This is a genomic window from Amycolatopsis sp. CFH S0740 (genome assembly GCF_004522315.1).
Lineage (GTDB): Bacteria > Actinomycetota > Actinomycetes > Mycobacteriales > Pseudonocardiaceae > Amycolatopsis > Amycolatopsis nivea.
Genome location: NZ_SDLS01000005.1, coordinates 1 through 55,724 on the forward strand (window position 1 = coordinate 1; position 55,724 = coordinate 55,724).

Below are 55,724 nucleotides of genomic sequence, written 5' to 3' on the forward strand. Positions count from 1 at the left end.
AAACCAAGAAAACAGACACCAAACGTTAAAACTCAAGCTGAGGGAACCAGATTCCCTCAGGGTTCCCCTCACGCACTCGCGGAAACGCGCCGGGGAATCGATTTCCCGGCGTTAAGACTTGCCGAGTCCGAGCAGCGTGTCCAGATCGATCTTGCCGCCCGCGGCGTCGCGGATCGCGCGCATCGCTTCGGCCGACGGGAGCTGTTCCCCGTGCTGGTCGGCGTGCGCGCGCAGCAGATTCCCGATGTGCCGTTCCGGGACTGTCCACGTGGGCCAGCGGCGGCGGGCGATCGTGGCGAGTTCGGCGAAGTCCGGCGTGCCCGCGCTCGCGGTCGCGTCGAGCAGCCAATGCAGATACGTGCGCAGCACCGCGACCGGGAAACTGCCCGGATGGCTGAGCCCGCCGTGTCCGGGCACGAAGGTGCGGACGTCCGGGAACATTTTGTCGAGCCAGTCCAATGCGGTCAGCCAGCCCGGGACCGAACCGTGCACGGCGAACGGCGTCGACCCGACCGACAGCAGGTCGCCGGTGAAGAGCGTGCCGGTGCGCGGTTCGAACAGCACGAGGTCGCCGTCGGTGTGCGCGGTCCCAGGAAATGGGACGACCTCCACGACGACGCCGCCGAGGTCCACCTCGACCGGTTCGATCACCGCGTGCACCGCCTCGGGCCGCGGCGCCTCGAGCTTGCCCCAGTTCGCGCAGGCGAAGATCTCCTCGTCGCACTGCGGTCCGGACCGGATGATCGGCACCGCGGTGGGCGCGGCGAGGATCCGGCCGCCGTTGCGCAGCGCGACCCCGGCCCCGTTGTGGTGGGTGCCGTGCGCGTGGGTCAGCACGAGCGTGAGCGGCATTTCGACGGTCGAGTACTTGCGGACGTCGCTGACCAGGTCGAGCGTGTCGCGTTCGGTGCCGCAGGTGTCGACGAGCAGAACGCCTTCCCGGCCCCGGATCCAGCCGCAATTGGACACCATCCAGTCGCTCGGGCTGCGCACGTAAGCGACGACGCTCGGGTCGGAATACCGGAGCGGGACGATATTGCGCCTGATGACGGGCATGGGATCCCCTCGTTGGCCACCGGACGGGAAATGATCACCGGAATGGTATAGACCAAGTCACCTGCTGTCAGCGGGGTGGAGACCACGCTCACGCGCGGGGTCTCTCGCCTGTCCCGTTCCGTCCAGCTTCGCGCGCATCGTTGCCCCCGGCTCCGTCGGTGCCCGACAGCGTATACCCCGAGGCCACGGTTTTCTCGATGGTCCACAGAGGACTGGTTTAGGGGTTGCTCACGTCCGGTAGCCGGTGAATACCGGCAGTGAGGCCGGCCGCGCCCAGCGCCACGGATTTCGCCCCGTGCCGGGAGAGCCGGATCGCCACCGGTTCCCCGGACAGCAGCGGCTGTTCCGCCAGCGCTTCCCGCAGCGGTTTCTCCAGGAGTGCCCAGGACCGGACCACCGAGCCGCCGAGCACGCAGGTCGCGAGGCCGAGCAGCCCGGCCGCGTGCGCGATCGCCTGGCCGAGGAACCGGCCCGCGTCGGTGAACACCGCTTGAGCGGCTCGATCCCCGGCGAGCGCTTCCTCGGCGATCGCTTCCGCGGTGCGGGTCCGGCCGGTCGCTTCGGCATAACGGCGGGCCAAGGCGCGTCCGGAGGCGTACGCCTCGAGATGTCCGATCTGCCCGCAGGTGCAGAGTTCCTCCCCGTAGCGGCCGACGTGCCCGATCTCGCCGGCCCCGGTCGCGCCGCCGTACAGCAGCCGCCCGTCGACGAACAGTGCGCCGCCGACCCCGGTCCCGACCGCGACGCCGAGCACGTTCCGCTCGCCTGGCAGCAATTCGCCGAGCAGGAATCCGTCCACGTCGTTGACGGTGCGCACCGGCACCCCGCCGAGCCGGGCGGACAGCTCGGCGTTGACCGGCGTGCCCGCCCATCCGGTGAACGAATCCCCGGTGACCAGCACTGTTCCGGTCACCGGGTCGACGACGCCCGCCGCTCCGACGCCGACCCCGGCGAGCGCCGCGTGGTCCGGCACCAGCGAGCTGACCAGCTCCACCGCGCGGTCGAGGATCGCCGCGCCGCCCCGGTGCGACTCCGACGGAGCGGACGCCGAGCCCAGTTCCTTTCCTTCCTCGTCGCACACCACCACCAGGGTTTTCGTCCCGCCGATGTCGACTCCGGCCCGCAATCCGGTCACGCCGCGGGGTCCGCGCCGGCCAGCGCCTCGCGCCGGCTCCGCTGCAACTGCGGATCCGGGACCGGCGAGGACAGCAGCAACGCCTGCGTGTACGGATGTTCCGGCGTGCGCAGCACCGTTTCCGCCGGGCCTTCCTCCACCAGTTCGCCCGCGCGCAGCACCGCAACCCGATCGCACAGGCTGTCCACCACCGCGAGGTCGTGGCTCACGAACAGGCAGCCGAAGCCGAACTCGCGATGCAGCCGCCGGAACACCTCCAGCACGGCTGCCTGCACGGATACGTCCAGCGCACTCGTCGGTTCGTCGGCGATCAGCAGCTTCGGGCCCAGCACGAGGGCGCGGGCGAGGCTCACGCGCTGCCGTTGCCCGCCGGACAGCTCGTGCCCGTACCGGCCCAGCAAGCTTTCCGGCAGCTCCACCGCGTCGAGGAGCTCCCGCACCCGCCGCTGCCGCTCGCCGCGACCGGCCGAGGTGTGGACCACCAGCGGTTCGGCGACGGTCTGCGCGACCGTCATCCGCGGGTCGAGCGACGACGCCGGGTCCTGGAACACCGCGCCGATCTGCCGCCGGACCGCCCGCGCCGAGCGGCCGGTGCCTTTCGGCAGCGGTCCGCCGAGCACTTCGACAGTGCCGGATTTCGGCGTGACCAGCCCCAGCGCACAGTTCCCGAGCGTCGTTTTCCCGGAACCGGATTCGCCGACCAGTCCGACAATCTCACCGGCTGAGACGGACAGGGAAACGTCGTTCACCACCTGGCGTCCGCTGTACTCGACCACCACATTCGACAGCGCGAGCACCGGCTTCGGGGTTTCCCCGGCCGCCGGTTCGTGCGCGAACGAACCCAGTTGCGGAACCGCGGCCAGCAGTTCCCGGGTGTAATCCGCCTTCGGCGACGAGAACAGTTCCGTCGCCGGGGCTTCCTCGACGAGCGTGCCGTTCCGCAGGACCGCGACGCGATCCGCGACGTCGGCGACGACGCCCATGTTGTGCGTGATCAGCAGCGTCGCGGTGCCCTCGTGCTCGCGGATGTCGCGCAACAGGTCGAGAATCTGCTGCTGCACGGTGACGTCGAGCGCCGTGGTCGGCTCGTCCGCGATGATCAATTGAGGCCCGGCGGCGAGTGCGATCGCGATCATCACGCGCTGCCGCAGACCGCCGGACAGTTCATGCGGGTACTGCTTCAGCCGCGCGGCCGGTTCCGGGACGCCGACGCGGTCGAGCAGTTCGGCGCACCGGTCGTAGTAGCGGCGGTGGCGCAGTTTCTTCGGATCGTGGTTGCGGATCGCCTCGGCGAGCTGGAAACCGATGGTCCGCAACGGGTTCAGCGCGGTCATCGGTTCCTGGAACACCATCCCGGAGGCCGGGCCGCGCAGTTTCCGCAGGTCCTCGCCGCGCAGGTCGAGGACGTTCTGCCCGGCCAGCTCGATCGACCCGGTGACCCGCGCGGATCCCGGCAGCAGCCCGAGCACCGCGAGCGCGGCCGTGCTCTTGCCGGAACCGGACTCGCCGACCACCGCCACGATCTCGCCGGGCGCGACCGACAGGCTCAGCCCGTCGACCGCCGCCGCACCGCCGGAATAGGACACCCGCAGGTCACGGATGTCCAGCACTGCTTCGCTCATCGTCGCCCCTTCACCGCGAACGCGTCGCGCAGCCCGTCGCCGAGGAAGTTGATCGCGCACACCACCACGACGATCGCGATGCCCGGTGGCAGGATCAGCCACCACGCGCCGTCGAAGGTGTAGGTAATTCCTTTGGAGAGCATGGCTCCCCAGTCGGTGTCCGGCGCCGGAACGCCGAGGCCGAGGAAGCTGACGTACGCCACGAGCAGGATCGCGTCGGCGATCTGGAACGTCGCGTTCACCACCACGGTGCCGATCGCGTTCGGGATGATGTGCCGGAACACCACGCGCGTGCGGCTCGCACCGAGCACGGTGATCGCGCGGATGTAATCGCGTTCGCGCAGGCTCACCGTTTCCGCGCGCATCAGCCGCGCGGGCACCAGCCACGACACCGCGCCGATCAGCAGTGCCAGCACACCGACGCTCGGCGTCACCAGCGTCGCGGCCACCAGCAGCAGGAACAGCGCCGGGATCGCGACGCCGGTGTCGACGATCCGCATCAGCACGGTGTCCAGCCAGCCGCCGGTGTACCCGGCGACCGCGCCCCACACCGCGCCGATCGCGGTCGCGATGAGCCCGGCGAGCACGCCGATGATCAGCGACGTCCGTCCGGCGACCATGAGCCTGCCGAGCACGTCGTACCCGAGGTCGTCGGTGCCGAGCAGATGTCCGCCGCCCGGTCCGAGGCGCGCCGAGGCGAGGTCGGTGTGCGACTGGTCGGTGCCGTAGAACACCGGTCCGAGGAAACAGAACGCCACGACGAGCAGCAGCAGGACCGCGCCCACGACCGCGGATTTGCGGGCAAACAGCCGCGAAAGGACAGTCACGACCGCGCTCCCTTCACCCGCACCCGCGGGTCGATCGCCAGCTGGACCAGGTCCGCGAGCAGGGAGCCGAGCACGGTCGCCACGGCGATCACGAGCACGACGCCCAGCAGCACCGGGAAATCGGCGGTGCGGGTCGCGGTCCAGAACAGCAGGCCGATGCCGGGGTAGTTGAACATCGATTCGACGACCAGCGAACCGCCGAACACCACCGGCACGTAATAACCGAGCATCGAGACCACCGAGGTCAGCGAGTTCGGCCAGACGTGCCGCCAGATGATCGTGCGCTCCGGCGTTCCCTTGGCCCGCGCGGTGCGCACGAAGTCCTCGGACAGGCTGTCCAGAGTGGACGCTCGCATGTACCGGCTGAACGCGGCGAGCGCGGCTCCGGTCCCGGCGAGCACCGGCAGCACCAGCGCACCTGGCTGGGACAGCAGTTCGCCGATCGTCTCGCCCTGTGCGGCCTGCGCCGGGAACCACGGCAGGACCTGCGCGAACAGGATGATCAGCACCAGTGACAGGAAGAACACCGGCGTCGCGTAGAGCACGAAGGTGATCGCCGTGGTGAGCACGTCCGCGGTACGGCCGCGGCGGACCGCTTGCCACACGCCGAGCGGCAGCGCGACGAGGATCGCGAGCGCGGTGGACAACACGGTGAGCAGCAGGGTTTTCGGCATCCGCTCGGCGAGCAGGGTGCTCACCGGCGAGTTCTGCGTGTACGACTCGCCGAGGTCGCCCTGCAGGAGCCGCAGCAGGTAATCCCAGTACTGCACCGGAAGCGGCTGGTCGAAGCCCTGCGCGTGGTTGAACGCGGCGATCTGCGCCTCGGTGGCCTTCACACCGAGTACGCCGCGGGCCGGTCCGCCGGGCAGCAAATGCAGCAGCACGAACGTCACCACGGTGACCAGCAGCACGACCACCACGGCCAGCACGAGCCGGCGGAGGATGTAGCGCGTCATGTCCTCACCTCGTCCAGAACCAGCGTTGCGGGAGCAGCCCGGCCATCGGGTCCTGGGTCACGCCGTGCAGCGCGGTGTCGATCGCCGACACCTGGTACGGCGGATTCGGCAGCCACAGCACCGGAAGCTGCTCGGCCAGATAAGCGCTGTACTCGAGCATTGCCCGGTTGTCCGACGCCAGGTTGGTGGCTGCGATCAGCTTGTCCGCCTTCGGATCGGTGTAGCCGCCGAAGTTCGTGCCCGCGCCGGTCGCGAACAGCTCCTCGCCGCTCGGGTTCGCCGGGAAGTACCAGCTGCCTTGCGTGCCGAAGTAGGACAGCTGCCAGCTGCACGACGGGTCCTCCGGTTTGCACGTGGTTCCGTTGGCCAGCACGGTGTTCAGCGGCTGCGCGTTGATCTTCATCTCGATGCCGACCTTCGACAGCTGAGAGCGCAGTTCCTGCATGGTGCCGTCGGTTTCGTCGGAACCGGACTCGGTCAGCATGGTCAGCGACAGCCGGGTGCCTTCGGCGATGCCCTCGCCGCATTTCGCCGGGTCGGCGCAGAGGAGGACGCCGTCGGAACCGGGTTTCCAGCCGTGGTCGGCGAGCAGCTGCCTCGACTTGTTCAGGTCGAACGGGTACGGATTGGTCTTTTGCTTGGGCGACAGGTACTTCGTGTCGTTGTCCTGCGGCACCGGGCCGTAGCCGACGCGCGCGGCGCCACGCCAGATCACCGAGGTGATGGCGTCCTGGTCCACCGCGTGCTGGATCGCCTGCCGCACGTACAGCTGGGAGAACACCTTGCCCAGCTTCGGATTGTTGAAGTTGTACGGCGAATACGTGATGGACCAGCCGTTCCACGGTTCGACCCGGTAGCCCTGCTCTTCCAGCTTCGAGCGCTGGCCGAGGTTCGACGTCGGCAGGTACCCGTAGTCGAGGCCGCCGGCGCGGAGCACGTTGTACTCCGCCGACGGACTGGTGAAGGTCAGGAACCGGACAGTGTCGAGCTTCGCCGGATCCGGTCCGGTGTACTTCGGGTTCTTCCGCAGCGTCACCTCGCCGGACGTGCTGAACCCGGCCAGCGTGAACTGTCCGTTCACGACCTTCCACAGTGGATTCGTCGCGTACGTGCCGAGCTGTTTCGCTTGGCTGACCAGGAAATCGAAGACCTGTTTCGCGCCGTCCGGGGTGCGGTCGTGGTCGCCGACCGGACCCGCGGCGCTCGTGCGGTCCCACGCGTGCGGCATCGGGACGATCAGGCTGAGCTGATTGGCGGTGAACCAGTCCGGGTTGTATGCCTTGTCCAGAGTGAACGTGAAGGTGCGGTCGTCCACGGCGTGGAATCCGACAATGCTGTCCGGGATCGAGCCCTTCGAGTACTTGCCCCACTTGTCCTTGCCCGCGCGGGCGAGGTTGAGCCAGAACTCGACGTCGCGGCTGGTCAGCGGCTCGCCGGTGGACCAGGTCAGCGGCTTGAGCGTGATGGTCACGGTCTTGCCGTCGGGGGAGTAGTTCGGCACGTTCGCGGCGCTCGCGGCGTCGTCGAGGGTGACCGAGCCGGAACTGCCGTCGTAGCTGTACAGCGGCACGTACATGGTCGACCGGATCATGCCGTTGTACGACCCGCCGTAGCCGGGGAGCGAAAGCGGCATGATCCAGTTCGGCGTCGCCGACGGGGGCAGTGCGAACCGCACGGTCCCGCCGGTTTTCGGGGTGCCGGAACCGCCGCCGTGCGGTTCCCGGCTCGCCGCGCAGCCGGACAGCGCCAGCGCGGCGGCGAGCGTGACCCCGAGCGCGGCGCGCCACGGGCGTCGAGCCATTCGCATCACTTCCAACAACTCTGATGAAAGACCAGTGCCAGGTGCTATGCCGCGTCCTGGCTGTCGGGTAATCTTGCACGCGAGACGGGAATTGCCAAGAGTTCTGTCAAACAGTTTAGTTACATCAATCGTGATGAAAGAGGTGGCGCGGTGGATCCGGCCGGACCGCTGCGGGTGTTGTGGCTGGTCGCGCACGGCCACGCGAGGTCGCGCATGGACCTGGCGCGTGCGCTGGGCTTGCCGCAATCGACGGTGTCGGTGCGCACGCAGGCGCTGATGTCCGCCGGGGTGCTGAGCGAATCCGGCGAGGGCCGGTCCGCGGGCGGGCGGCGGCCGAAGCTGCTGTCGGTCAACACGGAGTTCGGCCACGTCTGGGGCGCCGACGTCGGTTCCCGGCACGTGCGGATCGGCGCGCTCGACATCGCGGGCAACCTCCTGGAAGTGCACGAGCGTCCGCTGGACATCAGCCAGGAGCCGCGAGAACTGGTCGCCGGGCTCGCCGCCGCGGTGCGCGATGTGATGGCGGGCGCGGATTGCCCCGGCCGCGCGCTCGGTCTCGGCGTCGCGTTCCCGGGTCCGGTGGATGTCGGCGCGGGCACCATCACGCTGCCGTCGCGGATGCCCGGCTGGCGCGGGTTCGCGGTCCGGGACGCGCTGGCGGAGCACTTCGAACTGCCGGTGTTCGTGGACAACGACGCGAACCTGCTGGCGCTGGGCGAATCCGTGGCCGGCGCGCCCGGCCGGACGTTGCTGGTGGTGAAGGCGGGCACCGGCATCGGGTCCGGAATAGTGCTGGGCGGCGAGCTTTACCGCGGCCGGGCCGGAGTCGCGGGCGACATCAGCCACGTGCGCGTGCCCGCCGCCGAGGACCGGCCGTGCACCTGCGGGAACCGCGGTTGTCTGGAAGTGGTGGCCAGCGGCGCCGCGCTCGTCGCGCAGTTGCGGGCGCAGGGTTTGAAGCTGGAGACCACCGCGCAGGTGATGGCCACCGCGGAAGACGGACATCCCGAAGCGACCACGGCCGTGCGGCGCGCCGGGCTGCGGCTCGGCGAGGTGCTGGCCACGGTGGTCAACTTCAGCAACCCGGACGAGGTGCTGCTCGGCGGCGCGCTGTCCGGTTCGGAAGCGTTCGTCGCGGCCGTGCGCGGTGCGTTGTACGAACGGTGTCTTCCCTTGGCTACCAGGGAACTGCGGATCGACCGGGTGCGGTTCGGTGCGGACGCGGGACTTTGCGGCGCGGGCGCGCTCGCGCTGGACGCGGTGTTCGAGCAAGCGATCAAACGGAGTGGACGATGAAGAAGCTGCGGGTCGGGATCACCGGAATCGCCATCGAATCGAGCACCTTCTCGCCGCATCGGTCCACAGTGGACGATTTCCGGGTGCTGCGCGGGGACGAGCGGCTTGGCCGCTACGACTTTCTCGACGCGGACTGGGCGGCCGAGGTGGAATGGATCCCGCTGATGGACGCGCGGTCGCTCCCAGGCGGTGCGGTCACCGAAGAGGCGTACGCCGAGCTGTCCGGGGAAATCCTGGACCGGTTGCGTTCGGCGGGTGAGCTGGACGGGCTGTTCTTCGACATCCACGGCGCGATGAGTGTCGTCGGACGGTCCGATGTGGAGGCTTCGCTCGCACAGGAGATCCGTTCGATCCTCGGTCCGGACGTGCTGGTGTCGGCGTCGATGGACTTGCACGGCAACGTTTCGCGGGAACTCGTCACCGCGCTGGACCTGATCACCTGCTACCGGATGGCTCCGCACGAGGACGCGTGGGAGACCCGCGAACGCGCCGCGCGGAACCTGGTGTCGCGGTTGCGGTCCGGCGGTCGGCCGACGAAGGCTTGGGTGCAGGTTCCGGTTCTGCTGCCGGGGGAGAAGACCAGCACCCGGCTCGAACCGGCGAAGAGCGTTTACGCGGCAGTGGATTCCGTCGAAGCACTGGACGGAGTTCTGGACGCGGCGATCTGGGTCGGCTACGCGTGGGCGGACGAACCGCGCTGCCAGGCCGCGGTGGTAGTGATGGGCGACGACGTTCCGTTGATCACGAAGGAGGCCGAGCGGCTGGCTCAGTCCTATTGGGACGCTCGCCACGACTTCGCTTTCGTCGCCCCGACAGGCACCCTGCAGGAATGCCTCACGCAGGCGGTCGCTTCGACCTCGAGGCCGTTCTTCATCAGCGATTCCGGGGACAACCCGACCGCCGGCGGTGCCGGGGACACGTCGTGGAGTCTCGACGTCCTGCTGAACACACCGGCCATTGTGGACTCTTCGCTGACCACTTTGTACGCGGCCATTGTGGACCCCGAAGCCGTCGCTGCGGCGGTCGAAGCCGGCATCGGCGCGACGATTTCTGTTGAACTGGGCGGAAAAGTCGACTCCGGACCGCACGGCCCGGTCTCGCTCACGGCACAGGTGGCCGCGATTGACGCCGACGACCCGGTCGCCGGAACCGCGGTGGTGCTGGCCGTCGGCGGCCTGCGGGTGATCGTGACCGCCCGCCGCAAGCCGTACCACCTCGAATCCGACTTCCACGCGCTCGGCCTGCGCCCGCGCGAGGCGGACGTGGTGATCGTGAAGATCGGCTACCTCGAACCGGAGCTGTACGACATGGCCGCGGACTGGCTCCTGGCCCTCACCCCCGGCGGCGTCGACCAGGACCTGCTCCGGCTCGGCCACTCCGGCATCGTCCGCCCGATGTTCCCCTTCGACGCCGACATGGCGGCCCCCTCGCTCACCCCAGAAGTCTTCTAAACACTCTCCGTAGCCAGCGCCGAGGCGGTCAGTAACTCGCCTCGGCGCTGACCTGTGTTTCCTGCTGCAGCCTTGACAGGCAGGCATTTGCCTGCCTTACTGTAAGTGTGCAACCTGACCTGGACAAAGTGTTCAAGGCGCTGGCGGATCCGACCCGCCGGTACCTGCTCGACCAGCTGCGCGAGGACAACGGGCAGACGCTGGGCGAGCTGTGCCGCCGGCTGGAGATGACGCGGCAGTCCGCGACTCAGCACCTCGCCGTGCTGGAGGCGGCGAATCTGGTGAGCAGCGTGCGCCGCGGCCGGGAAAAGCTGCACTACCTGAATCCGGTGCCGCTGCACGAGATGCAGGAGCGGTGGGTGGACCGGTTCGAGCAGCCGCGGCTGCGGATGCTCAGTGCCGTCAAACGTCGAGCAGAGGAAGCCATGAAGCCGAGTTTTGTGTATGTGACCTACATTCAGAGCACGCCGGAGCAGGTGTGGCACGCGCTCACCGACCCCGACCTGACCGGGCAGTACTGGGGCCACCGCAACGAATCCGATTTCAAGCAGGGTTCGCGCTGGGCGCACGTGCGGACCGACGGGTCCGGGATCGCCGACGTCGAGGGCGAGGTGATCGAGTCGGTCCCGCCGAAGCGCCTGGTCACCACCTGGTACGACCCGAACGGCCCGAAGGACCAGGAGCCGTCCCGCGCGACGTTCGACATCGAACAGCACGAGGGCATCGTCCGGCTGACCGTGACGCACGAAGACCTGCCCGACGAGAAGGCGCACCAGGACGTGTCCGGCGGATGGGCGGCCGTGCTGTCGAACCTGAAGTCGCTGCTGGAGACCGGGCACGTGCTGCCGCAGGCTCCGTGGGAGATGCCGTGACCGGCGCGCGGGAATAGACCCGCCGGCAGGTTTGTTGGGGCCTTGTGAGCGCCGGTTTTTTCGACGGCAGTCGCTCACGAGGCCCCTCTTCGCGTGCAGTGCCAGTTGTGCGGCCGGAACCGATGCGCTACTCTCGGCGCATACCCCAGGAAGTCGGCCCCGCCGCCCCGGGGTTCCGCCCTCTCCGTCAGCGTGAGTCAACGCGACGTGAATCGGCGTCTTTCCCGAAGCCCGTCGCCTGACCCGCTTCGTCTCATCCGGCGGTCCGCATTTCCGCGTCGACTGTCACTGCTCAAGGAGCCACAAACCATGACACAGCAAGGAATTCTCGATATCCACGGCAAGACCGCCACCCTGGGCTACGCCCCCGGAGGCCCGTCCGTGCCGCTGTCCCTGATCCGCACGCACAGCCTGCGCCGCGGCGACGAACTCGTCCTCGACGACGGCGAACTCGTCTCGGTCAACGGCCGTCCGCCCGGAGAACGCCGTCCCGATTTCGACCAGCTCACCCCCGTTCACCCGGATCAGCGACTGGTCCTCGAAACCAGCAGGCACCAGCTCACCACGCGCGTCCTGGACCTGGTCGCCCCGCTGGGCAAAGGCCAGCGCGCGTTGATCGTCGCCCCGCCGCGCACCGGCAAAACCACTGTGCTGCAAGCGATCGCGCAAGCGGTCGCGGTCAACCACCCCGAGGCACACCTCATGGTGCTGCTCGCCGACGAACGCCCCGAAGAAGTCACGGACATGACCCGCTCGGTGCACGGCGAGGTCGTAGCGTCCACTTTCGACCGGAAGCCCGCCGAACACACCGCCGTCGCCGAACTGGCTCTGGAACGCGCGAAACGCCTGGTCGAAACCGGCCGAGACGTCGTGCTGCTGCTGGATTCCCTGACCCGCCTGGGCCGCGCGTACAACCTGGCAGCCCGCACCTCAGGCCGAATCCTGTCCGGCGGCGTCGACGCCAGCGCACTGCACCCGATGAAGAAAATCCTAGGCGCGGCAAGGAACATCGAAGGCGGCGGCTCGCTCACCATCATCGCCACCGCACTGGTCGGCACGGGTTCGTTGGCGGACACGGTGTTCTTCGAGGAACTGAAAAGCACCGGCAACTCGGAACTCCGCCTGGACCGGATGCTCGCCGACCACCGCGTTTTCCCCGCGGTAGATTTCTTCGGCTCCGGCACTCGTCGTGACGAGCTGATCGTCCCGCCGCAGGAACTGGCCGTGATGAACGAGGTCCGCCGCGCACTGTCCACACAGGACCCGAAGCGGGCTGCGGAGCAGTTTTTGGAACAGGTCCGCACGACGAAGTCCAACGCGGAATTCATCGCCCGGGTGAACGCTTCCCTGGCTGTTCCGGCTACTGCGGCCGCCTGAGTTGGAGACCGAACGCCTCCGGCTCACCCCGATCGGCCCGCCTCTCGCCGACGAGCTGTACCGCCTGCACCTGGATCTTGGCATCGCCCGCTGGTACGGCCAATGGACCCGCGCCGACGCGGAAGCCCGTGCCGCGGAGATCGGCCGAAGCTGGCAGCGCGACGGCGTGGGCAAATGGCTGGCATACCACCGAGAATCGGGAGAACTCCTCGGCCGAGGCGGACTGTCCTATCAGGACGTCGACGGCGCGCGACGGCTGGAAATCGGCTGGGCGGTGCGCGAGGAGCACTGGGGAAGCGGCTATGCGACCGAGATCGGCCTCGCTGGCCTGGCCCGCGCACGAGAACTCGGCGCAGCGGAAGTCGTCGCCTTCACCGAGGTGTACAACGCCCGTTCCCGCGCGGTGATGGAACGGCTCGGCTTCGCTTACCGCCACGATTTCCCGCACCGAGGCGAGCCCTTCGCGCTCTACGCAATCTCCTTCGGCAGCCCCGCCTAGAACACGGCGAACCATCCTCAGCAGCGAGCAGATGGCCGCCCCTCCTGCACGACCATCTGCTCGAGCCGACCGAAGCACTGCGCCCGACCAACCTGTCCGTCCTCACCAGAGCACAGGTCAGGGAATCGTCACCAGCCACCGATCCGACCGCCGGCGCAGGTAGCCCCACCAGTACGCGGCCGAAACCACCAGCACCCCGGCCGTGATCGCCAGGTCCAGCAGGCTCTGCGACACCAGTACGTAGCCGAGCGCCAGCACCGCGACCACGGGCACCACCGGCCACCCCGGCATTCGCCATACCTGCGGGCGCCGGTGCGCCGGCCGCCGCGCCCACAGCACGCTCACCGAAATCGCCAGGTACAGCGCGACCACAGCCACCTCGGTCACGCCGCTCAGCGTTTCCACCGGCACGAAGCACAGCACCGCTTCCGAGACGCCGACCACGAGCGTCGCCACCCAAGGCGCGCCGAACCGCGGGCTCACCACGCTCAACGCGCGATTCACCGGCTCCGGCCAAGCGCGATCCCGGCCCGACGCGTACAGCACGCGCGAGTTCTGGATCACCATCACGATCACCGCGTTCACGATGGCCGCCGCGATGCACAGGCTGATGATCGTGCCGAACGCCGAACTGCTCCAGCTCACGACGAGCGCGGTCAGGTCGAGGTCCTGCAGCGTCGCGAGATCCGGCACGCCCAGCGTGATCGCGATGACCGGCACCAGGATCACGACCGCGCTGACGCCGAGCGTCCAGAACACGGTCCGCGACACCGTCTTGTGCGGCTCCCGCATCTCCTCCGCCAGATACACCGCGGTCGAGAAGCCCTGCACCACGAACAACGCCACCGCCAGTCCGGCGATCACCGAGACCAGCGCGATCGGATGCACGCCGTCCATGCTGGGCCGCACGAGCACCGCGGCCGGCCGGTCGGTGTGCGCGAAGCCGAGCACGGACACCACCACGATCGCGACGATCTCGATCACCAGGAAGATCCCAGTCAGCCAGGCATTCGACCGCAGGTTCACGAGGCCCATCCCGGTGGACGCCAGCATCACCAGCGCGCCGGCCACCGACGGATCGACGTGCACGATCACCGACAGGTAGTCGGCCACCCCGATCGCGATGATCGGCGGCACCACCAGGATCACGATGAACGACAGCATGAAGGTGATCCACCCGGCGAACCGGCTGACCACGGTGGACACCATGGCGTACTCGCCGCCCGAACTGGGCACGAGCGTGCCGAGTTCGGAGTAGCAGAACGCGATGCCCACGCACAGCAGCACGGCGAGCCCGATGGCCAGCGCGGTGCCGGTGCCGAGCGAGCCGAACAACGGCGGGACGAGAACGAACAGGGACGACGCGGGAGTCACGCAACTCAGCGTCAGCAAGGTACCGCCGCCGACGCCGATCGATCTGGTGAGCGAGCGGGGCGCGGGCGAACCGGCGGCAGTGTCGGTCTGGACGGGGACCGGATGAGGCGGCATGGGGATCCCTCCGTCGGCGGCGCTGGAATTCGACGGATGGAACAGGACGGGTTTGCCGTTGTCAACGTCGGAAAGACGACGAAATCCGTTGTCGGGCACCCCGGGCGACGGGCCATCTGGACACTCAGGGCGACGATGTGCCACGCCCCCGGTTGCCCGCGGGAGGGTCGACCCGAGATGATCCCGGGATGCAGACCCAGGACCCGAACCGGCCGGTGCCGCCGGTGGTCGACGACATTTCGAAGCAGATCATCGCCCAGTTGCAAGAGGACGGACGGCGGCCGTACGCCACGATCGGCAAGGCGGTCGGGCTGTCCGAGGCGGCGGTCCGCCAGCGGGTGCAGCGGCTGTCCGATTCGGGCGTCATCCAGATCGTCGCGGTGTCGGATCCCTTGCAGGTCGGGCTTTTCCGGCAGGCGATGGTCGCGATCACCGTGGACGGACCGCTCGATCCGGTCGCCGACGCACTGGCCGAAATGGACGAGATCGACTACGTCGTGCTGTGCGCCGGCCGCTTCGACGTGCTGTGCGAGGTGCTCTGTGCCGACGACGAGGCGCTGCTCGACGTGATCTCCAACCGCATCCGGACGCTGCCCGGGGTGCGCACCGCGGAGACGCTCGTGTACCTCAAGCTGCGGAAGCAGTCGTACCAGTGGGGCACGCACCGCCGGTGACGACGAAATCCGAAGGTCTGTCCCGATGAGACTGCTGAAATTAGTCGTTGTGGGTGGTAGCGACGACTGATCCGCTTGCCAAGTGACCTCGGCTCGTGCGATAACCGAGAAGTCCGGCCGGTGCGCCACGGTGCGTGCCGGCAGCTTCGAGGCCCGTTTCGAGGAGCCATGACCACGACCGCCGAACCCGCCGGGATCGCCACCGTCCAGGGTGCCGCCGCACACGACAACCTCTGGCTGCACTTCACGCGGCACAGCCAGGCCGAGCACTTCCCGGTGATCGTGCGCGGCGAAGGCGCCTACATCTGGGACGACACCGGCAAGCGTTACCTTGACGGGCTCGCCGGACTGTTCGCGGTGCAGGTCGGCCACGGTCGCGAGGAACTGGCCGAAGCCGCTGCGCGGCAAACGAAACAGCTCGCGTATTTCCCGCTGTGGGGCCACGCGCATCCGCCCGCGCTCGAACTGGCCGAACGCCTTGCCACCGCGTCGCCGGGCGACCTCAATCGCGTGTTCTTCACCGTCAGCGGCGGCGAATCGGTGGAAACGGCGTGGAAACTCGCCAAGCAGTACTTCAAGCTGACCGGAAAACCCACCAAGCACAAGGTGATCAGCCGCGCGCTCGCGTATCACGGCACGTCGCAGGGCGCGCTGTCCATCACCGGAATCCCCGGCGCGAAGGCCGATTTCGAGCCGCTTGTGCCGAGTACGCTGCGGGTGCCGAACACGAACTTCTACCGCGCGCCCGAGCACGCCGACGATTACGAGGCTTACGGACGCTGGGCCGCCGACCAAATCGAGCAGGCGATCGAATTCGAAGGCGCGGACACGGTCGCCGCGGTATTCCTGGAACCCGTGCAAAACACCGGCGGCTGCTTTGTCCCGCCGCCCGGCTATTTCGAGCGGGTCCGCGAGATTTGCGACAAACACGACGTGCTGCTGGTGTCCGACGAGGTGATCTGCGCCTTCGGCCGGGTCGGCTACGACTTCGCCGCCAAGCGATACGGCTACCAGCCGGACATCATCACCACCGCCAAGGGCCTGACCTCCGGGTACGCCCCGCTCGGCGCGGTGCTCGCGAGCGACCGCCTGATGGAGCCGTTCGCCGGCGGCGAGGCGACCTTCATGCACGGCTCGACCTACGGCGGACACCCGGTTTCGTGCGCGGTCGCGCTGGCCAACCTCGACCTCATCGAGCGCGAGAACCTTTACGGCCACGTGCTGGACAAGGAAACCGCCTTCCGGGCGACCCTCGACCGGCTGACCGATCTGCCGATCGTCGGCGACGTGCGCGGCACCGGTTTCTTCTACGGCATCGAACTCGTCAAGGACAAAGCGACCAAGGAGACGTTCACCGCCGAGGAATCGGAACGCATTCTGCGCGGCTATCTCTCGAACGCGCTGTTCGAGGGCGGTCTCTACTGCCGCGCCGACGACCGCGCCGAGCCGGTGGTCCAGCTGTCGCCGCCGCTGATCTGCGACCAGCCGCAGTTCGACGAGATGGAGCAGATCCTGCGCGAGGCGCTCACCGGAGCGTGGAAATTGCTCTGACGCCCGCTGCCGCGCGGGTTGTCCCGCTACGCTGATCTTCGTTGCCTACCAACGGGAGGAAGCGCGTGGCGCAGTGGAATGACCTGGTCGCCTACATCAGGCAGACCTACCGGGTGATCCGGGACGACCCGGGCGAAATCCGGATCCGGGTCCTGTTCGGCGACGACGCGGAGACGACGGGGCGCGCGCAGGTCGTGGTGATCGCCAGGGAGATTTTCGACCAGCGCGAGGACTGGGTGCAGATCGCCACCCCGTTCGCCCGCGTGGACGAGGTCGATCTGCACACCGTGCTCACGGAGGTAGGCCAGACGCTGGTGGTCGGCGGGCTCGTGGTGATGGGCGAGCACCTCGTGTTGCGGCATTCGCTGCCGCTGCTGAACCTCGACCTCAACGAGTTCACCGATCCGCTCGAACTCGTCGCCGGTTCGGCCGAGCTGCTGGAGCAGCAGTTCACCGGGCGTGACGACTACTGAGCGGCGGCAGCCACGAAAATGCGGGGCCCTGATCCGATCGGGGCCCCGCTTTTCGTTGGCTCAGTACGGTTGCGTGGCCGGCGGCCGCACACCGTCCATCCTGGACTGAACGCTCGGCTCGACCGCCGGGCAGTGCTTGCCGCGACCCGGGCTCGTGCCGTCGATCAGGAAGGCGTCCGCGGCGTCGATGACGCACTGGCTCTTCTTGAAGTACGCGCCATGGCCCCAGCCCTCGTAGGTGAGCAGCGGCGCACCGGACTGCTGCGACGCGCGCACCGCCCAGCTGTACGGCGTGGCCGGGTCGTAACGGCTGTTCAGCATCAACAGCGGCACGCCTGCCCGGACCGACAGCGGATGCTGCGGGTTGCGCACCGGGCTCGGCCAGCCGGCGCAGCCCGTCGCCGCGCTCCAGCCCAGCGGCGAGAAGTGCAGGTCGGGCGACACCCTGGCGAGCGCGCGCCGGTAGCTGTCGAGCTGCGGGTAACTGGTGACCGGCAGCCGCCAGTCAGAGCAGAAGATGCTGTTGAACGGGTTCGGAATGGGAATGTCGTCCTTGCCGAACGACGCCTCGGCCGGTTTCCCGTCGCGCAGGTCGACCAGGCTCTTCGCGAGCTTGTCCCAGGTGGGGCCGTAGAAGTTCTGCGAGATCAGCCCGACGAACGCCATCGGGTCGAGCCGGTCGTCCGGGGTGCCGAGCTCGCCGCGTTCGGCGCGGGCGTACAGGTCCGCCACCACCGCGCTGACGTCCTGGCCGTGCAGCGCGCACGACGTCGTCCGGTCGCACCAGTCGGTGAACTGCTCGAACAACTCTTGCGTGGCCTCGGTTTCCGTCCTCAGGAATTCCCAGGTGCTGCGGACCGAGTGGTCCATGTTGCTGTCGAGCACGAGCGCGCGCACCCGGTCCGGATAAGCCTCGGCGTACTGCTGGCCCATCAGCGTGCCGTACGAAACGCCGTAGTAGGTGAGCTTTTCGTCGCCGAGCGCGGCACGGATCGCGTCCATGTCGCGCACGACGCTGCGGGTGTCCGAACGGCTGGCGAGTGGCCCGGTGATCCGGTCGCAGCTGCGCCCGAGCGCGCGGTTGTACGCGAGCAGCTGCTGGAATTCGCCGGAATCCTTCGGCAGCACCGGGTTTTTCGCGGTGAGCTCGTCGAGCCCGCACTGGATCGCGGTGCTTTCCCCGACCCCGCGCGGATCGAACCCGACCGTGTCGAACTGCGCGGTGACCTTCGGCGACAGCGTCCAGCCGCTCTGCACCTCGCCCGCGCCGGCACCGCCCGGCCCGCCGGGATCCATGAGCACCGAACCGATCCGGTGCGCGGGATCGGTGGCCTTGCGCCGCGCGAGCGCGAGCTGGATCGTGCCGTCGCCGGGACGGTCCCAGTCGAGCGGCACGGTGAGCTTGCCGCATTCGGCCCCTTGCCCGGTAGGACACGGTTTCCAGTCGATGGCCGCGGGAGCGGCGGTCGCCGGTGCCGCGGTGAACAACGCCGTCGCCGCGGTGACCGCGGTGGTGGCGGCGGCCAGTTTCCTGCCCAGACCCAATGCCCTGCCCCTTCGGCGTGAACTGGAGACGTCGGAGCCCTCGATCTTGCCAGAAGGTGACAGGAGCCACTAGTGCGGGTTACCGTCCTTTGTGGACAGTCCGGGTGCTGGCCAGGTGCACGGCGAAGTCGAGCGGGATCAGCCCGTCGGGCCGCGCCAGTGCCGGAGCCTGGGAGAGAAAGGCGGTTTTCAGCGCCTGGCAAGCGGGTTCGCCGAGCGGGAAGAGGTTGTAGACGGTCGAGACGAACTCCCAGACCTGATCGAGCGGACCGCTGAAGTCGATCTCCTCGGTGCGCCACTGAACGGGAGCGAACCCGGCCGGGACGAGGATGTCGTCCAGCCCGGCCTGAGTGCGGGTGCGCTTGTCGCCGAGCGGAGGCAATCGCTGCTCGGCCGGGACGTCGGCGAGGATTTCCCGCAGCAGCTTGCCGAACAGGGCGCGGGCCCCGCCTTCGGCCGCCCCGCCGCTGAGGACGAGCGAGAGCTGTCCGCCCGGCCGGAGCACGCGGGCCAGTTCCGCGGCCACCTCGTCGATGTCAGTCATCAGCATGAACGCCATGTGCGACACGCAGGAATCGAAAGAGTGGTCCGCGAACGGAAGTTGCTGTGCCAGGCCTTCCGCGACCGTTGCCGAACGCTGCCGGGCGAGGGTCAGGTCCACCCTCGACAGGTCGACTCCGATCGCCTGATGTCCCGCCGCGGCAAGGAGTTCGAGCAGGAATCCGTCGCCGCAAGCCAGATCCAGTACGCGTCCCGGAGAAGCGATCTCGTCCCGGAGAAGCTCGTAACTCGACCGTCCGTCGGCGCTTCGGCCATCGCCGAACGCGCGCGACGTAACCGCCGGATGGCTTGCGTGGAAGGCACGAAAGAAGGTTTCTTGAGCGGACCTGGTCACTCTCCCAACTTACGCACCGGCGCGAAATCCCGCCCTCTGTTTGTAGAATCAGCGGATGGCGGACGTGGTGCCCGATCGGCGCGAGGCTGAGGTCTGGTGTTCCTACCAGCGCGTGCAGCGGGCGCTCGGCAGCGCGCTCGACCGGCAGCTGGAGCGCGACGCCGGGATCTCCGGAGCCGACTACGCCCTCCTCGTCCCGCTCGCGAACGAACCGGACGGCGTGCTGCGGATGCGCGAACTCGGCGCGACCGTCGAATGGGACCGCAGCCGGCTGTCGCATCACGTGAGCCGGATGTGCAAGCGCGGGCTGGTCACGCGGGAGAACTGCACCGAGGACGCGCGCGGGGCGAACGTCCGGCTCACCGAGGCCGGTCGCGCGGCGGTCGCGGCGGCCAGGGAACAGCACGGCGAACTCGTGCGCCGGTATTTCTTCGACCAGGTCAGCGGCCCCGAGCTGGAGCTGCTCGGCCGCGTTTTCTCCCGGATGCTCACCCGGCTGGCGCAGGACTGACGGAGATCGTCAGCGCTCCGTGCGGGCGCGGTAAGCGGTGCGCCGCAGTCTTGCCGCATCGCCTACCGACCCAGGGGAGCAGAGATGACCAGCGAGACAGTTCTCGTGTCCGGCGCCAGCGTCGCGGGTCCGTCCGCCGCCTACTGGCTGCACCGTTACGGCTATTCGGTGACCGTCGTCGAGGCCGCGCCGCAGCTGCGGCCCGGCGGGCAGGCCGTCGATTTCCGCGGCGAGCAGATGAAGCTCGTCGAAGCGATGGGCCTGCTCGACGACCTGCGGGAGCACGAGACCGCACTGCGGGAGCAGGTGCAGCTCGACCCGTCCGGACAGCCCGCCTTCACCCTGCCGAGCGGGTTCACCAACGGCGAGCTGGAGGTCCTGCGCGGCGACCTCGCCCGTGTCCTCTACGACCACACCAAGGACTACACCGAGTACGTCTTCGGCGACCGCGTCACCTCGCTGACCGAGACCTCCGACGGCGTCGACGTCACCTTCCGCCACGGCGCCCCGCGCCGGTTCGACCTGGTCGTCGGCGCGGACGGGATCCACTCCGGCGTGCGGACGGCCGCGTTCGGCCCGGAGGCGAAATTCCGCACCGACCTCGGCTACCACGTCGCCGGGTTCACCGCGCCCAACCATCTCCACCTCGACCACGCGGGCCTGCTCTACAACGAACCCGGTCTCGGCGCGATCGTCACCAGCCACCGCGACCCGGAGACCGTCACCGTCGGCCTCACCTTCCGCGGCGACCCGGACGGGTACGGCCGTCCCGACCTTGCCCGGCAGAAGGACATCGTCACCGAGGTCTTCGCCGACGCCGGATGGGAACTCCCGCAGCTGCTCACCGCGGTCGCCGACGCGCCTGACCTGTACTTCGACACCGTCGGCCAGATCAAGCTCGACAGCTGGTCGCGCGGCCGGGTCGTACTGCTCGGCGACGCCGCCTGGTGCGCCGGGCCGGGCGGATCCGGCACCGGTCTCGCGATGATGGGCGCGCAGGTGCTGGCCGGAGAACTGGCCGCGGCGGGCGGCGACCACGTGACCGCGTTCGCCCGCTACGAGCAGCGGCTGCGCAAGCCCGCCCGCGTCGGGCAGCGCAACGGAGCCGGTTCGGGCGACTTCCTGGTCCCGGCCACCGAGGAGAAGCTGCGCAAGCGCAACCGGATGTACCGCAAGCTGACCGGCCCGATCGGCCGCCGCCTCTTCGAATACATGGGCAACCGCGCGGCGAACGCGGTCAAATACCGCGAATACCCCCAGCCCCGCGCGCACGCCTTGCCTTGACGCTGACGACAACGTTTAGCGTCGCAGACATGCGCATCGGCGAACTGGCTCAGCGGACCGGGACCACCACGCGGGCCCTGCGCTTCTACGAGGCACAGGGCCTGCTCCCGGCGGCGCGCGCGGCCAACGGCTATCGCGAGTACGACGAGGACCACCTGCGGCTCGTCAAGGAAATCCAGACCCTGCGCACGGTCGGATTCAGCCTCGACGACACCCGCCCGTTCGTCGACTGCCTCCGCACCGGCCACGACGCGGGCGACGCGTGCCCGGCGTCGGTCGAGGTGTACCGGCGGAAGCTGGACGAGGTCGAGGCCTGCATGCGCGACCTCGCCGTGGTCCGGGCCGCCTTGCTCGACAAGCTCGCCGCCGCCACCGCGCATCCGGCCGACCCGTGCACCGCCGAACCCGAGGAGCCCCGATGACCACCGACGCCACCTTCGCCGCCGACGTCCTGGACCACGACCAGCCCGTCCTGGTCGATTTCACCGCCGACTGGTGCCCGCCGTGCCGGATGATCGCGCCGGTGCTCGCCGAGATCTCCGCGGAACGGCCCGGGCTCACCGTGCGCGAGCTCAACACCGACGAAAACCCCGAAACGATGCGCGCGTACCAGGTGATGGCGTTGCCGACGCTGATGCTGTTCCGCGACGGTGCCCCGGTCGCGTCGTTCGTCGGCGCCCGGCCGAAGGCGAAGCTGCTCGCCGAACTGGACAAGCTGCTGGGCTGAACCGGTGGCCTTCCGGGTTTGCCCGGTGGGCGGGTGAGAAGAGCAGGTACAAAGAGTGCACGACTTTCGGGGAGGCCGTGCCATGACCGCTTTCGTGCGCTCTTACCTGTTCCTTCGCCGCGCCATCGGGGTGCTCGGGATCCTGCTGCCGATCGTCGTGATCGTCGGGAAGGAACTGCTCGAGGGCGGCGGCCTGCTCGGTTCGCTGAGCGGCTATTACTACAGCGATCTCCGGAACGTCTTCGTCGGCACGTTGTGCGCGATCGGCGTCTTTCTGATCGCCTATCGCGGTTACGGCCGCGTCGACGACATCGCGGCCAACGTCGCCGCGATCGCCGGCATCGGCGTCGCGCTGTTCCCGACCCAGCCGGTCTCGCCGACGCCCACCGAGCACGCGATCGGCATCGCGCACCTGGTATTCGCCGCGATCTTCTTCCTCACCCTCGCGTTCTTCTGTCTCTTCCTGTTTACCAAGGACGACGGCGCGCCGACCAAGCGCAAACGTTCGCGCAACGCGATCTACCGGACGTGCGGCATCGTGATGCTCGCGTGCCTGGTGCTGATCGTGGTCAACGGCCTGTTCTTCAGCGCCGCCACCGCGGCCCTGCACCCGACCCTCTGGCTGGAGTCGCTAGCGGTGTTCGCGTTCGGGTTCGCGTGGCTGACGAAGGGCCAGACGCTGCTGGGCGACCAGCCGCAGCCGCGGCCAGCGGCTCAGGCCAGCTTGCCGTAAGCCTCCGACACCTGGGTGAGCCAGGCGACCTCGGCGGCGAACGTCTTCGCGTCGTGGGCGTCGAACGCGCCGTTGTCCTGGCTCTCCGCCGGGGCCAGTCCGGAGGTCTTCGCCTCCAGCGCCTGGCGGATCTTGCGGGCCTCGGCCATCGCCTGGTCGCTGTCCGGGGTGTCGGCGCGGTCCATGTACGGGCGCAGCGCGCGCCAGCCGTCGCGGATCTCGATCACCCGGCGATGCAGCCGGTAGTGCAGGTCCGACCAGCGCCGGTCGGTGTCTCCCTCGGCCGGCGGTTCCAGCGCGATTCCCGGCGACGATTCGTACAGCGAATGCCACAGCGGGTAGAGCGCGCGATAAGAACGGTAATTGCGCTGCCACCGGGCGACCGACGAGACGTGCTCGCCCCACGACGGCATGGTCAGCCCGAACGACACGATCACGATGCCCAGCGCGCTGAACACCGACGGGGCGATCGCCCACGCGCCGAGATGCCAGCCGAGCGCCGGGCTCACGATGTTCACCGCGCGCGTGGCGCAGTAGCAGAACAGCACGACCGCGCCGACCGCGAGCGTCCGCAGCGTCCGGCGCAGCCACACCCGCGACGTGCTCCGCGCGTACGGCAGGCACTGCAGGTAGATCGTCACGCACGGCACGGCCTGCGAAATGATGAACAACAGCAGGTAAGTGAGGATCACCGGGTCGCTGCTGCCCACCGCGAAAGCGGTGCCGGGGGTGCCCGGTTTGTTGCCGATGAAGAACAGCACGGTCAGCACGACGAACAGCACCGCGCCGGAAACGATCCACGCCCGGATCCGCGTGCGGATTTCCGCCAGGGGATTCGCCCACAGCATCAGCAGGAGCTGCGCGCTGATGCAGTACGCGACCGCGGCCAGGTGCAAGATCAAGATCGCCAGATTGGGGATCCCGAACAGCGAGCCGATGCTGAGCGAGAGGGCGCCGAGGGTGAAGGTGACGCACTGCAGGATCAGCGTCGTCATCAGCACGATGTAGGCCGGGTCGCGCCACGAACGGCGCATCGAGAAAAGCTTGTACAGCAAAGCCGCGTACGAGGAGACCGCCGACAGCGAGAATAAGATGATCTTCAGAGTGTTCACTCGCGCCCCCGGAACGGCCTCAGCGCCCGGTGGGCGGAACGGTGTGCGCGGCACTCTTGGCGGAATTGTTCACGATCGGCGACCATACACCACCGCAAGTGCCGGAACTAGGGCCGGAAAACTGGTTCTGGCCTGGGCGAATTCCGGATGGATCCCGGGTGTCGGCCGCCTGCTCGAGCGCTGCCGCGGGTGATCTTCCGGTGAACGGCGGGCAACCGGGTCGTGAGCGGCCGCAACGGGATGCGCCCGTCGCTAGGGTGTCGCCATGAGTCTCCAGGTGGTGATCGGGTACGGACCGGCGGGGGCGGCCACCGCCGCGCTGCTGGCTGAACAAGGGGAACGGGTCCGGGTGATCGGCCGGTCGCCCCGGGAGCCCGAACCGGGGCTGGAGCACGTCTCTCTCGACGCCGCTGACCAGGCCGCGCTCACCGAAGCGACCAAGGGCGCTACGGCGATCTACAGCTGTGCGAGCCCGCCGTATCACCGGTGGGCGGCCGATTGGCCGCCGTTGCAGGCCTCGATCTGTGCCGCGGCCGAGGCGAACGACGCGCTGCTGGTGTCGCTGGGGAATTTGTACGGTTACGGTCCGGTCGATGGTCCGCTCACCGAGAATCTGCCGCTCGCGGCCACCGGAACCAAGGGCCGGATCCGGGCATTGCTGTCCGAACAACTGCACGCATTGCACGACGAGGGCCGCATCCGCGCGGTCGAGGTGCGGGCTTCCGATTTCTTCGGCCCCGGCGTGACCGACGGCGGCCATCTCGCCGCTCGCGTGGTGCCGAACGTGCTGCGCGGGCAGAAGGTGCAGGTACTCGGCGATCCGGACGCCTCGCACAGTTGGACGTACATTTCCGATGTCGCGCGCACGCTGGTCGCGGCCGCGCGGAAAGAAAACGCGTGGGGCAAGGCGTGGCACGTGCCGACTGGTCCGCCGCGGTCCGCCCGGGTGATGGTCGCGCTGTTGTGCGAGGCGGCGGGAGTGCCTCCGGTGCCTGTGCAACGGCTTTCCCCGATGTTACTGAACGCGGCCGCGCTCGTTTCGCCGATGCTGCGCGAGCTGCGGGAGGTCCGTTACCAGTTCGACCGCCCGTTTGTCCTCGATTCCGGTGCGGCACAGGAATTTTTCGAGATTGCGCCGACGCCCGAGAAAGATCAATTCCCGGCCACCGTGCGCTGGTGGCGTGATCGCTTGGCTACCGTGAGTTGAGGTGCCTGTGCATTCCTCCGCACCTTGCCCAATGCCCTTGAAAAACTGGGTAAGAACGGGCAATCTCGGTGTCGACTGGGTGGGAATCGGCACGAGGAAGTCATGCCATGGGGTCCGTAAGATCTGGGTGGGAAGAATCCGAAAATAGCCAGGACATCGCCGTTGTCGGAATGGGATGCCGTTTTCCGGGGGCGCGCAACGTCAACGAGTACTGGGATCTGCTGAGCGAGCCCAAACCGCAGTTTCGGCGGGTGCCGGATTCGCGGTGGCGGCGGGAAGCGTTCTACAACGACGATTTCCGGGACAGCGGCGCGGTCTACTCCGACCGCATGGCGCTGCTGGAGGACGTCGGCGACTTCGACGCCGGGCACTACAAGATCCCGCCGCGGCGGGCCAAATCGCTCGATCCGCAGCACCGGCTGCTGGTCGACCTGACCCGCGAGGCGCTGCAGGACGCGGGATGGGAAGCCGAGGGCTTCGACCGCGAAGACACGTCGGTGATCATGTCGCTCAGCGACAGCGGCTACCGCGACATGAGCACGCTGCACCTGCGGATGAAACAGCTGATCGGCGGCGAGTTCGGCCGGGCGGGCGATCCGGCGATGGCCGAGGCGGCGTCCGCGGTCAGCGGCCTGCACGCCACCGCGATGGCCGGGCTGCTGCTCAACATGGGTCCGAGTTCGATCAGCAACGTCTTCGACCTGCACGGAGAGAGCTACGCGCTCGATTCGGCCTGCTCCGGCGGGCTGACCGCGGTGGCGAACGCGGTGTTCGCCCTGCGCGCGGGCCGCTGCCGGATCGCCGTCGCCGGCGGCGCGCAGCTGGTACTGGCCCCGGACCTGTTCGTGGGCCTGTGCCGGATCGGCGCGATCTCGCGCGCAGGCGAATGCCGTCCGTTCGACCGCCGGGCGGACGGATTCGTGCTCGGCGAGGGGGCAGGCGTCCTGGTGCTGCGCCCGCTCGCGGACGCACGGGCGGCGGGCGACCGGGTGTACGCGGTGATCCGCGGCGTCGGACTGTCCAACGACGGCACGGTCAAGGGCGGCATGATGCCGCAGGAGTCCGGTCAGCTGCGGGCGCTGCGGCGGGCGTACCAGGACGCGGGGGTCGACCCGGCGTCGGTCGGGTACCTGGAAGCACACGGCACCGCGACCGCGGTCGGCGACGACGTGGAGATCAGCGCGCTGAGCGAGCTGCGCCGCGGCGCGGAGAACCCGGCGTATCTCGGAGCGGCGAAGTCGGTCGTCGGGCATTCCCTTGGCACCGCGGGAATCGCTGGTTTGATCAAGTCCATTTTGTCCGTCCACAAGGGACAGATCCTGCCGCAGCCGGATTTCGAACCGGCCGATCATCTGCCGCTGCGGGACGCCGGGCTCCAGGTGGCGGGCCAGGCCACGCCGTGGGACAGCGACGGACCGCGCCGGGCCGGGGTGAGCGCGTTCGGCTTCGGCGGCTCGAACGTGCACGTGGTCGTCGAGGAAGCGGCGCAGGAACCGCCGCCCGCCGAGACGCCACGGCTGCTGCTGCTCACCGCACGGGACCGGGCCGGGCTCGCCAGGCACGCCCGCGAGGTGGCCGAGGCGCTCGGCAGCGAGAACCCGCCGCTGGCCGCCGTCGCGGGCACGCTCGCCCGCCGGACGCTCTTCCCGGAGCGGCTCGCGGTGGCCGCGGACGACGTCGCGGACGCGGTGTCCAAGCTCGTCGCCGCGTCGGTCGCGCTCGAATCCGGCCAAAGCGGCGAGCTCGTGCCAGGAGTGTTCGCTGGTGTGGTGTCGCCGGGAGCTGAGCCGATCGAGGACGGGCTGCCCGCCGAGCTGGCTCCGCGTGCGGTCACCGGGGCGGGGCTGCGCCCGGTGGCGGACGGCCTGCCGCGCTGCACGCTGCCGCCGAGCCCGCTCAGCCCGCGCCGGCACTGGGTGGTCGACGACGCGAAGCTCGCCAAGGCGCAGACGCTGGAGCCGCTCGGGGCTGCCGCGGCACCGGTCGAGGAGACGGAGGAGACGACGTCCGCGCGGGATGTGCTGGCGATCGTGCTCGAGGAAGTCGCGCGGACGACGGCGTTTCCGGTCAGCGAGTTGTATGCCGGGCAGTTGCTGGTCGACGATCTCGGCTTCGATTCGTTGATGCTCACCGAGTTGGAAGCGCGGCTGCGGAAGCGGTTCCCGGGGGCTCCGGTGGAGGTCGAGCAGTCGGGGTCTCTGACGGTGGGGGCGGTCGCCGGGATGCTAGCTCCGGCAACGGATTTGGCGCCTGCCTCTCCGGTTCCGGCTGCTCCGGCTCCGTCGTGGGATCCGGCCAGTGCGGCGATCGAGGAGTTCCCGGAGGCCGCGGCTATCGAGGCGCGGTTGACGGAGTTCGACGATCTCGGGGTGCCTAATCCGTACTTCCGCAAGCATCAGGGGCGGATGGACGCTACGACGTCGGTGTCCGGGCGGGAGTACCTGTCCTTTTCCAGCTACAACTACCTTGGGCTGGCCGGGCACCCTGCGGTGACTGCGGCGGTGCACGACGCGGTCGAGCGGTACGGGACTTCCGTGTCCGGCAGCCGATTGCTTGCCGGGGACCGGGATTTGTCGCGGGACCTGGAGACGGAGCTGGCCGCATTCCTCGGGGTCGAGGACAGTCTCGTCCTGGTGAGCGGGCACGCGACGAATGTCGGGGCGATCGGTCATCTGGTCGGGCCAGGGGATTTGATCGTGCACGATTCGCTGGCGCACGACAGCATTCTGCAAGGGTGTGCGCTGTCCGGGGCCACACGGCAACCGTTTCCGCACAACGACACAGCCCGGCTGGAGGACGTGCTGCGTCGGACGCGGTCACGGTTCCGACGGGTGCTGATTGTGGTTGAAGGCGTTTACAGCATGGACGGGGATCTTGCGGATCTGCCTGCGTTGATTGAGCTTAAGCGGCGCTATGGGGCGTTGCTGATGGTTGACGAGGCGCACAGTATCGGGACGATGGGTCCGCGCGGGGCTGGGGTTGGGGACCACTTCGCGGTGGATCGGTCCGGGGTCGATCTTTGGATGGGGACGCTTTCGAAGTCGCTTGCCGGGTGCGGAGGGTATCTGGCTGGGTCGGCTCGGACTGTGCGGTGGTTGCGGTATTCGTTGCCTGGGTTTGTTTACAGTGTGGGGATTACTCCGGCTAATGCTGCGGCTTCGCTTGCGGCGCTTCGTGTGTTGAAGGAAGAGCCGGAGAGATTGGTGCGGTTGCGGGAGAATTCCCGGTTGTTCTTGGAACTGGCTGCTGCGGCGGGGGTGCCGACTGGGGTGGCTGGGGGTACGCCGATCGTGCCTTGTGTGGTGGGTAGTTCGCGGGTCGCGTTGAGACTGGCTACGGCGTTGTTCGAAAGGGGGGTGGTGGTGGATCCGATTTTGTATCCGGCGGTGGATGAGGAGTTGGCTCGGTTGAGGTTCTTCATCACCAGTGAGCATCGGGAGGATCAGCTGCGGTATGCGGTGGGGGTTTTGGGGGCTGAGTTGGGTGGGTTGAGGTAGGCGGCTCGTCGCCTGGCGGCGACATTGCGCGCCTTGGTTGCGTGGGGCACCCCGAAGCTTGATTGTGCTGACGGTCGGTGGGTGCTTGTCAAGGCGGGAAAGATGCCTTGACAAGCACCCACCGCCCGCAGGGAGGCTTCGTATCGGGGTGCGGGGGAGGGGCTGGGTGCCTCGATAGCGGGTGCATCGGCTGCGGTTGGGTGTCTTGATGGTCGGGTGCATCGGCTGCGAGGGTGTGGCTGGGTGCTTCGATCGTTGGGTGCACTGGCTGCGGGTGGTTCGTGGTGGGGGCTAGCGCCCCAATGTGGCATTGGGTGCGTCAGATGCACCCAATGTGGCGTTCGGTGCGTCCCCCGCACCCAATGCCACATTGGGGCGGCATCCCGGCCGACGGCTGCGAGCCCCGGCGGGGTGGTCCGTGAAGGGCTCCTCGAGGGAATCTAAGTCCGTGAAGGGGCCCCTCACGTACTTCGGCTGGTCGTGAGGGGAACCCTGAGGGAATCATCGTCCGTGAGGGCGGCCCTCACGTACCGGTGCGCTAGAGGAGCGAGCGTTCGATGCGGTCCATCGGCTTTTCCCCTGCTTTGGGGGTTTCGGCGATGGGTTTCGACGGCGTGCCCATGCGTTCCGACAGCAGGAAGGCGATGATCTCCGCTTCCTGTTCCTGTGCGTCGTCGTAGGTGGCGCGCATCAGCATGTCCCGGACGATGTCCGGGTCCAGGTTGGGGAACAGCGAGCGGGCGCTCTCGTCGTCAAGGAGACCCGAGCCGCGATGACAGCAGATGATGTGACCCAGCTCGTGCAAGATGATGTGCTCCTGGTGCGCCCCGGTGGTGTTGGCGTCGAAGAAGATCAGGTCCTCGCCCCGTGCGGCTACCCACATGCCGCACGGGTGCGACGCTGGCATCGGCAGCGGCACGAGGGTGATCGGCCGTTCGCGGATTTCGCCCAGGCGGGCGCAGAGGGTGGCCAGGTCGTACTTCGGCGGGAGGTCGAGTTCGGCGATTCGCTGGGCGCCTTCGTCGCGCATCCGCCGCAGCTGCTCGCGCCGCTGCGGGGCTTCGGACGGGGTTCCGGTCACCGCGCCGCTTCGTCCGTGACCGGGGGCAGCCCCTGCATTTTGCGGTATTGGTCCATGATCGTGGTGATCGCCTGGAGGTTTTCCTCGCGCATGCCCGCCGCGCGCATGGCGACCGCGCGGACGCCTGCCTGGCGCATCGCCTCCACCGCGGCCAGCTCCGACAGCACCGATCCGGCCACCTCGTCGTCGAAGAAGTACGCGACGGAGACCCCGAAGAATTTCGCCAGTGCGGCCAGCAGCTCCTGAGAAGGATTGGTCCGTTTGCCCGTGCGTAGCTGAGACAGGTACACCGCGCCGACCTTCAGTTCCGGCGTGGCCCGCTTCAGTTCGGCTGCCACCTCGGCGTTCGTCCAGTGCCTCCCCTGCGGGCGCACCGTGCGGAACAGGTCGTCGAGTCTGGAGGCCAGGGTGGGCCGGGCATCCGCCGGCTGAGTGTCTTCGGACATGCTGCTACGCCCCTCCAGTTGCAGCTGATTGCTCTCAGCTAAGGCGACTATCTCAGATTAGCTCACAGTTGACAATCGCCGGAGGGCTCCACAAGACTGTGCCTCAACGAGATAGCTGGTGGCTAACTCGCCACACAAACCGGGCAAGAGCGGCAGGCGTAGTACCGGCCCGGGGCGACGCTGGGGGTGTCGCCCCGCTCGGTCCGCCGAGGCCGGGTCCGGAGGCAGCAGACGTGTCAGCGAACTGCCTCCGGGCCCGGCGCACTACGCCGCTGGCCGGGCTGCGGAACTTCGGGAGCCGGTGCGTAGCTGATGGCAGCGGCCGGTGCCGGACTGACGGATCGCGCCTGTCCAGCAGCCGACCGCGCTGGCGCCGGAGGTGTTCCGGTGCGGAACCTCCGGCAAGCACCGTGGCTGGCAGAGCTGTCAGCGAACCGCTTCCGGACCGGCGAACTGCGCCCATTCGTCAGCCCACCGCGCCGCGCGCCGGTGGTCGAGCACTCGCCGCGCGATCCAGAACGCGCCGCCCAGCACGCCGACCGCGCACAGCCAGCAGAAGGCCGCGACGAGCACGCCGTTGGTGACCGCGTCCGCGTGCGTCAGCGGGGCGGTGGTCTGCTTGCCGCTGTCGTCCAGCCAGATGTCGGTGGTCGAGCCCTCGGTCGCGGAGGCGGCGGGCACCGTGATGACGCCGGTCCGCTGCACGCCGTGCGGGGGCTTCCAGACCGCGTTCACGCGCGCGGTGTTCGCGATCGGCGCGCTGTCGCCGACGGAGGCGGCCGGCTGCGCGGCCGTCGTCAGCACCGTGGCGGTGACCTGGTGCCGCGACTGCAGCTGCGCGTCCGACGCGGCGGTCTCCGCGGCGATGTCCTCGCTGCCGATCATCATCGCGAAGGGAATCGCGATGAGCGCCAGCAGCGTGACGATCCCGGCGAGTACGCCTTCGATCCGGTCCGACCGTCGCACGAGCGGGTTGCGCACGGCGCCGAGCCGTCGGAGCAATCGTTTACCAGGGTGTGGTGGTCTGCCTGCCCGAGTCCTGTTCCGCATGCCTCTCATGGTCCTCTTTCGCGCGCGCGAGCGCTGTGTCCCGCACAACGTTTTTCATGTTTTTCCTGGGGATCCGGTGTGTTTTCGCTTACCTCCGAGCCCGGGGACTACCCGTGTGGGTGACGACGAGCGGAGGTTGCGCCTTGCGGGGGCAGGGTTTCGCGGGGCGCGACGAGTGGTCCAGGCCAATGTCTGGCGGCTCCGGTACGCGTTGCCCGGGTTGATCTTTCGCCGGGTTCGGCCGCGGATGGGTTGCGGTATCGATGGTTCGGCGCCGCGGTCGCTCGGTGGATCGTCTGATTCGCACGGTTCGCGTTGGCGGGCAAGCGATCTTGCCGCGTCGGCGTCCGGTGCGACTGGGTGCCGGGAGTTCGCCTGCGGGCAACCGGGCGTTTCCGCCGGGGACAGCCCGGGCAGACAGGTCCGCCCGGGCCGATCGGGAAAACGCTCATTGCCGTCCGGTCCGGAATCGGGGTATCGCCAAGCACAAACCGGGGGAACGCTCCCGATATCCGGGAACCATTCAGTCGACCAGTCGAATCGTCGCCGTCGGACTGTGCGAACGACGCCGGGTGATCCCGTGTTCGGCGACGATTCCGAGTTGGATGCTGCGATCGGCGGGCGCCCAGTAGCCCGTGCGCACGAAATAGCCGTCCATTGTGCAGAGCCGGTTCGCGCTCTTGCGGGAACTGATCGCTTCCCAGCCCCATTGCCGTCCGGTCTCCTCGACGCCGTTGCGCCGCACGTGCAGCCGCGGGTTCCCGATCTCCCGGCAGTACGCGCTGCCGTCCGCGATGTACAGCACGCCGTCGACCTTGTAGAACCGCTTGCCGTCCAACAGGCTCACCTGGCCGGACAGGGTGAAGTGCACCCTGCCGCCATGGGCCCCGTCCATCGTCCAGTCGAGACAGAATTCCTTCGTCGGAACCTCGAGCGACTGGGTCATGGCCGTGTCTCCTTTGCTCGCCTTCCGGAGCGTCCAGGAAAATATAAGGAAGAAACGCGTTCCCGACAGGTATCGGGAACCGTTTTCACCCGAAGAGGCCCGGCGGACACGCATCGTGGTCAAGCCCCGATTAATCGGTGGAATTACCGCCGATGGGGTATCGCGGATACGATCAGTGAATTCTCCTTGCCCGAAACCGGTGGCGGCGCACCGGCGCCGGGACCGGCGGGCCGTGCGGGTCGTGTCGGCAGCGTGACATCTTCCATGACGCTTGTCATAGTTCCGGCCGTGTGCCACCCTCGGGTTATGACGACTGTCATGACCGCCGTGCGACCGGCCACCGCCGGTTCCGTGGCCGACCTCGTCCGCGCCTGCTCGCCGGAATCGCTGAGCCGCCGGTTCACCCTCGGCGGCCCGATCGAGCCGGACGCGGTCCTGTCCAGGTATCAGCGATTCCTCCTGGTCGACACGGCCCTCGTCGCCGAGGTTTCGGGCGTGCCCGCCGGGCTGCTGAACGCGGTCCCGGAGGACGACCGCCGCGTCGAACTGGGGCTGCTCGTCGCCGACCGATGGCAGCGGAGGGGCATCGGCCGCGGCCTCGTCCGGCTGGCCGCGGAGCAGTGGCGCGGCTGGAAGCTGCACGCCACCGTGCAGGAGGGCAACGTCGCTGCGGAAGGATTGCTGCGGGCGTGCGGGTTCCGCTTCGTCCCGGGATACCGCGGCGAGAACGAGTACGAGCTGACGGTCACGGAGGAGACGCTCGATGACGGAACGGCCGGCGCGCGACCGGATGGTCTTCAGCGCTGCGCAGTTGCTGCGTACGCAGGGCTTGAGCGGCACTGGCATGCGCGAGGTGGTAGCGCATGCCGAAGCGCCGCGGGGGTCGCTTCAGCACTACTTCCCGGGCGGTAAGGAACAGCTGTTCGGCGAAGCCATCGATTGGGCAGGGCGCTACGCCGCGCGACGCGTGACGCGCGCGATGGACTCGCTGCCGGACCCGACGCCGTCCGCGCTCTTCGCCGCTGTTGTCGAGAACTGGCGCGCGGAGTTCCTCGAGATCGGCTACGACTACGGCTGTCCGTTAGTGGCCACAGTCACCGACACGGCGGCGTCGAGCGAGCCGTTGCGTGAGCGTGCGAACGACGCCTTCGCGCAGTGGCGGAAGCCCATCGTGTCCGCGCTGCAGCAGATGGGCGTACCGGCGGCGCGCGCTGCTTCGCTGGCAGTGTTGATGATCAGCGCGCTTGAAGGAGCCTTAGTGCTGGCCCGGGTCGAGCACTCGGTGACGGCGCTTGACACGGTTGTCGAGGAGTTAGGTCCAGTTCTCGACGCCGCAGTGGACAAGCGCCGCCGCCGCTAACGCCTGCCGAGCTTCGCGCGCAACGTGGCGACAGTGTCCGGGTCGTGCAGCAGCTCGGCGAAGTGCTCGGACTCCGACTCCATGCGCTCTTCGACGCTCTCGTCAGTGCGGTCGTGCAACAGCGCGCGCGTCGCTGTCAGCGCGCGTACTGACCGCTCCGCGAGGGTCGCGACGCGTTCTGCGACGCGCTTACTGAGCGCTGTCTCGTCAGGGAGCACTTCGTTGACCAACCCGAGTTGCGCCGCTTCGACCGCAGGCAGGCGTTCTCCGAACAGCAGCAGCTCCGTCGCACGCTGCGGTCCGACTCGACGCGGCAGCGCGTAACTACTGCCGAACTCCGGCACCAGCCCCAACGGTACGAAGGGGAACTGCAGGTAGCTGCGTTCGGTGGCGTAGACGAGGTCGCAGTGCAGCAGCAGGGTCGCGCCGATGCCGACAGCGGGACCGTCGACCGAGGCGACGACTACTGCCTGCGTCGCGAGCAACGCCTCTTGGAAGACCCGCGCAGGCGTCTTCGTGCGGTCACCGGCTTCGTGCGCGAGGAAGTCGCCGAGGTCGTTGCCCGCGGTGAACGCACCGCTGGCTCCGCTCAGTACGACGATCGGCGTGCGGACAGCGTCGAAGGCGTCCGCGAGGGCGACGTACATCGCCTTCGTGAGCGCGTTCCGCTTCTCCGGACGGTTGATGGTGATGGTGGTGACCTGTCCGTCGACAGTCGTCTCGATGCTCATTCACAGCTCCGCAACAGCAGCGAGCAGCAGATCAACTTCCGCTGCAGTCGTGTACGGCGCGATGCCAGCGCGTACGGCACCAGTGTCGCCAAGACCGAGATGCCGAGCGCACTCGATGGCGTAGAACGTCGAAGCAGGCGCGTTGATCCCGCGCGCGCCGAGACGCTCGTACACCGCCTGCGGCGTCAGCCCGGTGACCGAGAACAACACTGTCGGCGTACGGCGACGCGTCGGCGAGCCGTATCGCACGACGCGCGGCAGTGCGGCGAGCCCGTCTTCCAGACGCTGCAACAGTGCGTCTTCGTGCTCTTCGAGCGCCGTAAGCGACGTACGCAAACGTTCGCGACGACTGCCTTCACTCGGCACGAGCCCTGCGAGGAAGTCGATAGCGGCGGTAGTGCCCGCGAGGAGCTCGTACGGCAACGTACCCAGCTCGAAACGTTCCGGGACCGCGTTGCTCGACGGCAGCAGCTTGTCCGGCTGCAACGTCTCCAGAAGATCCGGTGCGGCGGCGAGAAGGCCGAGGTGCGGTCCGAGGAACTTGTACGGCGAGCAGGCGTAGAAGTCCGCGCCCAGCGCGGCGATGTCGACCACCGCGTGCGGCGTCAGGTGCACGCCGTCCACGTAGCTCAGCGCGCCTGCTTCGCGGACCGCGCCGGTAATCGCCGGGATGTCCGGACGCGTGCCCAGCAGGTTGGAGGCAGCAGTGACCGCTACCAGGCGCGTCCGATCAGTGAGCAGTTCCGTGATCGATGACGTCGGCAACTCGCCGGTCTCGGGATCGAAGTCCGCCCAGCGAACAGTCGCACCGCGCGCTTCGGCCGCCTGGACCCACGGCCGGACGTTGGCGTCGTGGTCGAGCCGGGTGACCACGACCTCGTCGCCCGGCCCCCAGTTCTTCGCGAGCGTACGGGAGAAGTCGTAGGTCACCTGCGTCATGCTGCGCCCGAACACGACGCCCTCCGGTTGCGCGCCGAGCAGGTCAGCGACGGCTTGCCGGGCTTCGCGCACGACGCCGTCCGCGCGGCGCTCCGCCGCCGTGACGGTGCCGCGGTTCGCGATGGCGGCGCAGAGGGTCGAGGAGACTGCTTCGCCGACCACGTCCGGGACCTGGGAGCCACCGGGTCCGTCGAAGTGGGCAGCGCCGTTCTCGAGCGCGGGGAAGTGCTTGCGGATCGCGTTCACGTCGTAGGCCACGGCTGCCAGCTTGCCTGATCCCCGGGCGAGTGTCGTGCTCCGCGCGGGTGCGATCATGCCGCTGTCCCGTTGCCCTTGGAGAGGGGTTCGCCGGTGCTTGCCGAACAGGTCGAAAAACTGCTCGCCCAGCCGTTGCCGTGGCCGATCGTGCAGGCAGGCGACCCCGTGCTGCGCGCCGCCGCCCGCCCGTACGAGGGCGAACTGAGCGACGAGCTGCTGTCCGGACTGATCGCGGGCATGAAGGAGACCATGCACGCGGCACCCGGCGTCGGCCTCGCGGCTCCGCAGATCGGCCTGTCGGTCCGGATCGCGGTGGTCGAGGACGGTGCCCGCGAACGCCCCGGCGTCGCTGAGTCCACGCTCGCCACCCGCGGGATCGTCCCGCTGCCGTTCCGCGTGCTGGTGAACCCCGAGTACACCCGAGTGGGCGACGAAACCGCCGCGTTCTTCGAAGGCTGCCTGAGCGTGCGCGGATGGCAGGCCGTCGTCGCGCGCCCCCTGCGGATCCGGCTCCGCGGCACCGACGAAACCGGTGCGGCCCTGGACGAGGAATTGTCCGGCTGGCCAGCACGAATCGTCCAACACGAGACCGACCATCTGCACGGGATCCTGTACCTGGACCGAGCCGAACTGCGCTCGCTGTCCACCCACGAAGCCGTCGCCCGCCGCTGGACCCAGCCGACCCCCGCCGACGCCGCCCGCGAACTGGGCTTCGACCTCCCCTGATTTCTCGCCGGCCCGTTTTTGTCGGTGCCCGCTGATACGTTCCTCCGCAGTTGCCCCGCCCGGGGCTCGCCACTGGGGAGGACCCTGATGAACTCGTTGCAAGACAAGGCAAATCTCTTCCGTGAACTGCACGCGGCTGATGTTCTCGTGCTGCCCAACGCCTGGGACGCAGGCAGCGCAGTCGCCATCGAACGCGCCGGTGCTCCCGCGATCGCCACCACGAGCGGTGGCGTCTCCTGGGCCCTAGCCAGAGGCGACGGCCAGCACCTGTCGCGGGCGGAAATGCTGACCGTGATCGCCCAAATCGCCGCAGCTGTAAAAGTCCCAGTAACCGCCGACATTGAGGGCGGCTACGGCCTAGCCCCGTCAGCGGTCGCCGAAACCGTGCGAGGCGTAGTGGAGGCGGGCGCAGTCGGCGTGAACCTGGAAGACTCCCGCGCCGGAACCGCCATCCTCTTCACCCCCGATGAACAGGCAGAACGCTTCACCGCAGCCCGCGCCGCCGCCGCGACGGCCGGTCTGTCGGAACTGTGGATCAACGCCCGAACGGACGTGTACCTCTTCGGAATCGGCGAACCCACCGGCCGCTTCGACGACGTCCTGACCCGAGCCCGCGTCTACGCCGACGCCGGAGCGGACAGCATCTTCGTGCCCGGCTTGACGGACGTCGAAGTCCTGGCAGAACTGGCAAAGTCCTCGCCGATCCCGGTAAGCGCCATGGCAGGCGCCGGTGCGCCCCCAGTGTCCGACCTGGCAGCCGCTGGCGTGCGCCGGGTGAGCGTAGGAACGTCCATCGCCCAGGCGGCCTACTCCCTCGCCCACCATGCTGCGGCAGAGGTGCTGAAGCAGGGGACTTATGGGGAGGTGACGGGTGCGCTGGACTTCGGGACGGTGAACGGCTGGTTCAACTGACCCTCGGCGGAGGGCGGGAGCCGCTGGGGTGGGGTGCCGCGAGCAGGCGATCTGAGCAGGCGGGTGAGGCGAACTGGAGAGACAGGCGAGGCGAACTGGGGCAGACGGGGGAGGTGAGCTGGGGCAGACGGGCGAGGCGGGACGCTGGCTTGCCCTCAATCCGAGCCGCAACTCACCCCACCCAAACCGCGATCCGGCCGCCCGCCTCGACCGCAACTCATCCCGCTACCAGCCACCCAGCCGCGGCCGACTCACCTCGCAACCAGCCACCCAGCCGCGGCCGACTCACCTCGCAACCAGCCACCCAGCCGCGGCCGACTCACCTCGCAACCAGCCACCCAGCCGCGGCCGACTCACCTCGCAACCAGCCACCCAGCCGCGGCCGACTCACCTCGCAACCAGCCACCCAGCCGCGGCCGACTCACCCCGCGACCAACCGCCTGCCCCGCTCCAGTTCCAGCAACCTCCGCTTGCACTCCACCCCAGCCGCGTAGCCGGTCAGCGATCCGTTGCTGCCCAGCACCCGGTGGCACGGCACCACGATGCCGATGGGGTTCCGGCCGTTCGCCAGGCCGACCGCGCGGGACGCCGTCGGGCGGCCGATCGACTCGGCCAGTTCTCGGTAGGTCGTCGTCTCGCCGTACGGGATCCGCAGGAGCGCCCGCCACACCGTCTCTTGGAAAGGAGTGCCGCTGAAAGCTAACGGAAGGTCGAACTCGACCCGATCCCCGGCGAAGTACTCGTTCAGCTGACGGGTCGCCGCGGCGAACGGGCGGTCGTCCCGGTCGCCGAAGGCGGCTCGGGGCGGGCGGTACTGCTCGTCGCCGATGTACAACCCGGCCAGGCCCCCGTCGCGGGCCATGAGGGTCAGCGGGCCCTCGGGGCTGTCGATGACGGTGTGCACCACGGTCATGCCGATTCCTCTGCGGGAATCCGGTTGATCGGGTGGTCGCCGGTCGCCCACAGGTGCTGGACCGCGTACGCGCGCCAAGGCTGCCACCGGGCGGCGTGCGCGATCAAGGCGGCTGGACTTGTTGGCAGGCCTAGGTTTTCGGCCGCGATCTTGACGCCCAGGTCGGTCGCGACGAAGGCGTCCGGGTCGCCGAGGGCGCGCATGGCGATGCTCTCGACGGTCCACGGGCCGAAGCCGGGCAGGGCGGCCAGTTGTGCGCGGGCGTGGACCCAATCGCCGCCGGCGGTCAGGTCGACGTCGCCGGAAACCAGGGCCGACACGAGACCCAGCAGGGTCGCGCGGCGGGACTTCGGCATGGCCAGCGTTTCCGGGTCCAGTTCCGCCAGCGACTCGGGCGACGGGAACAGGTGCGTCAGGCCGCCTTCCCGGTCCTCGATCGGGGTGCCGTGCACCAGGACCAGGCGCGCTGCGTGGGTGCGGGCGGCCGCGGTCGAGACCTGCTGGCCGAGGACTGCTCGCACGGCGAACTCGGCTGAGTCGGTCGTGCGCGGGACGCGCCTGCCGGGTGCGGCGGCGACCAGGGGAGCGAGGGTCGGGTCCGTGGCGAGCTGTTCGTCGACGGCTACCGGGTCCGCGTCCAGGTCCAGCAGCCAGCGGCAACGGCTGATCGCGGCGGCCAGGTCGCGCAGGTCGGTCAGGCTCAGGCGGCACGCGACGTGGTCCGGCTCCGGGCGGAGCGCCACCACGCCGTGGCCGTGCGGCAGTCGCAGGGTGCGGCGGTACGCGCCGTCGCGCCATTCCTCGACGCCCGGGACCGCAGTGGCGATCAGGTGTCCGAACAGGTTGTCCGGACACAGCGGCCGACGGAACGGGAGCCGCACCGATAGCACTCCCTGCGACTTGGTCCGCTTGCCGCCGCGGACGCGGGAACGCAGTTCGCTCGGCGTCAGGGCGAAGACTGCCCGCACGGTTTCGTTGAACGTCCGGATGCTCGAAAACCCGGCCGCGTGTGCGATGTCGCTCATCGGCATCGTCGTGGTTTCGATCAGCAACTGGGCGGTCTCGGCGCGCTGGGCCCGGGCGAGTGCGAGCGGACCCGCGCCCAGTTCGGCCTGCACCTGGCGTTCCACCTGCCGGACGCTGTACCCGAGTCGCGCGGCCAGCCCCTGCACGCCTTCGCGGTCGACGATCCCGTCGCCGATCAGGCGCATCGCGCGCGCCACCATGTCGGCGCGTTCGTTCCACAGCGGCGAACCGGGCGACGCGTCGGGCCGGCAGCGTTTGCAGGCGCGGAATCCAGCGGCCTGCGCTGCGGCGGCGCTCGGGTAGAAGCGCATGTTCTCGACCTTGGGCGGCACCACCGGGCAACTCGGCCGACAGTAAATCCCCGTGGTCAGCACCGCGGTGAAAAACCATCCGTCGAACCGGTCGTCTTTCGACTGCACCGCGCGGATACAGCGTTCGGTGTCCTCGTACACGCCGACCAGTCTGCCTCGCCTCGCGCCCGAAACCTCGCGAAAAAACGACATCACCCTGGCGGGGCAACCGGCTCCCGGTCCACCGCCCGCGTGTCGACGACCGACAACCCGCACGCCAGCCCGGTCAGTCCCCGATGTCCACGAGTGAAGACCATGAACACCAGATGCGCCAGCAGCCACAGCGACGTCCACCCGGAATCCAAGCCGACCAGGATGAAATAGCCGCCCGAACCGATCAGGAACCGGACGATCGACTGCGGCATCGACGGCGGCCGCCCGTCCGCGCGGACCACCGTCAGCAGAACCGCGCGCTGACCAGGCGTCGCGCCGTTGCCCGCCAGCGGCACGAGCAGCAGCAGGACCGCGGTGGGCACCCAGCGGCCGAGGACGTCGTCGATCAGCGTGTTGTTCTGCAGCGTGCCCTTCGTGACGTACTGGACCGCGAGCGCGATCATGCTCAGCACGACACCCACCAGCGTGACCGAAATCAGGTCGAGCACCATGCCGAGCAGCCGTCGCCGGGCGAGGACCGGGCGCGGTTCGTCGGCCGGACGCAGCCGTCCAGAGCGCCGCAGCACGGGCGCGAGAAGTGCGCCGACCCCCGCGCCGACGGTGTTGGACAGCAGGTCGCCGGTGTCGAACAGCCGGTACGGGCACTCCATCAGGAACCACACGCCAGTCAGCTGGGTCGTCTCGATGGCGAGTGACACGAAAAACCCGCTGACGATGGCGAAACCGATGTTCCGCCCGAACAATCGCCGTATGAACACGCCCCACGGCACGAAAAACGCGACGTTGAACAACACTTGGCGCAGCGCGGGATTGTCCAGCAACCCGGTGTTGAACTGCCGCATGTCTTCCAGGAACTGGAGCGGATTCCACACCGGGTGCCGCAGCGCTTCGTGCGTCGCGCAGTACGCCGCGTCGACGTCCGGCAGCGGCAGCAGCGTGTAGGTGACCAGCGCGAAGCAGTACACGAGGAACGCCGGCGCGGCGATCGCGCGCAGCAGGCCGAGTTCGCCGCGTTTGCGATAGCTGATCGCGACGTACGGGACCACCAGAACGAACGCCAGCCCGAACCCGGCGAACACGGCGATCAGCGTGGGACCGCTCCACTGAGTCATCGTTCCTCCACCCGGCGTGAGCGCACAGGCTAGCGGGCGGCAGTAACCTGGGCACGCGGAAAGGAGGAGCAGTGGACGACGACATCGAAGACAACGCCGACACCGGCGTGCTGGATCCTGAAGACACCCTGGAGGACGGCGACCCCTACGACGAGGGTTATTCGCCGCCGGAACGTCCACTCGCGACTCGCGACTGGGGCACCACCGCCGCCGAAGAAGCCGCCGGGGAAAGCTGGGCGGGCAGGCTGGCCCGCGAACTCCCGGACATCCGCGCGACCGACGGCGACGGTCTCGGCGACACTGACGACACCGACGGCGAGCTCGTCGACGACGAGGTCGGCGACTTCCGCGCGGGCCGCCTGGTGGCCGCCAACGCGGGCTTCGGCCCGGACACCGAAGACGAGCTGTACGCGTCGGACATCGGCATCGACGGAGGCGCGGCCTCGGCGGAGGAAGCCGCGGTGCACGTGGTCAACCCGCGGGATTTGTGACCGGCCGGCAGCACCGGGATTAGTCCGCCGGATCCCCGATCCAGACCGACGCCGGAAGCACATACGGCCGCAGCAGCTTGACCAGTTCCGGGTCCCCGCCGCCGTGCAGGGTTTCCTCGGTGAGCCGCCGGGCGACTCCGGCCAGGAAATCGGCCAGCTGGACCCGCGGTTCGCACCGAGAGTCGACGAATCGCCACCGCGGCACCGGATCGAGCAGCTGGGCGAGCCGGGCCGGAGTGAGGGACGGCTGCTCGTCGTGGATGACCAGTTCCGGACGCCAGAACGCGATCGTGTCGGCGAGCGCGGGCATCAACGGGTCGATCGGCGAGACGAGTCCGGGGTCGGCGAGAAGTTCGTCGCGCAGTGCGGTCACCTGCGGGCGAGCCGCGACTAGTTCGCCGAGGACGTCCGTCTGGGCGAAGAATTCGGCGGGGGTGGTCGCGGGGAGGCGGCGGTTCGAGGTGCGCAGCAGCGCGGTGAACGAGCGCAGGAATTCGGTCCAGCGCCGGGCGCCGTGAATGCGCGGGCCGTCTCGGTGCAAGGCGCGGGCGCGGTCGTCCGGACGGTGGCGCAGGCATTCCGGGTAGGGGGTCCGGTCGACGAGCAGGTCGACGATTTTGCCCGCGAGGAACAGGGTTTTGTCGACGAGCAGGACGCTGGCGGCGTCGGCGAGCGGTTCGGTGAGCAGCCACTCCAGGGCAGCGCGGTTCTTGGCGCGCAGGAGGTGGTTGGCTTTGTATTCGAGCGCGGGCGAACCGATGAATTCCCGCAGCCGCGCAACACATTCCGCGGCAGCCGCGGGCTCCAGCCGGACGGCGGCGTGCGCGAATACCGCGGTGTTCGCGCCGATCAGGTTCACGCCCTCGGAGCCGGACTCGTCGCACGCGATCGTCGGCGGCCGCACATGCCCGATCCTGCCAGGTCCGCGAGGCGGAGGCGACCCCATTTCTCCAGGGAACCCCTGAGGTGGATTCCCGGATGTGCGGGCGGCCCCGGACGTTTCACCATGAAGGGGACGGAGGGAGCCGGTCATGGTGCTCGTCGAGGAGGACGTACACGCACTGGACGACGTCCGGCGCGGGCTGGTGGTGGTCCACAACGGATTAGCCGGGGAGCGCTACCTGTGGTCGGTCGGCGGGAGGGTCCCGCTGTGGGAGACGCAGGCGATGGACCGCTTGCGCCGCCGGGGCCTGGTGAGAATCGCCCGCCGCCGAGGTGCGCCGGCGAGCCCGGTCGTGCTGACGGATCTCGGTGTTGCTGCCGCTTGAGTCCTTTGTGGACTGACTGGCTCGCGGGGGCGGGCCGGTGGGCTGGGGGTTTGAACGGCGGCTGGGGTGAAGGTGCTGGGCGGTGTGTGACCGCCGTCGTGCTCTGCCGAGACCTGGCCTGATGCGATGGCCGCCGGTACGACTCGCCACCGTTCGGAGCTGGAATACCCGCGAAGGCCGTGGCGTGCGAACTGCAGCGCAAGTCGCCGTGGTCGAGCAATCCGAACTGCTCCGGAACGAACTGCAGTACAGCCCACCTGGACGTTGCAACCCATCCCCGTCGGAGCCGCGAGGGCCGGGAACGAAACAGGCCCAGGGTGCCCCGGAGCCGCCGGGAGGGCGGTGTGCGCAGCGCTCCCGGCGGCTCCAGGGCGGTCGGGCGGCCGGGGCGGTGATCCCAGTGCACGACACCGGCGTGCGCCGACCTGGTGAGCAAGCCTTCCGGCTGGATCAGTTGCGAACTTAGCCCAGGTCCGGGGCTCGCAGGCGGCGTGTTCCCCGATCGTGTCGGCGGAACCACGCTGGTGGGCGGGTATCGATCGGGGAGTCGCCGCGAGGGCGGACGCGGTGCCGGGAGAGGCGGGGGACTGCACCGGTCGGGGAGCGGCTGTCCAGTGCGGAAGCGTCACCAGGAAAACGGGCCCGCACCGATCGGTGAGCCACCGGGAGCGCGGATGCCGTGCCGGAAGGGGCGGGGGACTGCCGCGATCGGGGAGCGGCTGTCCAGTGCGGAAGCGTCCCCAGGAAAACCGGCCCGCGCCGATCGCGGAGCCGCCGTCCACTGCGGAAGCGGCACCAGGAAAGCCGGGGCCCGCGCCGATCAGCTAAGCGGCACCAGAGCCGTTCGGAGCATCAGGAACGAGCAGTCATCGGCACCGGGCAACAAGCAACACACCTCGGCTACGCGACAATCGGGCCCGACCGGGGGGATGATCGGGGCATGGCCGGGTTCAGGGCCCGTCACCGGCGGGCGGTTGCGGACGAGGCGCTGGTCCGCGCGCTTTTCGAGGAGCATGGGCGGGCGATGCTCGCCTACGCCACCCGGCTGCTCGGCGACCGCGCGGCGGCGGAGGACGTGGTGCAGGAGGCGCTCGTCCGCGCGTGGCGGAGTCCGGACAGCCTGGTCAACGGGCGCGGGTCGGTGCGCGGGTGGTTGCTCACCGTCGTGCGGAACCTGGTGATCGACCGGTTCCGGGCGAAGGAGGCGCGGCCGCAGGAGGTGGCCGAGTCGCCGTCGGGCGGGCCGGTCGAGCGGGATCATGCCGATCAGGTCGTGGACTCGATGGTGGTGCTCGCCGCGCTCGACGGGCTTTCTCCGGAGCATCGCGAGGTCCTCGAGCAGATGTATCTGCAGGGGCGCAGCGTCGCGGAGGCGGCGGAGCGGCTCGGGATTCCGCCGGGCACGGTCAAGTCCCGCTCGTATTACGGGTTGCGGGCGTTGCGGGAGGAGTTCCGGCGAGCGGAAGGGGTGGCCGGATGAACACAGCCGACGAGCACGTCGACCTGGCGGGGTACCTGACCGGTCAGCTCGCCTCGGGCGAGCAGCGCGACGTCGAGACGCATCTGGACGGCTGCGAGCGCTGCCGGGCGGAGGCCGCGTCTCTGCGGGAGGTGCAGAGTTTCCTCGGCGAATTGCCACCGGAGGCGTTGCTGGACGGGCCGCCGGTGGGGGCGGACTTGGTGTTGCAGCGGACCGTCGGCCAGGTCCGGGCGGAGTCGAGCGCGCGGGCGGGGCGGGGGCGGTCGATGGCGATCGTCGCCGCGGTCGTGGTGGCTGCGGTCGCGTTGGGCGTCGGGGTGATGGTGGGGCGGAGTTCGTCCGGGTCCGCGGTGGCCGTGCCGACTACGCCGCCGCCGACCAGCGCGGTTCCTGGCACGCGGGTCGTTTCCGGTGCGGATGCCAGCGGCAAGACCCGGCTGACCGCGAACATCGTCCCGCAAACCGGCTGGGTGCGCGTGGACGGCTCGGTGACGGGCATTCCGGCTGGACAGAAATGCCTGCTCGTCGTGCTCAGCAAGAACGGCGAGCGGCAGGTCGCGGGCGGCTGGATGGTCTCGGAGCGGGCGGCGCGGGACGGCGCGTACCTCTACGGAACGGCGGTGATCGATCCGGCGCAGGTGGCGGCGGTGGTCATCGAGAACACCGCCGGGCACCGGTTCGTCGAGGCGGACGTCAGCTGAACCGCCGGTCGAGCCATTCGCGGGCGGACTGCCACGGCTCGTCGGCCGGGTCGATCAGCCGGAAGTGGTCGACGCCGGGAAGTTCGACGTAGTCTACGTCGTCGCCGGCCGCTGTCGCCGCGGCTATGTAGTCGCGGTTGTGCGCAGCGGGGACCCGGACGTCGGCGTCGCCCTGCACGACCAGTTGTGGGCAGCCGAGCGGGAGCTGCTGGATCGGCGACGCCGCGGGGTCGTCGCCGGTCAAGAACAATCCGGCGGCGCCTTCGCCCAGTTCCTCGGCCCGGGCGCGCGGGACGTCGGTGATCGGGGCCAGCGCGACGACCCCGGAAAGTCCGCCGGCCAGCAGCGCCAGGTGTCCGCCCGCGGAGTGTCCGATCGCGACCGTCGGCAGCTCGGCCGGTCGGTCGACGGCGGCGATCGCGGCGCGCACGTCGTCCAGGGTTCGCGGCCAGCCGCCGGTGTCGCCGTCGATGCGGCGGTACTCGACGTTCGCCACGTACCAGCCCGCGGCGACCAGGTCGGCGGCCATCGGGTCGAGCTGGTGCAGGTCGTGCCGGGCGCGCCACCATCCGCCGTGCAGCAGGATCGCGGTGCCTCGCCCGCCCGGGGTGCCGTGGAGTTCGACGAACTGGCTGGGCTCGCTGCCGTAGCGGAGGGTCTCCATGCTGGCCATTAGATCACCATCGCGCCAGCCGTTCGTGCACTCGTGCCAGCCCTTCGTGCGCCGCGCGATACGCCTCGTACAGGCCGGTCAGGTCCGTGTCCGGGGTGAAGGTGCGCTCGACGGCGACGGTCGCGGCGGCGGCAGTTTTGACGTCCGGGTACCGGTCCGCGCCGACTGCGCCGAGCAGGGCGGCACCGAGCGCTGCGCTGTCGTGCACGCGGAGGCGTTCGACGGGGCGGGACAGCGCGTCGGCGTGGAGCTGGGTCCAGAGGTCGCTGCGTGCGCCGCCGCCGGAGAAGGTGACGGACGGAAGGGTTTCGCCGCAGGCTTCTTCGACGGTTTCCAGCACGTGCCGTGCGGAGAACGCGACTCCGGTGAGGACGGCTCGCGACAGGTCCGCGGTGGTGGTGGACGAGGTCAGCCCGAGGAAGCTGCCGCGCAGATCCGGATCCCACAGCGGGGCGCGTTCGCCTTGCAGGTGCGGCAGGAAAACCACTCCGGGCCTGCCGTCCGCGGCGGAAGCGAACACGTCCGGCACGGACAGTCCGGACGCTCGGCTCCACCAGCGCACCGCGTCGCCCGCTGCTTGCGTTGGTCCGGCGTGCACGACGAGATCGCCGCGGGGCGGGAAGGTGACCAGGCCGCGGACCGATTCGTGCCGGTGCGAGGCGGCCGCGACGACCAGCGAGGTCCCGCAGGTGACCATCGCACGGCCCGGTTCTGTTGTGCGGGTACCGAAAACGGCGCCGAACGCGTCCATGGTCCCGACGACAACCGGGGCGTCGCCCAGCACGGCGGCGTGACCGAGAGGTTCCTCGGGAGCGAGCAGTTCCGGCAGCCGGTCGCCGAGTCCGTCCACGAGCGCGACCGCTTCGGGCAGATAACCCGACGCGCCCGCGATGCGCACGCCGGACAGCGGGTCGGTCGCGACGCGTCCGGTGAGCCGCGCGCCGATGAAGTCCTTGGGGCTCAGCATCCATCGCGCACGGGACCACAGCTCCGGCAGCTCGCGCGCGAACCACGCGGCGCGGGCCCCGGCGAACGACGCATCGAGCACGATCGGCCCGCCCCAGATGCGTTTTTTGTCCTCGTCGGTGAAGCGTGCATCGAGTTCCGCGGCGAGCTCCGCGCAGCGCTGGTCCTGCCAGATCACCGCCGGGGTAAGCGGCCGCAGGTCTCGGTCGACGAGAAGGTGGGTGTTGACCTGGCTGACGATCCCGGCCGCGCGCACCGCGCCGGCGGGGAGTCCGGAAAGGACCGTGTCGAGCGCGGTTTCCGTTGCGTGCCACCAGTCTTCCGGGTCCTGCTCGGCCCAGCCGGGACGCGGCCGCGCGATCGGGTAGGGCACCGAGTGCGCCGCGAGTTCCCGGCCGTCCGGCGCGAACGCCGCGACTTTCACCGCGGTCGTGCCGACATCGATGCCGAGCAGAGCTTCTTCGTCCATGCCACAGGGGTACCAGGAATTCGCTACCGTCGGAGCATGACCTCTGCCGCGGAGAATTACCTGCGCGACTACCACGATCGCAAACCGGACGCGATGTCCGTGCTGATCGAGTCCGGCCGGGTGACCGGGGACGGCCGGACGAGCTACGAGGTGCTGGCCGACCGGGTCGCGCCCGCGCGCCGGGTGCTCGATCTCGGCTGCGGCGACGGTGCGCTGCTGGCCGTTTTCGCCCGCCGTGGCGCGGAAAAGCTCGCTGGTGTGGACCTGTCCTCGGGGCAGCTGGACCTTGCCCGACAACGGCCCGAACTGGCCGACGCGAAGCTGCACCACGGCCGCGCGCAGGAACTGCCGTTCGAGGATGACAGCTACGACGCGGCTGTGTCGCACATGGCCTTCATGCTCATGGACGACCCCGAGGCGGTCGCCGCCGAGCTCGCGCGGGTGCTAGTTTCGCGCGGGACCTTCGCGTTGGTCGTCGGCGGTCCCGAATCGACGGGCGCGACGCCGGTGTTTCTCGAATTGGCCCGGCCGTTGTTCCGCGAGGTGCCCGAGGAACGACGGGCGACCTACACCGCCGAGCGGCGCACATCGAACCGCGAGGGGATCGACGAGGTGCTCGCTCCGGCCGGGTTCGCGCCGGTTTCCTGGGAGCCGTACGAGATCGACCTGACCGCCGCGCCGGACGAGGTGTGGACGTTGTGCTGCGAATCGTATTACTCGACCGACACCCTCGATGCCGCTCAACTGGCCCGGCTCCGCTCGGCCTTCTTCGCCGAAACCGAGCACCTGCGCACCGCGGACGGCCTCCTTCCGGCGGGGCTGTGCGTCAACCTGGCGAAAACGGAACTGCTGAAGTGACCGTTCGCGCTACCGTCTCGGACATGATGACGCCTGCTGAAGAGTTCCTCCGCGATTTTCACGACCGGAACCCGGCAGCCGCGTCCGAACTGGCCGAGCGGGGCCGGGTCGACGGACGCTCGGTGTACGAGGCGTTCGCCGACCACGTCGGCAAGCCGGACAGCGTGCTCGACCTCGGCTGCGGGGACGGCGCGCTGCTGGCGGTGCTCGCCGGTCGCGGTACCGGAAAGCTCGCCGGCATCGACCTTTCCGCCAAGCAGCTGGAGGTCGCGCGCGCCCGGGCCGGGCTCGCCGACGCGGACCTGCGACCCGGCCGCGCGCAGGAGCTGCCGTTCGAGGGCGACAGCTACGACGCGGTCGTGTCGCACATGGCGCTGATGCTCATGTCCGATGTCGAGAAGGTGATCGCCGAGACCGCCCGCGTGCTGCGGCCCGGCGGCGCCTTCGTGATCGGCGTGGGCGGCGGCGGGACCGACGCCCTCGAGGTGTTCCTGAAGGTCGCCCGGCCGCTCTTCGCGGTAGTGGCCGAGGACCGGCAGGTACCGACCTCCGGCGACCCGCGCAGCCGCACCCGCGAAGGCCTCGACGCGCTGCTCGGCCCGGCCGGATTCGCGCCGGTCGAATGGCACCAGCTGCGGGTGGACCTCTCCGGCACGCCGGATTCGGTCTGGCAGACCTGCCACGACACCTACTACCAGGTCGAAGCCCTGGACGAGACGCAGCTGCTGGGGCTGCGGACCGCGTTCAAGGTGGCGTCCCGGCCGCTGGTGACCCCGGACGGCACGCTCCCGGCCGGGGCGCTCGTCAACGTGGCGACGACACGGCTGACCTGACCGGTGCGCCGAACCACTGCGTGAGCGCGGTTCGGAGCGCTTCGACGTCCGGCTCGGCGTCGGTGGAGGACCAGGCGACGTAACCGTCTGGACGGATGAGCAGCGCGGTGGGTGCGCCGCCGGTCGCCGTGGTGGACACGGTGGTGACGCGGTCTTCCCATGGGGCGGCGACGTCGGCGAGCACTGCGCCGGGCGTCAGGTCCAGCAGTACCGGGCGCGCGGCTTGGTACGCGGCGGTCAGCGGGCCTGGGTCGGCGAGCGGCAAGTCGGGAGCCCACCGGCCGCTGTCCGGGTCGGTGCCGTAGTGGATGTCCGCGCCGGACATCAGGTCGGCGATGTGCTGCCGCGTATCCGGAGAGTCGAGCAGTTCGACGAAGAATTCGCGCAGCGCGGTGACTTCCGGGCCGGGAGCGACGAGCGCGCTCTGCGCCTGGGTGTGCATTACGACGCGCTCGCTCACCGGGCGGCGTTCGGCCTCGTAGCTGTCGAGCAGCCCCGGCGGAGCCCAGCCCCGCACCTCCGCGGCGAGCTTCCACGCGAGGTTCGCCGCGTCCTGCAGACCGAGGTTGAGCCCCGGGCCGCCGAGCGCGGAATGCACGTGGGCCGCGTCGCCGACCAGCAGCACCCGGCCCCGCCGGTAGGTCTCGGCGATCCGGGTGTTGCCGCCGGACAGCCTGCGCGACAGGAACGGACCGGGCCCGGACGGCGGTTCGAGCGGCAGATCGACCCCGAGCACCCGCTGCACGCTCGCGCGCAGTTCTTCCATGGTCAGCGGATCGTCCTCGGCGAAATCGGCGGCACCGCTGTGTTCGGTGACCGACAGCGCCGGGTTCGCCGGATCGAACGGCGCGAACACGAACAACCCGGTTTCCGTCCGGTGGTGCTGGAACGGCGGGATGACGCCGGTCTCCAGCTTCAGCCCGCCGGTCACCGGATCGACGAAGGACTGCGGGATCCGCACATTCGCGCTGCGGGACACGGTTTCGTCCCAGCTGACGCCGGGGAAGTCGATCCCGGCGAGCTTGCGCACCGTGCTGCGTCCGCCGTCCGCGCCGACCAGGTACTCAGCGGCGAGTTCGTAGGGCCCGTCCGGTCCCTGCACCTGCACGGTCACCGAGTTCTCGTCCTGGGTGAAGCCGGTGATTTCGTGGCCGCGGCGGAGATCGGCGCCGAGCGCGCGGACGTGCTCGATCAGCATCTGCTCCAGTTCGTGCTGCGGCTTCGGCAGGATGTACATCGGATTTCTGGGCAGATCGGCGAATTCGACCGGGAACGCGCCGAAGACGAACCGCGGGACCGGCGTGGGTTCGGGGATCTCGGCGAGCTTCTCGAACAGCCCGCGCCGGTGCAGCAGCGGCACCACCTGGCCGACGAGACCGTTGGCACGGCGCAGCCCGTCAGGTTCGGCGAGCCGTTCGAGGACGATGGGGCGGACCCCGGCGAGGCAGAGTTCGGCGGCGAGCATCAGGCCGTTCGGCCCGGCGCCCGCGATGACGATGTCGGACATGGGGATCTCCTTGCGGGATCAGGGAAGCACCTCGGCGAGCGTGTCGAACGCCCGGTGCACGATGGCGGTCAGGTCCGCGGACGGGGCGGTGCGCAGCCACTCCTGGATGACTGCCCGCAGCACGCCGCCCGCGGTGGTGGCGATGAGCTGGACGCGGAGATCGTGGACGTCCGCGCCGAGGCGTTCCGAGATCGCCTCGGCCAGTGCTTCTTCGGCCGCGACATTGGCTTTGAGGAATTCGCCCGCCAGCGCGGGTTCGGCGATCATGGCCTGGACGCCGGCCGTCCATTGCGGATCGTTGCCGCCGCCGGGGGAGGTGCCGCGGTCGGCGTCGAGCTGCATGAGCGACGCCTCCCGCAGCGCGGTCCACAGCGGTTCCGACGCCGGGCGCGCGCGGAGGTGATCAGCGATCCCGCGAGCCCGGTCCTGGTGCCGGGCGACGATCGCTTCGGCCTTGCTGGAGAAGTAGTTGTTGACGGTGCGCGGCGAAACTCCCGCTTCGCGGGCGATGTCCTCGATTGTCACGTTCGACAGACCGCGCTCGACTGTGAGCCGGACTGCCGCCCAGGAGATGTCGACCCGGGTCTCTTGGCGGCGGCGGTCTCGCAGGTTCGGTCGCTCGGTCATGAGACCACCATAGCGCGCTACTTGCGTGACGCGCAAAGTTTGCGTGTTACGCAAGTTTGAGGGCACGGAGAAGCCCGGGGCACGGATGCCCCGGGCTTCGCCGACGCGTCAGTCCTTCGTGCTCTTGAACGCGTCCTTGACCTTCTCGGCGGCCTGCTTGAGGTTGCCCTTGCCCTGCTCCGCCTTGCCTTCGGCCTGCCACTGCTCGTTGTCCGTGGCGTTGCCTACGGCTTCCTTGGCGCGGCCCTTGAGCTCTTCGGCCTTGTTCTCGGCTTTGTCGTTCACGATGGGTCCTCCCTTTCGTGCCTCGCGCTTCGGCTACCCGCTCTGCCGGGCGCCAAACTCGCGAATCGGTGCCCGGCGCGAACCGCCTCGAAACCTCGCAACCGACGTCGGCGAAGCGGCGGATTTCCCTTTGCGGTGAACGCGTTCTGTCCAGTTGCGAAGGAGTTCCCGGTCGCCGCACTGGTGAAATCGACCGAGTCAGGCTCGGCGTCGAGTGACCTAGGGCAGCACCCGGCACAGCGCCGCCAGCGCGCCCGACCACGCGCTGGCCGACGGGGTGCTGTAGCCGATCACCAGGGCGTCGCGGTCCGCGGGCACGTCGGGATGGCGGAACGCGCCGAGCCCGTGCATGGCCAGCCCCTGCCACGCGGACCCCTGCACCACCGCGTCTTCCTCGCCGGACGGGACGTCCACCAGCACCTGCAAACCGGCGGACAGCCCGGTCACCCGCGTGTTCGGTGCGTGCTCGGCCAGTGCCGCGACGAGCTGGTCGCGCCGGCGGCGGTAGTGCAGCCGCATCGCGCGGATGTGCCGGTCGTAGCTGCCCGAAGTGATGAATTCGGCCATGGCGAGCTGGTCGAGCACGCCGGAGAACGGGTCGCGGTCGCCCTTGACCTCAGCGGCGGCCCTGGCGATCCGCGGCGGCAGCACCATCCAGCCCAGCCGGAGGCCAGGGGCGAGCGCTTTGCTTGTGGTGCCAAGGTAAATCACGTGCTCCGGGTCGAGTCCCTGCATCGCGCCGACCGGGCTGCGGTCGTAGCGGAACTCGCCGTCGTAGTCGTCCTCCAGCACCAGGCCGCCGGTCCGGCGCGCCCAGTCCACCACCGCGGCACGGCGATCCGGATGCAGCGCGACGCCGGTGGGGAACTGGTGCGACGGCGTCAGCAACACCGCGCCGACGTCGGGCAGGTCGTCGAGGCGTTCGACTTTTGCGCCGTCGCCGTCCACCGGCAACTGCGGGGTGTCGAGACCGACCTTCGCGAGATGCGCGCGATGTACTTGCAGGCCGTACGACTCGACGGCGACTGCTCGCGTTTCACGTTGCTTCAGTACTTCGGCGAGCACGATGAGACTGTGCGACGTACCGGTGCAGAGCATGATCTGGTCCGGGTGTGCGCGTACGCCGCGCGTACGGGCGAGGTACGCGGCTACGGCTTCGCGTAGCTCTGGACGGCCGTACGGACCGCCGTAGCCGAACGCGTCGTCTGGCGCGTCGGTCAGGGCGCGGCGCGCGGCTTTAAGCCAGTCTGCGCGGGGGAACGCGGACAGATCGGGTTGTCCGGGGCGTAGGTCGTGCACGATTCGGTGTCGCGAAGCAGGCTTCGGCACGGCCGGTGCGGGCGCGATCTCGGAGCGCGGGGCAACCCGGGTTGCGGCGCCTTGCCGCGCGGTGAGCCAGCCTTCGGCGACGAGTTCCGCATACGCTTGCGCCACGGTGTTCCGGGCGATTCCGAGATCCGCGCCGAGCGTGCGGCTGGACGGCAGTTTCGCGCCCGGGGTGAGCCGTCCGGTGCGGATGGCGTCCCGCAGGGCCTCCATCAGACCGTCGCGCAGGCGAGGCCCGCGCAGGTCGAGGTGGAGGTCTTCACTCAGCGAACTGGCCCACTCCGCGCGCACGGAAATGGACCATAACAGAGTGCCAATCGCTCGTAGGGTCGAAGTTATGACAACGACAGAACGACTTCCGGTGCAACCGCCCCGCCTCAAGATGGCGGAACTGGCGCCCGAGGCCTACAAGACGATGATCCGCCTCGACGCCGCGACCCGGCACGGCCTCGACCCGGCGCTGCGGCAGCTGGTGCTGATCCGGGCGTCGCAGATCAACCACTGCGCCTTCTGCATCGACATGCACTCGAAGGACGCGTTGGCCGCGGGCGAAACGAGCGAGCGCGTCATCCAGCTTTCCGCATGGGAGGAGTCGAAGCACTTCTACACGGCGAAGGAGGTCGCCGCGCTGGAGCTGACCGAAGCGGTCACCGTGCTCACCGACGGCTTCGTGCCCGACGACGTCTTCGCCCGTGCCGCCGAGCATTTCGAGGACGCCGAACTGGCTCAGCTGATCGCGACGATCACCGTGATCAACGCGTGGAACCGGTTCGCGGTCACGACGCGGATGGTGCCCGGCGAATACGTTCCGGGGAAGCACTGACCTGGTGGTCTGGACCACTATGTGAGCAGGATCGCGGGACGGCATACCGCCGGTTTGCCCGGCGAAGGGAAAAGGGCGCCCGGGGTTTCGGGTGCCCTTTTCCGGGATTGGTGACTTAACCGATCCAGCGTGATTACTGAGTGTGCTTGGCTGGCCTGGTGCATCCAGAGGTGGCCAAGTAAGCAGCTGCTTAACTGCAAGGTGGGCAATGGTTTGGTGTCTTCTTGACCGCTTGTGACGGTGACTACTGACGGTGAGATTTACCCGCGAGGGTGAGGTCGATTCCGGATGCCGTAGTTAGCGTGGTCGGCGCGATCCAGGGACGGTTTCCCGGATCGCGTCCGCTCTCGCTGAAATGGGGTTCCGTGATGACCCGGGGTGACGCACCGGTGGTCTGGCTGATTGCCGGCACCCGGCCGGAGGCGATCAAAATGGCGCCGGTCGTGCAGGAGATGCGCCGGCCCGGACGGCTGGACCCGGTGCTCGTCGCGACCGGGCAGCATCCGGAGCTGGTCGACCAGGTGCTCGCCGCGTTCTCGCTGACCCCGGACCTGCGGCTCACCCTGAACCGGGTCGACGGCGGTCAGCCCGAACTGTTCTCGCAGCTGGTCACCGGCCTCGACGCGCTCGCCGCGCAGCGTCCGCCCGCGGCGGTGCTCGTGCAGGGCGACACGACGTCCACTGTGGCCGGTGCGATGGTCGCGTTCTGGCGCAAGATTCCCGTGGTGCACCTGGAAGCCGGGCTGCGCTCGTTCGATCTGCAGTCGCCGTTCCCGGAGGAGCTGAACCGGCGGCTGGTCACGCAGACCGCGAGCCTGCACCTGGCCCCGACTCCGGCGGCCGCGCAGAACCTACGTGCCGAGAGCATCGACGACAGTGTTCTCCTGGTCACCGGAAACACTGTGGTGGACGCGATTTCCCGGGTGACGGACCGTGGAGTGTCCTTTGCCGACAGTGCGGTCGCCGACTTGGTCGAGTCGGCGACGCGGGGCGAGTGCCGGTTGGTTCTGGTGACCGCGCATCGCCGGGAGTCCTGGGGCGAGCCGTTGACGCGCATTCTGTCCGCTGTGGACACGCTGCTGGCGCGGCATCCGGACGTTCGCGTGCTGCTGCCGATGCATCCGAATCCGGCTGTGCAAGAGGCGGTGCGCGAAGCGCTGGCTGGCCACCCGCGCGCGGTGCTGACCCCGGCGTTGCCGTATGAGCAGACCGCGGCGGCGATCGCGGCGAGTTCGCTTGTGCTGTCGGATTCCGGTGGCATTCAAGAAGAAGCCCCGACGTTCAAGGTTCCGGTGCTGGTGCTGCGGGACACGACGGAACGGATGGAAGCCGTCAACGCCGGGTGTGCGAAGCTCGTCGGAACGGACGCCGACCTCATTGTGGACACCGCGTCGAAGCTGTTGACCGATCCGGCGCAGCGGGCGGCGATGAGCACGCGCGCCAACCCGTTCGGCGACGGCCGGGCTGCGGAACGCACCGAACAGGCGGTGGCCTGGCTGCTCGGGCTCACCGCTGAATTGCCGGAGCCGTTCGTCCCGGAGCGGGTTGAGGTCGTGCAGTGAAGCAACGATTCCCGGCGTGGTTGCGGCTCGGGATGATTGTTGTCGCGGTGGTCAGCCTGGTGGGCGGAATCGTCGTGGTGGTCTCGGACGACGGCTCCGGTTCGGAAGCGGCGTCTCCGATCGAACCGGTGCTGCGGCAGCCGAAAATCGGCCTGGCCGGCCCGGGCGGGCGGGACGACCGGCGCACGTTGGTGCTCTTCGACGACGGGCGGCGGTTGCGGCCGAGTCCGCCTGCGACCCAGGTCGCCGAGGAGGCGCAGGCCAACGCGATCCAGACGGCGAACCTCGTTTCCCGTTCGACTGCTTGGCGAATGCTGCCCGCCGCTGACTACCGGAGCGGCCAGCTGGACGAGTACCAAGCGGTCGTCTACGTCGGCACGGTCTACGACGCGCAGCTCCCGTCCGCGTTGCTGGACGACCTGAGCCGGACCCGGCTGCCGGTGGTGTGGATGGGCAGCAACATCTGGCAGCTGTTCGATCACACGCCGGCGCTCGCCGGAAAGTGGGGTTGGACGTGGGCTCCGTTCCGGGAGGACAAAGTCACGACGGTGTCCTATCGGGACACTGACCTGCGGCGAGATCCCAATGCCGGCATCAATGTCGTGGGCGTGCGGGTGACGTCGCCGAAGACGAAGGTGCTGGCGCAGGCGAGGTCCGCTGAGGGAGTGTCGTCGCCGTGGGCGGTCCACAGTGGATCGTTCACCTATCTCGCCGAAGTGCCGTATTCGTACGTCGGTGCGGGTGATCGTTATCTGGCCGCCGCGGACATTCTCCTTGGCGTGCTCGCGCCGGACGCTCCGGCGCGTCGACGTGCTCTCGTGCGGATCGAGGACATCGGTCCGCGCACACCGCCTGCTGAAGTCCGGGCGATCACCGACTACCTCAGCGGGCACGGCGTGCCGTTCTCGCTGGCGGTGTATCCGTATTACGCGGACCCGCGTGGTGCGGCGAACGGCGGTAAGCCGACGTTCGCGCGACTGGTGGACAGTCCGGAACTTGTTGCGGCACTGCTCGATGCGGTCGCGCGGGGCGGAACCTTGGTGATGCACGGCTACAGTCACCAGTACGGTGCGACCGACAATCCATACTCGGGAACCAGCGCCGCGGACTACGAGTTCTATCGCGCGACCGTCGACCACCAGGACAACGTGCGGCTCAGCGGACCGGTGCCGGAGGATTCGCCGGAGTGGTTCCGCGGCCGCGTCGCGACTGGTCTCGCCGAGTTCGACCGGGTCGGGCTGCCTCGGCCGGATGCGTTCGAGTTCCCGCATTACGGCGGGTCCGCTGTGGACTATCAGGAGG

General features: G+C 69.1%; 54 protein-coding genes (1 of these 54 running past the window's edge). 28 read left to right on the plus strand and 26 right to left on the minus strand.

All coding sequences use genetic code 11. From position 1 onward, the window contains the following. Positions 1 to 111 precede the first annotated feature (111 nt). The 6 genes from EIZ45_RS10600 to EIZ45_RS10625 all read right to left on the minus strand — a co-directional run bounded on the left by EIZ45_RS10600 (position 112) and on the right by EIZ45_RS10625 (position 7,397). Entirely contained in the window at positions 112 to 1,056 is a 945-nt protein-coding gene (locus tag EIZ45_RS10600; protein WP_134667438.1) for an MBL fold metallo-hydrolase, read from the minus strand. Positions 1,057 to 1,273: 217 nt separating this feature from the next. Then, positions 1,274 to 2,191 (minus strand): ROK family protein, encoded by a 918-nt coding sequence (locus tag EIZ45_RS10605; protein ID WP_134667437.1) that lies wholly within the window; start codon positions 2,189 to 2,191, stop codon positions 1,274 to 1,276. Then, positions 2,188 to 3,813 (minus strand): ABC transporter ATP-binding protein, encoded by a 1,626-nt coding sequence (locus EIZ45_RS10610; RefSeq protein WP_134667436.1) that lies wholly within the window; start codon positions 3,811 to 3,813, stop codon positions 2,188 to 2,190. The genes EIZ45_RS10605 and EIZ45_RS10610 overlap by 4 nt, the downstream gene beginning before the upstream one ends. Then, on the minus strand, positions 3,810 to 4,640 hold the full coding sequence (locus EIZ45_RS10615) for an ABC transporter permease (RefSeq protein WP_037815136.1): 831 nt from the start codon (positions 4,638 to 4,640) through the stop codon (positions 3,810 to 3,812). Before EIZ45_RS10615 ends, EIZ45_RS10610 begins: the two co-directional genes overlap by 4 nt. Continuing rightward, positions 4,637 to 5,596 (minus strand): ABC transporter permease, encoded by a 960-nt coding sequence (locus EIZ45_RS10620; RefSeq protein ID WP_037815134.1) that lies wholly within the window; start codon positions 5,594 to 5,596, stop codon positions 4,637 to 4,639. The genes EIZ45_RS10615 and EIZ45_RS10620 overlap by 4 nt, the downstream gene beginning before the upstream one ends. 4 nt (positions 5,597 to 5,600) lie before the next feature. Next, positions 5,601 to 7,397, minus strand: a complete 1,797-nt coding sequence (locus EIZ45_RS10625) for a peptide ABC transporter substrate-binding protein (RefSeq protein ID WP_134667435.1) — start codon at positions 7,395 to 7,397, stop codon at positions 5,601 to 5,603. Positions 7,398 to 7,547: 150 nt separating this feature from the next. Here EIZ45_RS10625 and EIZ45_RS10630 point away from each other — a divergent pair, with 150 nt between their 5' ends. From EIZ45_RS10630 to EIZ45_RS10650, 5 genes are all read left to right on the plus strand, one after another. Then, the gene (locus tag EIZ45_RS10630) at positions 7,548 to 8,693 is read left to right on the plus strand and encodes an ROK family transcriptional regulator (RefSeq protein ID WP_043835028.1); all 1,146 of its coding nucleotides are present in this window, start codon (positions 7,548 to 7,550) and stop codon (positions 8,691 to 8,693) included. Further along, positions 8,690 to 10,144: a M81 family metallopeptidase gene (locus EIZ45_RS10635; RefSeq protein ID WP_134667433.1), complete on the plus strand. Its 1,455-nt coding sequence runs from the start codon at positions 8,690 to 8,692 to the stop codon at positions 10,142 to 10,144. Before EIZ45_RS10630 ends, EIZ45_RS10635 begins: the two co-directional genes overlap by 4 nt. A gap of 107 nt (positions 10,145 to 10,251) precedes the next feature. Then, positions 10,252 to 11,016 carry a metalloregulator ArsR/SmtB family transcription factor gene (locus EIZ45_RS10640; RefSeq protein ID WP_240690843.1) on the plus strand — a complete coding sequence of 255 codons (765 nt, stop codon included), beginning with the start codon at positions 10,252 to 10,254 and terminating at the stop codon, positions 11,014 to 11,016. Positions 11,017 to 11,325: 309 nt separating this feature from the next. Then, positions 11,326 to 12,393 (plus strand): transcription termination factor Rho, encoded by a 1,068-nt coding sequence (rho, locus tag EIZ45_RS10645; protein WP_134667432.1) that lies wholly within the window; start codon positions 11,326 to 11,328, stop codon positions 12,391 to 12,393. A 1-nt stretch (position 12,394) separates the two neighbouring features. Next, positions 12,395 to 12,892: a GNAT family N-acetyltransferase gene (locus EIZ45_RS10650; protein WP_205670184.1), complete on the plus strand. Its 498-nt coding sequence runs from the start codon at positions 12,395 to 12,397 to the stop codon at positions 12,890 to 12,892. Between the two features lie 117 nt (positions 12,893 to 13,009). Here EIZ45_RS10650 and EIZ45_RS10655 read toward each other — a convergent pair whose 3' ends face one another. After that, complete coding sequence (locus EIZ45_RS10655; protein ID WP_134667430.1) at positions 13,010 to 14,380, minus strand: APC family permease; 1,371 nt, start codon at positions 14,378 to 14,380, stop codon at positions 13,010 to 13,012. Between the two features lie 188 nt (positions 14,381 to 14,568). Here EIZ45_RS10655 and EIZ45_RS10660 point away from each other — a divergent pair, with 188 nt between their 5' ends. The 3 genes from EIZ45_RS10660 to EIZ45_RS10670 all read left to right on the plus strand — a co-directional run bounded on the left by EIZ45_RS10660 (position 14,569) and on the right by EIZ45_RS10670 (position 17,078). Beyond that, the gene (locus tag EIZ45_RS10660; RefSeq protein WP_134667429.1) at positions 14,569 to 15,054 is read left to right on the plus strand and encodes an Lrp/AsnC family transcriptional regulator; all 486 of its coding nucleotides are present in this window, start codon (positions 14,569 to 14,571) and stop codon (positions 15,052 to 15,054) included. Positions 15,055 to 15,222: 168 nt separating this feature from the next. Next, positions 15,223 to 16,605, plus strand: a complete 1,383-nt coding sequence (locus EIZ45_RS10665; protein WP_134667428.1) for an aspartate aminotransferase family protein — start codon at positions 15,223 to 15,225, stop codon at positions 16,603 to 16,605. A 65-nt stretch (positions 16,606 to 16,670) separates the two neighbouring features. Beyond that, positions 16,671 to 17,078, plus strand: a complete 408-nt coding sequence (locus tag EIZ45_RS10670) for a hypothetical protein (protein ID WP_037815122.1) — start codon at positions 16,671 to 16,673, stop codon at positions 17,076 to 17,078. A gap of 60 nt (positions 17,079 to 17,138) precedes the next feature. Here the strand turns inward: EIZ45_RS10670 and EIZ45_RS10675 are convergent, their stop codons facing one another. Both EIZ45_RS10675 and EIZ45_RS10680 read right to left on the minus strand, forming a co-directional pair. Then, positions 17,139 to 18,623, minus strand: a complete 1,485-nt coding sequence (locus EIZ45_RS10675) for an alpha/beta hydrolase (RefSeq protein ID WP_134667427.1) — start codon at positions 18,621 to 18,623, stop codon at positions 17,139 to 17,141. Positions 18,624 to 18,702: 79 nt separating this feature from the next. After that, a complete protein-coding gene (locus tag EIZ45_RS10680; RefSeq protein WP_134667426.1) occupies positions 18,703 to 19,518 on the minus strand; it encodes a class I SAM-dependent methyltransferase in 816 nt (271 codons plus the stop codon). 55 nt (positions 19,519 to 19,573) lie between these two features. Between EIZ45_RS10680 and EIZ45_RS10685 the strand changes: the two genes are divergently transcribed. From EIZ45_RS10685 to EIZ45_RS10705, 5 genes are all read left to right on the plus strand, one after another. Next, complete coding sequence (locus EIZ45_RS10685; protein ID WP_037815113.1) at positions 19,574 to 20,029, plus strand: MarR family winged helix-turn-helix transcriptional regulator; 456 nt, start codon at positions 19,574 to 19,576, stop codon at positions 20,027 to 20,029. An 84-nt stretch (positions 20,030 to 20,113) separates the two neighbouring features. Further along, entirely contained in the window at positions 20,114 to 21,313 is a 1,200-nt protein-coding gene (locus EIZ45_RS10690; RefSeq protein ID WP_134667425.1) for an FAD-dependent monooxygenase, read from the plus strand. 29 nt (positions 21,314 to 21,342) lie between these two features. Then, on the plus strand, positions 21,343 to 21,735 hold the full coding sequence (locus EIZ45_RS10695; RefSeq protein ID WP_037815109.1) for a MerR family transcriptional regulator: 393 nt from the start codon (positions 21,343 to 21,345) through the stop codon (positions 21,733 to 21,735). Continuing rightward, positions 21,732 to 22,040 carry a thioredoxin gene (gene trxA / locus EIZ45_RS10700; protein WP_134667424.1) on the plus strand — a complete coding sequence of 103 codons (309 nt, stop codon included), beginning with the start codon at positions 21,732 to 21,734 and terminating at the stop codon, positions 22,038 to 22,040. Before EIZ45_RS10695 ends, trxA begins: the two co-directional genes overlap by 4 nt. Positions 22,041 to 22,122: 82 nt before the next feature. Beyond that, positions 22,123 to 22,773 carry a hypothetical protein gene (locus tag EIZ45_RS10705; RefSeq protein WP_037815101.1) on the plus strand — a complete coding sequence of 217 codons (651 nt, stop codon included), beginning with the start codon at positions 22,123 to 22,125 and terminating at the stop codon, positions 22,771 to 22,773. On the opposite strand, the gene EIZ45_RS10710 is transcribed toward EIZ45_RS10705, so the two are convergent. After that, positions 22,755 to 23,885 (minus strand): MAB_1171c family putative transporter, encoded by a 1,131-nt coding sequence (locus EIZ45_RS10710; protein ID WP_134667423.1) that lies wholly within the window; start codon positions 23,883 to 23,885, stop codon positions 22,755 to 22,757. The two genes, EIZ45_RS10705 and EIZ45_RS10710, sit on opposite strands and share 19 nt — an antisense overlap. 265 nt (positions 23,886 to 24,150) lie before the next feature. Between EIZ45_RS10710 and EIZ45_RS10715 the strand changes: the two genes are divergently transcribed. Together EIZ45_RS10715 and EIZ45_RS10720 are read left to right on the plus strand one after the other, a co-directional pair. After that, on the plus strand, positions 24,151 to 25,092 hold the full coding sequence (locus EIZ45_RS10715) for an NAD-dependent epimerase/dehydratase family protein (RefSeq protein WP_134667422.1): 942 nt from the start codon (positions 24,151 to 24,153) through the stop codon (positions 25,090 to 25,092). Positions 25,093 to 25,199: 107 nt separating this feature from the next. After that, positions 25,200 to 28,589, plus strand: coding sequence for an aminotransferase class I/II-fold pyridoxal phosphate-dependent enzyme (locus tag EIZ45_RS10720; RefSeq protein ID WP_134667421.1), 3,390 nt, complete (start codon positions 25,200 to 25,202; stop codon positions 28,587 to 28,589). 538 nt (positions 28,590 to 29,127) lie between these two features. Here the strand turns inward: EIZ45_RS10720 and EIZ45_RS10725 are convergent. The 4 genes from EIZ45_RS10725 to EIZ45_RS10740 all read right to left on the minus strand — a co-directional run bounded on the left by EIZ45_RS10725 (position 29,128) and on the right by EIZ45_RS10740 (position 32,112). Further along, the gene (locus EIZ45_RS10725) at positions 29,128 to 29,670 is read right to left on the minus strand and encodes a toxin (protein ID WP_037810612.1); all 543 of its coding nucleotides are present in this window, start codon (positions 29,668 to 29,670) and stop codon (positions 29,128 to 29,130) included. Beyond that, entirely contained in the window at positions 29,667 to 30,116 is a 450-nt protein-coding gene (locus tag EIZ45_RS10730) for a helix-turn-helix transcriptional regulator (protein WP_043828603.1), read from the minus strand. The genes EIZ45_RS10725 and EIZ45_RS10730 overlap by 4 nt, the downstream gene beginning before the upstream one ends. 426 nt (positions 30,117 to 30,542) lie before the next feature. Next, positions 30,543 to 31,097, minus strand: coding sequence for a hypothetical protein (locus EIZ45_RS10735; RefSeq protein ID WP_235146610.1), 555 nt, complete (start codon positions 31,095 to 31,097; stop codon positions 30,543 to 30,545). Positions 31,098 to 31,689: 592 nt separating this feature from the next. Then, positions 31,690 to 32,112 (minus strand): hypothetical protein, encoded by a 423-nt coding sequence (locus EIZ45_RS10740; protein ID WP_037810609.1) that lies wholly within the window; start codon positions 32,110 to 32,112, stop codon positions 31,690 to 31,692. Between the two features lie 306 nt (positions 32,113 to 32,418). Here EIZ45_RS10740 and EIZ45_RS46750 point away from each other — a divergent pair, with 306 nt between their 5' ends. Further along, positions 32,419 to 33,024, plus strand: coding sequence for a GNAT family N-acetyltransferase (locus EIZ45_RS46750; RefSeq protein ID WP_240692028.1), 606 nt, complete (start codon positions 32,419 to 32,421; stop codon positions 33,022 to 33,024). Continuing rightward, positions 32,957 to 33,472 carry a TetR family transcriptional regulator gene (locus tag EIZ45_RS10750; protein WP_238604558.1) on the plus strand — a complete coding sequence of 172 codons (516 nt, stop codon included), beginning with the start codon at positions 32,957 to 32,959 and terminating at the stop codon, positions 33,470 to 33,472. Before EIZ45_RS46750 ends, EIZ45_RS10750 begins: the two co-directional genes overlap by 68 nt. On the opposite strand, the gene EIZ45_RS10755 is transcribed toward EIZ45_RS10750, so the two are convergent. Together EIZ45_RS10755 and EIZ45_RS10760 are read right to left on the minus strand one after the other, a co-directional pair. Next, on the minus strand, positions 33,469 to 34,203 hold the full coding sequence (locus EIZ45_RS10755; protein ID WP_134667418.1) for an enoyl-CoA hydratase-related protein: 735 nt from the start codon (positions 34,201 to 34,203) through the stop codon (positions 33,469 to 33,471). The genes EIZ45_RS10750 and EIZ45_RS10755 overlap by 4 nt on opposite strands. Further along, positions 34,204 to 35,400, minus strand: a complete 1,197-nt coding sequence (locus tag EIZ45_RS10760) for a cysteine desulfurase-like protein (protein ID WP_037810605.1) — start codon at positions 35,398 to 35,400, stop codon at positions 34,204 to 34,206. A 93-nt stretch (positions 35,401 to 35,493) separates the two neighbouring features. On the opposite strand from EIZ45_RS10760, the gene EIZ45_RS10765 reads away from it, so the two are divergent. Further along, positions 35,494 to 36,126, plus strand: a complete 633-nt coding sequence (locus EIZ45_RS10765; protein WP_205670183.1) for a peptide deformylase — start codon at positions 35,494 to 35,496, stop codon at positions 36,124 to 36,126. 87 nt (positions 36,127 to 36,213) lie between these two features. Continuing rightward, positions 36,214 to 37,038, plus strand: coding sequence for an isocitrate lyase/phosphoenolpyruvate mutase family protein (locus EIZ45_RS10770; RefSeq protein WP_134667416.1), 825 nt, complete (start codon positions 36,214 to 36,216; stop codon positions 37,036 to 37,038). A gap of 421 nt (positions 37,039 to 37,459) precedes the next feature. Here the strand turns inward: EIZ45_RS10770 and EIZ45_RS10775 are convergent, their stop codons facing one another. Genes EIZ45_RS10775 through EIZ45_RS10785 form a run of 3 tightly spaced genes read right to left on the minus strand, consistent with a single transcriptional unit; the run spans position 37,460 to position 40,553 of the window. Next, positions 37,460 to 37,951, minus strand: coding sequence for a methylated-DNA--[protein]-cysteine S-methyltransferase (locus tag EIZ45_RS10775; RefSeq protein ID WP_037810602.1), 492 nt, complete (start codon positions 37,949 to 37,951; stop codon positions 37,460 to 37,462). Then, positions 37,948 to 39,429 carry a DNA-3-methyladenine glycosylase 2 family protein gene (locus EIZ45_RS10780; protein ID WP_134667415.1) on the minus strand — a complete coding sequence of 494 codons (1,482 nt, stop codon included), beginning with the start codon at positions 39,427 to 39,429 and terminating at the stop codon, positions 37,948 to 37,950. The genes EIZ45_RS10775 and EIZ45_RS10780 overlap by 4 nt, the downstream gene beginning before the upstream one ends. Before the next feature lie 50 nt (positions 39,430 to 39,479). Further along, positions 39,480 to 40,553: a VanZ family protein gene (locus tag EIZ45_RS10785; protein WP_134667414.1), complete on the minus strand. Its 1,074-nt coding sequence runs from the start codon at positions 40,551 to 40,553 to the stop codon at positions 39,480 to 39,482. Between the two features lie 71 nt (positions 40,554 to 40,624). Here EIZ45_RS10785 and EIZ45_RS10790 point away from each other — a divergent pair, with 71 nt between their 5' ends. After that, on the plus strand, positions 40,625 to 41,044 hold the full coding sequence (locus EIZ45_RS10790; protein WP_037810600.1) for a DUF5709 domain-containing protein: 420 nt from the start codon (positions 40,625 to 40,627) through the stop codon (positions 41,042 to 41,044). A 19-nt stretch (positions 41,045 to 41,063) separates the two neighbouring features. On the opposite strand, the gene EIZ45_RS10795 is transcribed toward EIZ45_RS10790, so the two are convergent. After that, positions 41,064 to 41,948 (minus strand): hypothetical protein, encoded by an 885-nt coding sequence (locus EIZ45_RS10795; RefSeq protein WP_134667413.1) that lies wholly within the window; start codon positions 41,946 to 41,948, stop codon positions 41,064 to 41,066. Between the two features lie 127 nt (positions 41,949 to 42,075). Between EIZ45_RS10795 and EIZ45_RS10800 the strand changes: the two genes are divergently transcribed. From EIZ45_RS10800 to EIZ45_RS10810, 3 genes are all read left to right on the plus strand, one after another. Continuing rightward, complete coding sequence (locus EIZ45_RS10800) at positions 42,076 to 42,312, plus strand: hypothetical protein (protein ID WP_134667412.1); 237 nt, start codon at positions 42,076 to 42,078, stop codon at positions 42,310 to 42,312. Between the two features lie 940 nt (positions 42,313 to 43,252). Continuing rightward, complete coding sequence (locus EIZ45_RS10805) at positions 43,253 to 43,792, plus strand: sigma-70 family RNA polymerase sigma factor (protein WP_037810598.1); 540 nt, start codon at positions 43,253 to 43,255, stop codon at positions 43,790 to 43,792. Continuing rightward, a complete protein-coding gene (locus EIZ45_RS10810; protein WP_037810597.1) occupies positions 43,789 to 44,493 on the plus strand; it encodes an anti-sigma factor in 705 nt (234 codons plus the stop codon). Before EIZ45_RS10805 ends, EIZ45_RS10810 begins: the two co-directional genes overlap by 4 nt. Here EIZ45_RS10810 and EIZ45_RS10815 read toward each other — a convergent pair. After that, the gene (locus tag EIZ45_RS10815; protein WP_240690840.1) at positions 44,486 to 45,157 is read right to left on the minus strand and encodes a S9 family peptidase; all 672 of its coding nucleotides are present in this window, start codon (positions 45,155 to 45,157) and stop codon (positions 44,486 to 44,488) included. The two genes, EIZ45_RS10810 and EIZ45_RS10815, sit on opposite strands and share 8 nt — an antisense overlap. A 13-nt stretch (positions 45,158 to 45,170) precedes the next feature. Beyond that, a complete protein-coding gene (locus EIZ45_RS10820; protein ID WP_134667411.1) occupies positions 45,171 to 46,601 on the minus strand; it encodes an FGGY-family carbohydrate kinase in 1,431 nt (476 codons plus the stop codon). Positions 46,602 to 46,637: 36 nt separating this feature from the next. Here EIZ45_RS10820 and EIZ45_RS10825 point away from each other — a divergent pair, with 36 nt between their 5' ends. After that, on the plus strand, positions 46,638 to 47,459 hold the full coding sequence (locus EIZ45_RS10825; RefSeq protein WP_134667410.1) for a class I SAM-dependent methyltransferase: 822 nt from the start codon (positions 46,638 to 46,640) through the stop codon (positions 47,457 to 47,459). 23 nt (positions 47,460 to 47,482) lie between these two features. Then, positions 47,483 to 48,292: a class I SAM-dependent methyltransferase gene (locus tag EIZ45_RS10830; protein WP_134667409.1), complete on the plus strand. Its 810-nt coding sequence runs from the start codon at positions 47,483 to 47,485 to the stop codon at positions 48,290 to 48,292. On the opposite strand, the gene EIZ45_RS10835 is transcribed toward EIZ45_RS10830, so the two are convergent. The 4 genes from EIZ45_RS10835 to EIZ45_RS10850 all read right to left on the minus strand — a co-directional run bounded on the left by EIZ45_RS10835 (position 48,264) and on the right by EIZ45_RS10850 (position 52,328). Beyond that, positions 48,264 to 49,799: an FAD-dependent monooxygenase gene (locus EIZ45_RS10835; RefSeq protein WP_134667408.1), complete on the minus strand. Its 1,536-nt coding sequence runs from the start codon at positions 49,797 to 49,799 to the stop codon at positions 48,264 to 48,266. The two genes, EIZ45_RS10830 and EIZ45_RS10835, sit on opposite strands and share 29 nt — an antisense overlap. Before the next feature lie 18 nt (positions 49,800 to 49,817). Next, the gene (locus tag EIZ45_RS10840; RefSeq protein ID WP_134667407.1) at positions 49,818 to 50,426 is read right to left on the minus strand and encodes a TetR/AcrR family transcriptional regulator; all 609 of its coding nucleotides are present in this window, start codon (positions 50,424 to 50,426) and stop codon (positions 49,818 to 49,820) included. Between the two features lie 108 nt (positions 50,427 to 50,534). Continuing rightward, a complete protein-coding gene (locus tag EIZ45_RS10845; protein WP_009082264.1) occupies positions 50,535 to 50,711 on the minus strand; it encodes a CsbD family protein in 177 nt (58 codons plus the stop codon). A gap of 219 nt (positions 50,712 to 50,930) precedes the next feature. Further along, positions 50,931 to 52,328 (minus strand): PLP-dependent aminotransferase family protein, encoded by a 1,398-nt coding sequence (locus EIZ45_RS10850; protein WP_134667406.1) that lies wholly within the window; start codon positions 52,326 to 52,328, stop codon positions 50,931 to 50,933. A 46-nt stretch (positions 52,329 to 52,374) separates the two neighbouring features. Between EIZ45_RS10850 and EIZ45_RS10855 the strand changes: the two genes are divergently transcribed. The 3 genes from EIZ45_RS10855 to EIZ45_RS10865 all read left to right on the plus strand — a co-directional run. Next, on the plus strand, positions 52,375 to 52,860 hold the full coding sequence (locus tag EIZ45_RS10855) for a carboxymuconolactone decarboxylase family protein (RefSeq protein WP_037810590.1): 486 nt from the start codon (positions 52,375 to 52,377) through the stop codon (positions 52,858 to 52,860). A 368-nt stretch (positions 52,861 to 53,228) separates the two neighbouring features. Next, positions 53,229 to 54,422 (plus strand): non-hydrolyzing UDP-N-acetylglucosamine 2-epimerase, encoded by a 1,194-nt coding sequence (wecB, locus tag EIZ45_RS10860; protein WP_167756404.1) that lies wholly within the window; start codon positions 53,229 to 53,231, stop codon positions 54,420 to 54,422. Next, on the plus strand, positions 54,419 to 55,724 hold the 5' portion of the coding sequence (locus EIZ45_RS10865) for a DUF2334 domain-containing protein (RefSeq protein ID WP_240690839.1). The gene runs 377 nt beyond the window's last position; only the first 1,306 of its 1,683 coding nucleotides appear in the window; the start codon lies at positions 54,419 to 54,421; the stop codon falls past the right edge of the window. Before wecB ends, EIZ45_RS10865 begins: the two co-directional genes overlap by 4 nt.

Bases quoted from the DNA above. Each gene is read 5' to 3' on its own strand.
- EIZ45_RS10620 (WP_037815134.1), bottom strand. From the start codon at position 5,596: ATGACGCGCTACATCCTCCGCCGGCTCGTGCTGGCCGTGGTGGTCGTG.
- EIZ45_RS10635 (WP_134667433.1), top strand. From the start codon at position 8,690: ATGAAGAAGCTGCGGGTCGGGATCACCGGAATCGCCATCGAATCGAGC.
- EIZ45_RS10800 (WP_134667412.1), top strand. From the start codon at position 42,076: ATGGTGCTCGTCGAGGAGGACGTACACGCACTGGACGACGTCCGGCGC.
- EIZ45_RS10625 (WP_134667435.1), bottom strand. From the start codon at position 7,397: ATGGCTCGACGCCCGTGGCGCGCCGCGCTCGGGGTCACGCTCGCCGCC.
- EIZ45_RS10720 (WP_134667421.1), top strand. From the start codon at position 25,200: ATGGGGTCCGTAAGATCTGGGTGGGAAGAATCCGAAAATAGCCAGGAC.
- rho (WP_134667432.1), top strand. From the start codon at position 11,326: ATGACACAGCAAGGAATTCTCGATATCCACGGCAAGACCGCCACCCTG.
- EIZ45_RS10690 (WP_134667425.1), top strand. From the start codon at position 20,114: ATGACCAGCGAGACAGTTCTCGTGTCCGGCGCCAGCGTCGCGGGTCCG.
- EIZ45_RS10825 (WP_134667410.1), top strand. From the start codon at position 46,638: ATGACCTCTGCCGCGGAGAATTACCTGCGCGACTACCACGATCGCAAA.
- EIZ45_RS10695 (WP_037815109.1), top strand. From the start codon at position 21,343: ATGCGCATCGGCGAACTGGCTCAGCGGACCGGGACCACCACGCGGGCC.
- EIZ45_RS10855 (WP_037810590.1), top strand. From the start codon at position 52,375: ATGACAACGACAGAACGACTTCCGGTGCAACCGCCCCGCCTCAAGATG.
- EIZ45_RS10815 (WP_240690840.1), bottom strand. From the start codon at position 45,157: ATGGAGACCCTCCGCTACGGCAGCGAGCCCAGCCAGTTCGTCGAACTC.
- EIZ45_RS10755 (WP_134667418.1), bottom strand. From the start codon at position 34,203: ATGAGCATCGAGACGACTGTCGACGGACAGGTCACCACCATCACCATC.
- EIZ45_RS10810 (WP_037810597.1), top strand. From the start codon at position 43,789: ATGAACACAGCCGACGAGCACGTCGACCTGGCGGGGTACCTGACCGGT.
- EIZ45_RS10775 (WP_037810602.1), bottom strand. From the start codon at position 37,951: ATGACCGTGGTGCACACCGTCATCGACAGCCCCGAGGGCCCGCTGACC.
- EIZ45_RS10740 (WP_037810609.1), bottom strand. From the start codon at position 32,112: ATGACCCAGTCGCTCGAGGTTCCGACGAAGGAATTCTGTCTCGACTGG.
- EIZ45_RS10820 (WP_134667411.1), bottom strand. From the start codon at position 46,601: ATGGACGAAGAAGCTCTGCTCGGCATCGATGTCGGCACGACCGCGGTG.
- EIZ45_RS10705 (WP_037815101.1), top strand. From the start codon at position 22,123: ATGACCGCTTTCGTGCGCTCTTACCTGTTCCTTCGCCGCGCCATCGGG.
- EIZ45_RS10785 (WP_134667414.1), bottom strand. From the start codon at position 40,553: ATGACTCAGTGGAGCGGTCCCACGCTGATCGCCGTGTTCGCCGGGTTC.
- EIZ45_RS10835 (WP_134667408.1), bottom strand. From the start codon at position 49,799: ATGTCCGACATCGTCATCGCGGGCGCCGGGCCGAACGGCCTGATGCTC.
- EIZ45_RS10770 (WP_134667416.1), top strand. From the start codon at position 36,214: ATGAACTCGTTGCAAGACAAGGCAAATCTCTTCCGTGAACTGCACGCG.
- EIZ45_RS10805 (WP_037810598.1), top strand. From the start codon at position 43,253: ATGGCCGGGTTCAGGGCCCGTCACCGGCGGGCGGTTGCGGACGAGGCG.
- EIZ45_RS10665 (WP_134667428.1), top strand. From the start codon at position 15,223: ATGACCACGACCGCCGAACCCGCCGGGATCGCCACCGTCCAGGGTGCC.
- EIZ45_RS46750 (WP_240692028.1), top strand. From the start codon at position 32,419: ATGACGACTGTCATGACCGCCGTGCGACCGGCCACCGCCGGTTCCGTG.
- wecB (WP_167756404.1), top strand. From the start codon at position 53,229: ATGACCCGGGGTGACGCACCGGTGGTCTGGCTGATTGCCGGCACCCGG.
- EIZ45_RS10750 (WP_238604558.1), top strand. From the start codon at position 32,957: ATGCGCGAGGTGGTAGCGCATGCCGAAGCGCCGCGGGGGTCGCTTCAG.
- EIZ45_RS10660 (WP_134667429.1), top strand. From the start codon at position 14,569: ATGCAGACCCAGGACCCGAACCGGCCGGTGCCGCCGGTGGTCGACGAC.
- EIZ45_RS10685 (WP_037815113.1), top strand. From the start codon at position 19,574: ATGGCGGACGTGGTGCCCGATCGGCGCGAGGCTGAGGTCTGGTGTTCC.
- EIZ45_RS10840 (WP_134667407.1), bottom strand. From the start codon at position 50,426: ATGACCGAGCGACCGAACCTGCGAGACCGCCGCCGCCAAGAGACCCGG.
- EIZ45_RS10730 (WP_043828603.1), bottom strand. From the start codon at position 30,116: ATGTCCGAAGACACTCAGCCGGCGGATGCCCGGCCCACCCTGGCCTCC.
- EIZ45_RS10610 (WP_134667436.1), bottom strand. From the start codon at position 3,813: ATGAGCGAAGCAGTGCTGGACATCCGTGACCTGCGGGTGTCCTATTCC.
- EIZ45_RS10830 (WP_134667409.1), top strand. From the start codon at position 47,483: ATGATGACGCCTGCTGAAGAGTTCCTCCGCGATTTTCACGACCGGAAC.
- EIZ45_RS10655 (WP_134667430.1), bottom strand. From the start codon at position 14,380: ATGCCGCCTCATCCGGTCCCCGTCCAGACCGACACTGCCGCCGGTTCG.
- EIZ45_RS10715 (WP_134667422.1), top strand. From the start codon at position 24,151: ATGAGTCTCCAGGTGGTGATCGGGTACGGACCGGCGGGGGCGGCCACC.
- trxA (WP_134667424.1), top strand. From the start codon at position 21,732: ATGACCACCGACGCCACCTTCGCCGCCGACGTCCTGGACCACGACCAG.
- EIZ45_RS10600 (WP_134667438.1), bottom strand. From the start codon at position 1,056: ATGCCCGTCATCAGGCGCAATATCGTCCCGCTCCGGTATTCCGACCCG.